Here is a 56,447-nt window from a genome sequence, read left to right as displayed (position 1 = left end):
CTGGACGGGCTGCTGCGCACCCGGGCCGACCAGCTCAGGGGGATCCTGAACGGTATCGACACCAATGACTGGAATCCCGAAACCGACCCGGCGGTCCTCTTCCCCTATCAGGTCGGCGACCTCGTGGGTCGCCGGCCCAACAAGCGGGCCTTCCAGGCGGAATTCGGCCTGCCGCAGGACCCGGATGTCTTTCTCCTGGGGCTGGTCAGCCGCCTGACCGGGCAGAAGGGGGTGGATATCCTGGCCGATATCGTGCCCCGCATCCTCGACGACCGCACGCAGCTGGTCGTGGTCGGCAGCGGCGACGTGGCGATGGAACGCGCGCTGGCCCGGCTGGCGCGCCAGTATCCCGACCGGCTGGCCTGCCATATCGGCTATAGCGAGCAATTGGGCCACCGCATCCAGGCCTCGGCCGACAGCCTGCTGCTGCCGTCGCGCTTCGAGCCCTGCGGCCTGACCCAGCTCTGCGCCGTGCGTTATGGCTGCGTGCCCATCGCGGCGCGCGTCGGCGGCCTGGCCGATACCATCATCGACGCCAACGAGGCCGCGATGGCCAGCGATGTCGCGACCGGCTTCCTGTTCTCGCCGGTCGATGGCGAGACCCTGGCCGGCGCCATCCGCCGCGCCGCCACCCTGTACCGGCAGCCGGCGCGCTGGGCGGGGCTGCAACGCAACGGCGCGCGCTATGACGTCTCCTGGGGGCGCAAGGCGCAGGAATATGCACGGTTGTTCCGCCGGGTCCTCGGCCGGCCGGAAATCGGCATGGCCGAATTCGACAAGTCGTCGGGGCGGCGCCGCACGCCGCTGGCGGGGCCGGGCGGCGTCGTCCCGTCCGCGCGGGGCGTGCGGGCCGCCTATCAGGCGGCCCGGCGCGGGCGGGTCCGCGCCAACGACCCGTTCGGCCGGCCCGGCTGACGACGCCGCGCCGAGCCGCCCTGCCGGCCCGCCCGTTCGTCCGTCCGTCTCCGCCTGCATTCCTGCCCGCCGGAATCCCGCCTCATGAACGTCGCCTCGAACGACAGTGCCTATTTCCTTCCCCCCGGGACCGAAGACCTCCTGCGGGGCACCTGCCCCGACCCGTTCGCCATCCTCGGCCGTCAGGCGCACGGCCGTTCCGACATCGTGCGCGCCTTCTGCCCCGACGCGCGGGCGGTGCGGCTGGTGGTCCAGCGCCCGCGCTCGGCCCCGATCGAGCGCGCCATGCGCCGGGTGGACGAACGCGGCCTGTATGTCGGCACCGTGCCCGCCGGCGCCCGCTACCGGTTCAAGATCGGCTGGGCCGACGGGTGGGAGGAAACCGAAGATCCCTATTCCTTCGGCCTGCTGCTGGGCGATCTGGACCTGCACCTGTTCGCCCAGGGCCAGCATCGCGACCTCGACCGGGTGATGGGCGCCCAGCCGATGGTGGTCGACGGCGTGGCCGGCGTGCGCTTCGTGGTGTGGGCCCCCAACGCCTTCCGGGTCTCGGTGATCGGCGATTTCAATGTCTGGGACGGCCGCCGCCACCCCATGCGCCTGCGCCACGCGGCCGGAATCTGGGAATTGTTCATCCCCCGCATCGGCCCGGGCGAGCGCTATAAATACGAAATCATCGACGCCGAGCACCGGCTGCTGCCTCCCAAGGCCGACCCGTATGCGCTGGCGGCGGAACAGCCGCCGGCCAACGCCTCGGTGGTGGCGGACACCACCCCCTTCGCCTGGACCGACGAGGACTGGATGCAGGGCCGCGCCGGCCGGCATGACGTTACCGCGCCGATGGCGATCTACGAGGTACACTTGGCCTCCTGGCGCCGCCCGGCGGGCGACCCGCACGGCATCCTGCGCTGGGACGATCTGGAACGGACGCTGATTCCCTACGTTGTCGATATGGGATTCACCCATATCGAGCTGATGCCGGTCATGGAGCATCCGTTCGACGGGTCATGGGGGTATCAGACGCTGGGCCTCTACGCGCCATCGGCCCGCTTCGGGGCGCCGCAGCAGTTCGCCGCCTTCGTCGATGCCTGCCACCGGGCCGGGGTGGGCGTGATCCTGGACTGGGTGCCGGCCCATTTCCCCGCCGACGCGCACGGCCTGGCCCATTTCGACGGCTCATGCCTGTACGAGCACGCGGACCGGCGCGAGGGCTACCACCCCGACTGGCACACGCTGATCTACAATTTCGGACGCAACGAGATCCGGGGCTTCCTGATCGGCAGCGCGCTGACCTGGCTGCGCCGCTACCATGTCGACGGGCTGCGGGTCGATGCCGTGGCCTCGATGCTCTATCGCGACTACAGCCGGCGCGAGGGCGAATGGCTGGCCAACATCCATGGCGGCCGCGAGAACCTGGAGGCCGTCGCCTTCGTGCGCGACCTGAACACGATCATCGCCGAACATTGTCCCCACACGCTGATGATCGCCGAGGAATCGACGGCCTGGCCCGGCGTCAGTTGGCCGGTGGCCGATGGGGGGCTGGGCTTTTCCTATAAATGGAACATGGGCTGGATGCACGACACGCTGGCCTATATCGGGCGCGACCCGCTCTGGCGCCGCTACCACCATTCCGAAATCATGTTCGGCCTGTACTATGCTTTTTCCGAGCGGTTCATCCTGCCGCTGTCGCATGACGAAGTCGTCCACGGCAAGGGCTCCCTGCTGGAGCGCATGCCCGGCGACGATTGGCGCAGACATGCCGGGCTGCGCGCCTATTTCGCCTTCATGTGGGGCCATCCGGGCAAGAAACTGCTGTTCATGGGCGGCGAACTGGCCCAGCCGTACGAATGGCGCGCGGATGGCGAGGTCGCATGGTACCGGCTGGACCAGCCGGAAGGGCGCGGCATGCAGGCGCTGGTCCGCGACCTCAACCGCCTGCACCGCGCCCGGCCGGCCCTGCATCGCGCCGACTGCACGTCCGACGGGTTCGAATGGCTGATCGGCGACGATGTCGACAATGCCGTCTTCGTCTGGCTGCGCCGCGCGCCCGACGCCGCCCCGGTCCTCGTGGTCTGCAACATGACGCCGGTGCCGCGCCCCGCCTACCGCGTGGGCGTGCCCTATGGGGGATATTGGCGCGAACTGCTCAATTCCGACGGAGGCGAATATGCGGGGTCCGGCATGGGCAATGGCGGCGGCGTCCAGGCCGAGCCCGAAGCCGCCCATGGCTACGACCATTCCTGCGTCCTCATCCTGCCGCCCCTCGCGGTCCTGTACCTCTCGCCGGAGTAAGCCCGTGCATGTTCAGAGCCTGACCGAAAATGCGCGCTGGCGGCGATCCAGCATGCGTTGCCTGCGCTTCGGTGCTCATGGCCATCAAGGCCACGCCGCTCCGATGCTCGGCAACACACGCCGGGCGCGGCCCCCTGGGCCGCTCTCGCTCGCCAGCCCGCATTTTCGGTCCGGCTCTCAGACAGGGTCCGGCCGATGATGCGCTTTCCCGCCCGGCTGATGCGCGGCGCCCCCGCGCCCCTGGGCGCCACCTGGGACGGGCTGGGTGTCAATTTCGCGGTCTTCTCGGCCAATGCGCACCGCATCGACCTGTGCGTGTTCGATCACTCGGGCAGGCGGGAGGTCGCGCGGTTCGACCTGCCCGAACGCACCGATGAGGTCTGGCACGGCTACCTGCCCGACGCGCGACCGGGCCTGCTCTACGGCTACCGCGCCTACGGCCCCTACGAGCCGCTGCGCGGCCACCGCTTCAACCCGCACAAGCTGCTGGTCGATCCCTATGCCCGCGCGCTGCACGGCACCCTGACCTGGTCGGACGCGCTGTTCGGCTACCGCGTCAACTCGCCGCGCGGCGACCTGTCGATCGACCGGCGCGACAGCGCCCCCGCCATGCCCAAGAGCGTGGTCACCAACGACGCCTTCAACTGGGGCGAGGACCGTCTGCCCCGCGTGCCGTGGGACCGCACCGTGATCATGGAGGCGCATGTGCGCGGCCTGTCGATGCGCCGCAACGACCTGATGCCGGTCGAACGCGGCACCTTCCGCGCTTTGTCCGACCCGCGCCTGATCGACCATCTGCTGCATCTGGGCATCACCACGCTGGAACTGATGCCGGTCCAGGCCTTCCTCAAGGACCGGTTCCTGATCGAACGCGGGCTGACCAATTACTGGGGCTACAACACGCTGGCCTTCTTCGCCCCCCAGACCGGCTACCTGGCCGAAGGCTCCCCGCACGAAATCCGCACCGCCATCCGCCGCCTGCACGCGGCAGGGATCGAAATCATCCTCGACGTGGTCTACAACCATACGTGCGAGGGCAGCGAGCTCGGCCCCACCCTGTGCTATCGCGGGCTGGACAACGCCGTCTATTACCGCCTGGTGCCGGAGGACGAGCGCCACCTGATCAACGATACCGGATGCGGCAACACGCTCAACCTGTCGCACCCGCGCGTGCTGCAGATGGTCATGGACTCGCTGCGCCACTGGGCGGTCGATTTCCATATCGACGGGTTCCGCTTCGATCTCTGCTCCACCCTGGGGCGCGAGAGCTACGGGTTCGACCCGTTCTGCGGCTTCTTCGACGTGCTGCGCCAGGACCCGGTCCTGTCCACGCTCAAGCTGATCGCCGAACCGTGGGACCCGGGGCCCGGCGGCTACCAGCTCGGCAACCATCCGCCCGGCTTCGCCGAATGGAACGACCGCTACCGCGACACGGTGCGGCGCTTCTGGCGCGGCGATGCGCTGACGCGCGGCGACCTGGCGGCACGGCTCGCGGGCTCGGCCGACGTGTTCGACCGGCGCGGGCGGCGCCCGTGGGCATCGGTCAATTTCGTGACCTCGCATGACGGTTTCACGCTGATGGACCTGGTCAGCTACAGCCACAAGCATAACGACGCCAATGGCGAGGGCGGGCAGGACGGCCATTCCGACAATCTCGGCCGCAACTGGGGGGTGGAAGGCCCGACCGACGATCCGGCGATCCTGGCGGTGCGCGCCCGGGTGCGGCGGGCCATGCTGGCCACCCTGTTCCTCTCGCAGGGCACGCCGATGCTGCTGGCGGGCGACGAATTCGGCCAGACCCAGGGCGGCAACAACAATGCCTACTGCCAGGACAACCCCGTCACCTGGCTGGACTGGCCGCTGGCCGCCTCGACCGCCGGGCAGGCGATGATCGCCTATGTCGCCCGGCTGACGGCCCTGCGCGCCGCCCACCCGTCCGTCCGCTGGCGCAGCTTCCTCTACGGCAAGCGCGAAACCCGCGCCGGCCTGCTCGACATCGCCTGGTACGATCCCGAGGGCCATCCGATGACGTCCGACGCCTGGAATGACGAGCATGGAAGAATTTTGGGTCTTCTCCGCTCCTGCACCGATGATTCCGGCGCCACCGATACCACCTACCTGATCATGAACGCGGGCGACGCGGACGCGGACTGCACCCTGCCGCCGATTCCGGGCGAATGGACGCTGCTGCTCGACAGTGCCGACCCGGCCCGGACCGGCACGATCGCGGACAGGCTGGCGCGCTGGACGGTGGGTGCCCACGGCGTCGTGCTGCTCGGCTTCACCCCCGACGCACGCCATGCAAAGGGAACGGTCGATGCGTAAGACCCATGCTTTCGCCTGCAGTTTCGGCGCAACCCTCATCGCGCCGCATCAGACGCGCTTTCGCCTCTGGGCACCGTCCAGTTCCTCGGTTTCGGTCGAGATCGAGGGGCAGCCCCCGGTACCGATGGAGCGCCATCCCCATGGCTGGTTCGAGGTCACGGCCCCCTGCGGCGCCGGCGCGCTCTATCGCTACCGGGTCAGCCCGCACCTGACGGTGCCCGACCCGGCCTCCCGCGCCCAGCCGCGCGACGTGTCGGGCCCCAGCCAGGTGGTCGACCCCCGCGCCTATGACTGGCAGGAAAATGAATGGCGGGGCCTGCCGTGGGAACAGGCCGTCATCTACGAAATCCATGTCGGCGCGGCCGGCGGGTTTCGCGGCGTGCGCGACCGGCTCGCCCGGCTGGCGGCACTCGGGGTCACGGCCGTCGAACTGATGCCGCTGTCCGAATTCCCCGGCGGTCGCAACTGGGGCTATGACGGCGTGCTGCCCTACGCGCCGGAATCCGCCTACGGCACGCCCGACGACCTCAAGGCGCTGATCGATCACGCCCACGCGCTGGGGATGATGATCTTTCTCGATGTCGTCTACAATCATTTCGGGCCGGAGGGGAATTTCCTCCCCGCCTACGCCGCCCCGTTCTTCCATGCCGGCCCGCAGACCCCCTGGGGCGACGCCATCGATTTCCGCCAGCCGGCCGTGCAGGCCTATTTTACCGAAAACGCCTTGTACTGGCTGATGGAATACCGGTTCGACGGGCTTCGCCTGGACGCGGTGCAGGCCATCGGCGAGCGCGACTGGCTGGTCGAACTGGCAGCCCATGTCCGCGCCCGGACCGAGCCCGGCCGCCACGTGCATCTGATCCTGGAGAACGAGAACAACGATTCCGGCCTGCTGCGCTCGGGGTTCGACGCGCAATGGAACGATGACGGGCACAACGCCCTGCACGTGCTGCTGACCGGCGAGGACGAGGGCTATTACGCCAATTTCGCCACCGACCCCACCGGGCGCCTGGCGCGCGTGCTGGCCGAGGGCTTCGCCTTCCAGGGCGAGTTGTTTCCCACCCTTGGCCGCCCACGCGGCATGGAAACGGGCGGCCTGCCGGCCAGCGCCTTCATCCTGTTCCTGCAGAATCACGACCAGATCGGCAATCGCGCGATGGGCGAGCGGCTGACGGTGCTGGCCCCGCCGCAGGCGCTGCGCGCCGCCTACGGGCTGCTGCTGCTGTCGCCGCAGATCCCGCTGCTGTTCATGGGCGAGGAATGGGGCTCGCGCCGTCCGTTCCTCTATTTCACCAGCCATCCGCCCATCCTGGGCGATATCGTGCGCGACGGCCGAAGGCGCGAATTCGCCGCCTTCGCCCATTTCAGCGACCCGGCCCGGCGCGAGACGATCCCCGATCCCAACCATCCCGACACCTTCGCCGCGTCGGTCCCCCTGGCGGATGAGGCAGGCTCGGCCGAGGGGCGGGCATGGCAGGGCTTCTTCGCCACCCTGCTGCGCCTGCGCCACGCCCGCATCACGCCGCGCCTGCCCGGCGCCCGGGGCCTGGGCGCGCGGGTCGTGGGGCCGGGCGCGGTGGCCGCGCGCTGGCGGATGGGCGACGGGGCCATCCTGTCGATCGGCCTCAATCTCGGGCCGGATGCGGTCGACCTGCCGGACTGGGTGGCCGGCCCGATCCTGTACCAGGACCCGCCGCAGCCGGGCGGGCAGGGGCCCCTGCCGTCGCATGGCGTGGTCGTCCATCTGGCCGAGCCCCGGCCGCCTTCGGGGGCTGCCCATGAATGACCGCAGCCTGCGCATGCGGGCACGCAAGGCCGGGCTGGCCACCGCATGGCGCGATGCCGCCGGCGTTTCGCACCGTGTCGGGGCCGATACGCTGCGCGGCCTGCTGCGCGTGCTGGAAGACGGGGCGAGGCTGGAGGACGGCGAACTGCCGCCGATGGTGGTGGGGCAGGCGGGCGTGGCCACGGTGCTGCCGCTGCGTCCGTCGTCCGAACGGCTGGCCTTCCGGCTGGAATGCGAGGATGGCAGCGTCATCACGGGCCAGGCCGGCCACGCGCGCGACGGCTGCCCGAGGCTGCCCGCCATCGCCGATCTCGGCTATCACAGGCTGGAAATCGCGGGCCGGCGGACGGTGCTGGCCATCGCACCGGCCCGCTGCCGCACGGTGGCCGACGCCACGGGCGGCGCGCGCGGCTGGGGCCTGTCGGTGCAGCTCCATGCCCTGCGCGCGCGGCACGATGCCGGGATCGGCCATTTCGGGGCCCTGGCCGACCTGGCGCGCCAGGCCGCCGCGGCCGGCGCCGACGCGCTGGCCATCAGCCCGGTCCATGCCATGTTCAGCGCCCGGCCCGCGCAGTTCAGCCCCTATTCCCCCTCCAGCAGGCTGTTCCTGAACGTGCTGCTCGCCGACATGCGCAGCTGGTTTTCCACGCACGATATCGGGGCGATGATGCGCCGGCTGCGCATCTCGCCGCAGGCCGCGCGGGCGCTGGAAGACGCGCCGCTGATCGACTGGCCGCAGGCGGCCGAGCTGCGGCTGCGCATGCTGCGTGGCCTGTATGACGATGTCATCCGCCCCGCGCCACCGGCCGAGCTGACGGCCTTCGTCGCGGCCCATGGCCGCGCGCTGCATTGCCACGCGGTGTTCGAGGCCCTGCAGGCGCATCAGCTCGGCCGCGGCCCGCGCGGCGGCAACTGGCGCGCCTGGCCCGGTGCGTTGCGCGATCCCGCCAGTCCCGAGGTCGCGCGCTTCGCCGAGGAACGCCATCATGACGTAGGCTTCCACCTGTTCCTGCAATGGCTGGCGGCGCGCGGCCTGCACGGCGCGGGCCAGGCGGCGCGCGACGGCGGCATGCGCATCGGCCTGATCGCGGACCTGGCGGTGGGTACCGATCCGGCCGGCAGCCAGTGCTGGGCCAACCAGGACGATTTCCTGATCGGCGGCTCGGTCGGCGCGCCGCCGGACCCGCTGGGCCCGCTGGGGCAGAATTGGGGGCTGACCACCTTTTCCCCCGGCGCGTTGCGCGCCCACGGCTATCGCGCCTTCATCGACACGCTGCGCGCGACGCTCACGCGCCAGGGCGGGGTGCGCATCGACCATGTGATGGGGCTGGAACGGCTGTGGGTGATCCCCGAGGGCGCGTCGGCCGCCGACGGGGCCTATCTCTCCTTCCCGGGGCGGGACCTGATGCGGCTGGTGGCGCTGGAATCGCACCGGCACCAGGCGGTGGTGATCGGCGAGGATCTCGGCACCGTGCCCGCCGGTTTTCGCACCCGCGCAGCACAGCGGTCGATCATGGGCATGAACGTGCTATGGTTCCAGCGCGATGCACAGGGCGCGTTCCTGCCGCCCGACAAATGGGGAGCGAACGATGTGGCCATGACGACCACGCACGACCTGCCCACCGTGGCCGGCTGGTGGCAGGCCACCGATATCGGCTGGCGCAGGAGCCTGCGCCAGCTGGCGCGCGGCACCAGGGCCGAGGACGCGCTGGCCGCCCGCGCGCATGACCGTACTGCGCTGTGGGCGGCGCTGCACCCGCCGGCCGCGCCCGAACCGCCGCCCGTCACGCCCGACGGCGCGGCCCGCGTGGTCGATGCGGCGGCGCGCTTCGTCGGCACCGCCGCCTCGGCGCTGGCCATCCTGCCGCTGGAAGACGCGCTGGGCCTGCCCGAACAGCCCAACCTCCCCGGCACCATCTCGGGCCACCCCAACTGGCAGCAGCGCTACCCGCCCGGCCCGCCGGTGCTGGAGCGGCCGGACGCGGCCCGCCGGCTGGACCTGCTGCGCACCGCCCGGAACCGCGTATGACGGCGGGCGTGCGCGCGACCGTCCGCCTGCAATTCCACGCCGGCTTCACGCTGGATGACGCGGTCCCGCTGGTCGGGTATTTCGCCGGTCTCGGGATCAGCCACCTTTACGCCTCGCCGCTGCTGGCCGCCCGCCCGGGCTCGACCCACGGCTACGACACGCTGGATTACAGCCGCATCAACCCCGAGCTGGGCGGGCGCGAGGCCCTGGCCCGTCTGGTGGCGCGGCTGCGCGCGCACGGCATGGGGCTGATCCTCGATATCGTGCCCAACCACATGGCGGTGGGCGGCAGCTTCAATGCGTGGTGGGAGGATGTGCTGGCCTGGGGGCGGGCCAGCCGGTGCGCCCATATGTTCGACATCGACTGGTCCCCGCCCGACGACAGCCTGCGCGACCGCGTGCTGCTGCCCTTCCTGGCCGATCCTTACGGCGACTGCCTGGAAAACGGCACGCTGGAACTGCGTTACGACGCAGCCGAGGGCAGTTTCGCCTGCTGGCATTACGAACACCGGTTCCCGATCTGCCCCGATCACTATGCCGATCTCTTCGCGCCCGAAGATACGCCGCCGCCCGACGGGCTGGCGGACTGGGCGCGCACGCCCCAGGGTGCGGCCGCCGTCGCGCGCGCGCTGGCGCGCATGGCCGGGCCCGATGGACGGGCCCGCCTGCATGCGCTGCTGGAGCGCCAGCATTACCGGCTCGCCTGGTGGCGCACGGCCTCCGACCTGATCAACTGGCGACGCTTCTTCGACATCACCGGCCTGGCCGGATTGAGTGTCGAACATCCCGACGTGTTCGACGCCGTGCATCGCACGATCATCGGCCTGTATGCCGACGGGCTGATCGACGGCGTGCGCGTCGACCATATCGACGGGCTGACCCAACCGGGCGCTTATACCACGCGCCTGCATCGCGCGCTTGCCGCTGCCGCCCCCGCCCGTCCGCCCGAGGCCCCACCGGGCGCCCCCCTCTATGTCGAGAAGATTCTGGCCGTGGAGGAGGTGCTCCCCACCGGCTGGGCGGTCGACGGCACCACCGGTTACGATTTTCTGGAACAGGTCGACCTGCTGCTCCACGACCAGCGCGGCGCGGACGCGCTGGACGATCTGTGGGTATGGGGCGCCGGCGGCGCCACCAGCTTCCATGCGGAGCAGGAGGCGGCGCGCGAGGCGGTACTGGACGGCACGCTGGCCGCCGACCTGGCCCGGCTGGTCCACGCCCTGGCCACCCTGGCACGCCGCGACCCGCGCGCCCGCGACTTCACGCCCGCCGCGCTGGAACGCGTACTGCGCCGCATCCTCATCCGCTTTCCCGTCTACCGGACTTATGAAGGCGATGGCGGCAAGGTGCTGCACGCGGTCTGCCAGTCCGTGCGCGCCGGGCTGGCGCCGGCACAGCAGCCGGTGCTGGACTGGCTGGAGCGCCAGCTCGGTCCGCAGGCGCCGGAAAATGCCGCCGGCGCCATCGCCTGCTTCGCGCACCTCACGGCCCCGCTTGCCGCCAAAGCCGTTGAAGATACAGCATTTTATCGCTATGGCCGCCTGCTGTCGCGCAACGATGTCGGCACGCATCCCGGCCAGTTCGGCGGCACCGTCGCCGCCTTTCACGCTGCCAATAACGTGCGCCGCCGCGACTGGCCCCGCGCCATGCTGGCCACCGCCACCCACGACCACAAGCGCGGCGAGGACGCCCGCGCGCGCCTGGCCGTGCTGTCCGAACTGGCCCAGGAATGGGTGCGCGTCGCCCCACGCTGGAGCACCTTCAACGCCCCGCTGCGCCAGCGGATCACGACCCGCTCAGGCCCCTGCGCCGCGCCCGACCGCGCGGACGAACTGATTCTCTACCAGACCCTGCTGGGCGCCTGGCCGGTGGGGGACGGTCCGCTCGAGCAAAGGATCACGGCGGAATTCCGCGACCGCCTGGCGGCCTGGCAGGTCAAGGCCCTGCGCGAGGCCAAACGCCACACAAGCTGGATCGACCCGGAACCAGCCTATGAGCAGGCCTGCGGCGCCTTCCTCGACGGCCTGCTCTCCCCCCATCCCGAAAACCGGTTTCCCCGGATGCTGGATGCATTCGTCAACCAGATCGCCCCGGCGGGCGCGCTGAACGGGCTGGCGCAGACGCTGCTGCGCCTGACCAGCCCCGGCGTGCCGGACCTGTATCAGGGCTGCGAATTCTGGGATTTCAGCCTGGTCGATCCCGACAATCGCCGGCCGGTCGATTTCGCGGCCCGCATGGCGGCGCTCGCCGAGGGCGCCGATTTCGGCTCGCTGCTGCCGCACTGGCGCGACGGCAGGGTGAAACAGGCGCTGATCGCGGCAGTACTGCGATTCCGGGCCGCTCATCCCGACCTGTTCGCCGAGGGGACGTACCGGCCCGTCAGGGTCACGGGCACCCGGCGCCAGCATCTGGCCGCCTTCGCCCGCGTCACGGCAGGGGCGACGATGCTGGTGATCGCACCGCGCCTGCCCGCCGCCCTGATGCCGGACCCCACCGACCTGTCCTGCCCCTCCATGCTCTGGCGCGGCACGGCGCTGGACTGGGACGACGCCCCGGCCGGCCCATGGCGCTCGCTGCTCTACCCGGGCCGCATGCCCGACCGCGCGGCAGTGCTGGACCTGGCCATGCTGGCCGACGCGGCACCGCTGGATGTGCTGGTGTCCGTCTGACCTGCTATGTCAGGCGTTCCAGCAGCACGGCCTGTTCCGTCCCCACGCGAATGGGACCGACGGGCAGAAAACCAGTCTTCTCCGCCACGCGGAGCGAAGGGCGGTTGTCAGGGGCTACGAGGCAGACCGCCCAGTAGCCGAACCCCAGCACCGGCCACAGGCCACGATAGCGCAGCAGCCGCGCCCAGCTTTCCTGCGCCGTGGCCGGCTTGCCGCTGATATGCCGGACGACGGCCGGATCGCTCCACATCTCGGCCAGCGGGCCGAAATCGGCGCTTTCGTGCAGCGTCAGCCGCAGCCGGTCGGTTTCGACGATGTGTCCTGGGGTCTCGGGCATCGGGGTCTGCATCCTTTCGTGAAGCGCGCGGCGGTTCCCCCTTCAAAATAACTTCACTGTTTCTGCCCCGGGCTTTCCGCTGAGTGTGCGCTGTCATAGCGCCTTTGGCCAAGGGGGGATGCCTTGTCGGAGACAACCGTACCGCGCAGTCATTTTCTGCGTCCTAGAATGGACAGCGGGGGAACCCCCGCGTTCAGGATCTTCTTCCTGGCCGTGCTGGCGTGCGCGCTGGGCTTCGTCGGCTACAGTGTTCTGGCCGATCTGCAGGCGGCGGGCGAGCATGGGCTGGCCGTCGGGGCCTTCGCCCTGCTGGCGCTGGCGCTGCTGATCGCGCTGGGCTTCGAATTCGTCAACGGCTTTCACGACACGGCGAACGCCGTCGCGACCGTGATCTATACGAACAGCATGCCTCCCATGGTGGCCGTCGTATGGTCGGGCGTGTGGAACCTGCTGGGCGTGCTGGTCTCGTCCGGTGCCGTCGCCTACAGCGTGGTCACGCTGCTGCCGGTCGAACTCATCCTCCAGGTGGGCAGTGGCGCGGGATACGCGATGATCTTCGCCCTGCTGATCGCCGCCATTGTATGGAATCTCGCAACGTGGGCGATGGGCGTGCCGAACAGTTCCTCGCACGCCCTGATCGGCTCGATCATGGGAGTGGGCATCGCCAACCAGCTAATGGCGCCCGCCGGGGCGGCGACCTATGGCGTCGACTGGTCGCAGGTGTCGAAGGTTTTCAGCGCGCTGCTGTTCAGCCCGCTCTGCGGCTTCGCGCTGTCCATGGCGCTGTTCTGGCTGTTCCGCGTGCTGGTGCGCAACCGGACGCTGTTCGAGACGCCCGTGGGACACAAGCCCCCGCCACTGTGGATTCGCGGTCTGCTGATCGGCACCTGCACCGGCGTCTCCTATTTCCATGGCGGCAATGACGGGCAGAAGGGCATGGGCCTGATCATGCTCATCCTGATCGGCGCGGCACCCACCGCCTATGCGCTCAATCGCGCCATGCCGGAATCGGCCATGCCGGCCTTCGTCCAGTCGGCCGGGGACGCCGCAGGCATCTTCCGCCATCACATGACGGGCACCGAGGCCGATGACATCGCGGCGGCCCGCGTGCGAGTGACGGCGGCGCTGCGCGACAGGGCGGTCGCCAATGGCCGGGTCTATGGCGCGCTGGCCGTGCTGTCGGACGACATCGCGGGCTCGGTCAAGGGATATCGCAGCCTCAATGCCATCCCCGCCGCCCAGGTGCCGAACGTCCGCACGGACATGTATCTGGTATCGGATGCGATCCGCGTGCTGGGCAAGACCAATGCCTTCGAAGGCGCCGAGGCCGCCGGCCTCAAGAATTTCATGGGCCAGCTCAACGCGGGCACGCGCTTCATCCCCACCTGGGTCAAGGTCGCCGTCGCGGTGGCGCTGGGTCTGGGCACGATGGTCGGCTGGAAGCGCATCGTCGTCACCGTGGGCGAGAAAATCGGCAAGACGCACCTGAACTACGCGCAGGGCGCCTCGGCGGAACTGGTCGCGATGGGGACGATCGGCCTGGCCGAGGGCTATGGCCTGCCGGTCTCCACCACCCATATCCTCTCGAGCGGCGTGGCGGGCACCATGGCGGCGGCGGGCTCGGGCCTGCAATGGCGAACGCTGCGCACCATGGCCATGGCCTGGGTGATCACGCTGCCCGCTGCCATGTTGATCAGCGGTGCGCTGTTCTTTATCCTGAGGCATGTCTTCTGACACGAGGCCATGAAAGCCGAACGACCCGCCCCGGCCCTGCGCCGCGTGGCGGGCCTTCTGGCGGCACTCTACCCCTTGACGATGGGGGACGGCATTCTGGCCGCCACCCCGCCGCTGGTCACCGATGTCCTGCCCTCAGGCGTGCCGCTGCCCCCACCGATGCCGGTGGAAGTGCAGCAGCCCGAAGACCCGGGCAGCGAACTTCTGGGCGAGGCCGGGGGCACGCGGCCCTGGCTGGCCCGCCACGGCATCCGGATCAACATACAGGATGTCGAGGAATTATGGGGCCTCGCCTCAGGCGGCCTGCATACCGGACCCACCTATGACGGCATGACGGCCGTGACCTTGATGTTCGACACCGAGCGTGGCTTCGGCTGGCCCGACGGGTTGCTGAACGTCAGCGCGTTGCAGATCCGCGGCCGGTCGCTGACGGGCGAGCGGCTCGGGGCGGTGAATGCCGTCAGTGGCTACGATGCCGGGCGCTCGACCCGGCTGTTCGAACTCTGGTACGGCCAGGGCTTCTTCGCGAACCGGCTGGATGTCCGGGTGGGGTCGATCGACCTCGATACCGAGTTTTTGGTCAGTCAGAACGCCTCATTCTTCCTCAATTCCAGTTTCGGCTGGCCGCTCTCGACCTCCAGTAACCTGTATTCCGGAGGGCCGTCCTGGCCTTTCTCGGCCCTGGGGGCGCGGGCGAAATGGACGCCGATCGACCAACTGGTGCTGATGGGCGCCGTCACCGACGACAACCCGACGCGCGGCCCCTTCTACAGCGCCATCGCGCCCACGCAGCGCGACCCGTCGGGCACCGCATTTTCGACCAGCGGCGGGACGCTGTTCATCGGCGAGGCCCAGCTTTCGGTCGATGTCGCCCGCTGGATCGCCGATCAAGCAGCCCCCAGTCTGTTGGGAACCTGGAAGCTCGGCGGCCTTTACGACACCGGCCGCTTCCCCGACCAGCGATACGACGATCACGGCGGCCTGCTGGCAGCACCGGACAGTACGGGCCAGCCGCGCTACCATCGTGACAATTGGATGATCTACATGGTGGCCGACCAGATGATCTGGCGGGCGGCGCCGGGGTCGAGCAAGACGATCAGCCTGTTCGTGCGTGCCACCGCCAATGACGGCTCGCGCAACCGGTTCTCCACCGAGATCCAGGGCGGCGTGACGTTCGACGGGATGGTCCCGGGCCGGACTGATGACACGATCGGCATTGCCTGGGGAACTGGCTTCTATGGTAGCCGGGCAATCGACAATGCGCGCGATGCCATGCGTCTGGGCACCAGTCTGGCAGGCGCGCTGAAGCCCGAACAGCATATCGAGGTGACCTATCAGGCAGCCGTGACCCCGTACCTCATCATCCAGCCCGATTTTCAATATTTCTGGCATGTCGGCGGCACGTCGTTCGACCCGCAGACGGGGCGGCCCATCGGTAACGGTGCCGTGCTGGGCGTGAACATGACCACCACGTTCTGAAGGCTTGACCGCAGGATTCATGAAAATTTCAAGGCGTTTTCCTGTGGAAAGCCCTATTTCGGCCAGTGCGGCGCATGGTGCGCGGCATGGAAGGCAGCGACGATGGACGATGAGGATCTGAAGAGCCTGTCGGCGGAAGAACGCGAGCGCGTGCAGATGCGCCGCGAGTTCATCGACGATCTGGACGAGGAGTTCGAACTCTCCCTGGAAGAAGAGGCCATCGGCGGAACCCTCGACGCGTCCGACCGCGCGTTTCGGCGCGTCTATTTCCGCGAACTGGTTCGTCTCCAGGGCGAACTGATCAAGCTGCAGGATTGGGTGAAGGCGACCGGCCATCGCCTGGTCGTGATCTTCGAAGGGCGAGACGCCGCCGGGAAGGGCGGCGCGATCAAGCGGATCACCCAGCGGCTGAATCCGCGCCTGTGCCGCGTCGCCGCCCTGCCGGCGCCCAACGACCGCGAGCGCACGCAATGGTATTTTCAGCGCTACGTGGCCCATCTGCCGGCGGCGGGTGAGATTGTCCTGTTCGACCGGAGCTGGTACAACCGTGCTGGAGTCGAGCGTGTCATGGGCTTTTGCACCGAGGATGAATATGAAGAATTCTTCCGTTCGGTGCCAGAGTTCGAGCGGATGCTCGTCCGCAGCGGCATCCAGATTGTCAAGTTCTGGTTTTCGATCACAGATGACGAGCAGGAGGCCCGCTTCCGCGCGCGGATCGAAGATCCGCTGAAACAGTGGAAGCTCAGCCCGATGGATCTGGAAAGCCGCCGCCGCTGGGAGGATTACACCCGTGCGAAGGAGACGATGCTCGAGCGGTCCAGCATCGACGAAGCGCCGTGGTGGGTGGTGCAGGCGGTCGACAAGAAGCGTGCGCGTCTGAACTGCATCGCCCACCTGCTCTCGCTCGTACCCTACGGGCCGGTGCCGAAGCCGGATGTGGTGTTGCCCGCACGCGTCCATCATCCCGATTACGAACGGCAGCCGACCCCGGATGCGATGATCGTTCCCGCGTGCTACTGACGCGGCCCGGGCGAGGGACTGGAGCGCTCTGGGGCCCGCATTCTGCCGCTTGATCCTGCAGCGGCCTTCCTGTTGGCACGGCATCGTGCGAACCCTTGGTGGCGCTCTGGCGTTAGTGGGGGATTGTATCTTTTCAGGATGCGGGCCAGGGTCCTGAGACAGGCGGGTTTTGAAGGATGCCGATAATTAATAGCATGACGCGACCCATCCCGGGCTGCGCTCGTTCACCAGCCCACATTTCCAAACAGAATCTTAAGCGGTTTCCGTTATCTGAATATTAAGTTTATGCCCGTCAAAATAGAATGCTCCTGTCCGGCAACTTTCAGTCATGATATAAGAGAGAATTATTCATGAGCAATCATGATCTGTCTGACTTCAAATACAGGCAAGATTTCGTTGAGATGAACGAAAATGATTTTCGTTCCATCCGATCTGTTCAGGCTCTCATCGATCGAGAAGTGCCGGTCGCGCTTGACAAATTCTATGCTCGGGTTCGCCAGACGCCGAAGGCGCGGAGTTTCTTTTCTTCCGAATCACAGATCAAGCATGCGAAACATGCCCAGCAGACGCATTGGAAACGGATTTCCGGTGCGCGGTTCGACGATGAATATGTCAAAAAGGTCCGGACGATCGGTTCGGTACATGCCCGCATCGGGCTGGATCCGAGCCTGTATATCGGTGGTTATGGGATCATTCTCAACCATCTCGTTCAGTCCGTCATTGGCGATATGCTGTCGCATGGTGGTTTCCTTTCCCGGACCTCGTCACGGGTGGCGCGGAACCTCGGGGATGTGATCGGCAGCCTGTGCAAGGCGGTGCTGATGGAGATCGACCTGACGGTGTCGTCCTACCTGGATGACCTCCACAAGGCGCGCGTCGCGATGCAGGCGGAACAGGACCGCCGTGCTCAGGAAGATCGCGAGGTGATTGAGATTATCGGCAGTGCCCTGACGGCGTTGGCCAATGGCGACCTGACCCATCGCATCGCAAGCGGCCGGATACCGGAGCGCCTGGATGCGCTGAAGCAGCATTTCAACCACACGGCCGAGACGCTGGAACACAGCCTGGCCAAGATCGCGGTGAATGCGACCGATATCGTGTCGAACGCCGACGGGATTCGCCAGGGGGCCGAGAATCTTGCCCGCCGCAGCGAACAGCAGGCGGCTACCCAGGAGGAAATGTCGGCGGCGCTGAGCCAGATCACGCAGCGGGTCGCGAAGACGGCCGAGGAAACCCGGAAGGCCAACCAGATGGCCAACATGGCGCGCGGCGATGCCGAGCATGCGGGCAGTGTGGTCCATGGCACGATCGCGGCGATTTCGGAGATCGAGAAATCATCCCGGGAAATGGCAGGCATTATCGGGATCATCAACGAAATTTCGTTCCAGACCAATATCCTGGCCCTCAACGCCAGTGTCGAGGCAGCACGGGCTGGGGATGTGGGCCGTGGCTTTGCCGTGGTGGCCAGCGAGGTCCGCGCGCTGGCGCAGCGCTCGGCCGATGCTGGCCGGGAAATCTCGGCGTTGATCAACCTGTCGGGCGGACAGGTGAAATCCGGCGTGACGCTGGTGCATGAGGCCGGCGATGCATTGCGGCGTATCATGTCGCAGGTGCAGCAGATCAATGATGTCGTGTCGACCATTTCGGATTCGGCACAGGAGCAGTCCGCCAGCATCAGCCAGTTGAATATCGCCATGGGCGGGCTGGAACAGACGACCCAGAAAAATGCCGCCGTTGCCGAGGAAAGTGCCTCGGCGGTGCGCAATCTGGTGGCGACGTCCGACGAACTGACGCGGATGGTCGCGGGGTTCACCCTGTCCGGCAGAGACATACGGCCTGCATTCGCGCGGCAAAAGCCCAAGCTGGCCCTGATCCGGACGGAATGAGCGACCGCGAAGACTGTCACGCGGGCGGCTGGTCCGCCATCGTGCGGTGCAGGAAGGCACTGATCTCATCCGCCATGACCTGCTGAAAGCCAGCGCGGTCGAAACCCGGCGGATCTTGCGATGGCGAAAAATCCGGGCGCGCCATGTTCGCGGGGAAGGGGCTGAGGAACGAGAAATGCCCCGCGCCGGGCACGCAGCGATTATCGACCAGCGCCGGGTCGGGCACGCCCTGCATCACGATATCGGCCAGTGCCGGCGGGGTGACGTCGTCCTCGGCCGCCGTGCGCATCAGGATCGGGCAGCGGACCGCCGACAGGGCGCCTGGGGCGCGGAACCACCCGGTGGCCGGGGCCAGCAGCACCAACGCGTGAACGCGCCGGTCATGCGTGACGGCGATGCGCCGTGGCGGATCGTCCGGGCTGCGTCCGCCGCTCCATGGCTGGCCGCCCGCCGCCGCCAGCACCGTGCAGGTGCCCAGGGAATGGCCGATCAGTGCCACGCGCTCCGGCCGCAGGGCGGGGCCGACCACCGGGTCGGCGAAGGCGGCGGCGATGCTCAGGCACACATGCCGGGGGCGGTTTTCCAGATTGGCCAGTGTGCGGGCCAGCGCGTCGTCATTTAGGCTGTTGCCGGGGTGTTTCGGCATGGCGATCACGAAGCCGCGCGACGCCAGGGCCATTGCCAGGTCACGATAGACCCAGGGCGATCCGCCATTGCCATGAGACAGCACGACTAGCGGCCGAGCATGGCCCGCGACCGGTCCTTCGGCGAGGGGTAGGCGATAGGGGCCGAAGCGGCGCGGATATGGTGTGCCGGTGGTGGGATAGAGGATCGCCAGTTCGATCGCCGCGTCCTGCACCTCATCATGCAGCGTCAGGCCACGATAGCCCACCACATGCTCGGTGGAACCTGATGCGTCGTCGTGGCTCTGTTCCATCCCTGATCCTTTCCGCTCGTGCCATGGGTGTTCCGGCCTAGTGGCGTCAACATGCCGATATCGGATCGGGTGGGCCAGTGGCGGCGACGCATCGCTTGCGTTCCTGCGCCGAATGGGCGGCGTACCGCTTCCGCTCGATATCGAAACGCCTAAAACATGCTCGTGAAGCAGGCCTTGGCCGGACATGCTTGTCCGGCTGGGTGAACAGTCTATTGAAAACAGAAATCTATAACCATTTTCGCGCCTGGGGGGCCGCAAGGGCCCCTCCTTGCTCTTGTCATCTGTCAGGAAGCTCATGCCATCTGCCCTTACTTCCATATCGTCGCGGCCCATCACGCGGTCTTCGTCCTTCGCTGTTGTGGTTGCGATCGAATTGTGGGAGCGGTTCGGCTATTACGGCATGCAGGCCGTGCTGCTGCTGTTCATGGTGCGGCAGCTTGGCATGGCGGATGCGCGGGCCAACTTGCTGATGGGGGCCTTCGCGGCCATGGCCTATGCCCTGCCGGTGGTTGGGGGCTGGGTGGGCGACCGGGTGCTGGGGTCGCGCCGGGCCATGCTGCTGGGGGCCACCTGCATGATGGGCGGCTATGCCGCGCTGGCGGTGGCCACGGTGCATGTCGGGCTGATGACGGTGGCCATGGCGCTGATCGCGACCGGCAACGGATTTTTCAAGCCCAATGCCGCCAATCTGGTGCGCCGGATCTATGAGGGCGACGATACGGCGCTCGATTCCGCCTTCACGCTCTATTACATGGCCGTCAATGTCGGCTCGACCGCGTCGATCCTGCTGACGCCCCTGTTGCAGGACCATTTCGGCCCGGCGGCGTCGTTCGCCACCTGTTCCGCCGGGCTGGCGTTCGGCCTGTGCGTCTATACCATCCTGCGCAGCCGGTTGCGCCATGTCGGTTCGGCGCCCGATTTTGCGCCGCTGGCCGCAGGGCCGGTGGGTGGGTTGCTGCTGGGTATGGCGGGGGCGATCGTGGGGTTGCACCTGATTCTGGATCGGCCGGCGGTGGCGCGGGCCTGTGTGTGGCTGGCCGCGCTGTCGGTCCTGGGCATCTGGGCGGTGATCTATCGGCGGGCCGTGCCGGCGCAGCGGCCGGGGTTGCGGATGGCCTACATGCTGTCGATCCAGGGCATGATCTATTTCGTGTTCTACCAGCAGATCGTGACCTCGCTGACCCTGTTCGCCCTGCGTGCGGTGCGCGGCGATGTGACGGTGGGCGGGGTGACGCTGTTCCATATGTCGGCCGGCCAGTTCCAGGCCCTGAATCCGATCTGGATCATGGTGGCCAGTCCGATCCTGGCCTTTATCTACCGGCGCCTGGCCCGGCAGGGGCGCGACCTGCCGATCGCGCGGAAATTCGTGCTGGGATACAGCCTGGTGACGCTGGCCTTCGTGATCTGGTGGCTGGGGGCGCTGTCGGGTGGGGCGGGGCTGGTGTCACCCTGGTTCATGATCGCGGCCTATTGCGCCCTGGCGGTGGGGGAGTTGCTGGTCGGCGGGCTGGGGCTGGCGGTGATCGCGCGCTATGTGCCCGCTGCCATGGGTGGGTTCATGATGGGATCGTACCTGCTGTCGATGGGGGTGGCGATGTATGTCGGCAGCATGGTGGCCAACCTGGCGGCCTCGGCCCCCGCGCATCCGGCGGCGGGGGCGGAGGCCTATGCCGGCCTGTTCCTGACCCTGGCTATTGCCGCCGGCACGATCGTGATCCTGTTTGCGGCATTGCTGCCGCTGACGCGGCGGTGGGATCGCCAGCATGTGCGGGATTCGGCTCTTTTTTCCGCCTAGTCCCAAGCTTCAGAGGCTGGCTTCGAGGACGCGGCGGCTGACTTCCAGGGTTACGTCCTGATGTTCGCCCAGTGCGGTCATGCCGTGCTGTTCGAGCTGGCTGATCACGCCGTCGATTGTCTCGGTGCCGAGCCCGTAGGCGGAAAGGCGGGTGGGGATGTCCAGACTTTCGAAGAAGGCGCTTGTGCGTGCGATCGCGCTTTCGATCCGCTCGTCCTCGGTGCCGTCGCGCAGGTTCCATACCCGCTCGGCGTATTGCAGCAGCTTGCCGCGCTTGGCCTCCTTGCGGACCCGCAGCATGGCGGGCAGGACGATGGCCAGTGTGCGGGCATGGTCGATATCGTGGCGCGCCGTCAGTTCGTGGCCGATCATGTGTGTCGCCCAGTCCTGCGGCACGCCGGCGCCGATCAGCCCGTTCAGCGCCAGGGTCGCGATCCACATCAGATTGGCGCGCAGATCGTAATCATGCGGGTTGGCGATGACCTTCGGCCCGATTTCGACCAGGCTCAGCAGCAGCCCTTCGGCGAAACGGTCCTGCGCCATGCCGCCGGCCGGGTAGGTCAGATACTGTTCCATGATGTGGGTGAAGGCATCGGCCACGCCGTTGGCGACCTGCCGCACCGGCAGGGTGTAGGTCCTGGTCGGGTCCAGCACCGAGAAGCGCGGGAAGACGTGGGGGCTGCCGAAGGCGAGCTTTTCCCGGGTTTCCGTGCGGGAAATGACGCTGAAACTGTTCATTTCCGACCCCGTGGCGGGCAGCGTCAGCACGCTGCCGAAGGGCAGGGCGCCGGTCACATCCACCCCATGGGTGCGCAGGATGTCCCACGCGTCGCCCTTGTAGTTCACGGCGGCGGCGACGAATTTGGTGCCGTCGATCACCGATCCGCCGCCGACCGCCAGCAGGAAATCCAGCCCTTCCTCGCGAATGGTCGCGACCGCGCGCATCAGGGTCTCGTAGGTGGGGTTGGCCTCGATACCGCCGAATTCACGCACCGTCCGCGTGCCCAGGGCTGCGCGGACCTCGGCCAGCGTGCCGTTCTTCTCGGCGCTGGAGCCGCCATAGAGGACCAGCACGCGCGCTTCGGCCGGAACATGGTCGGCAAGCTGGGCGATCGTGTCCTTGCCGAAGATGATGCGGGTCGGGTTGTAGAATTCGAAATTCTGCATGGTGTCTCCTTGTCGCCGGCGTGGCCGACGGAAAATCGGGTCAGGCGGGCAGGCCGAGCATCCGGCGGGTGGCCGTCATGGCGTCGTCGAACGCTTGACGGTCGCGGGTGAATTTCGCCAGCAGCGTCGCCCCCAGCCAGAGCTGGTAGAGGGCGGCGGCCAGCGGGCGGGCATCCTGCGTCACGGGCAGCGAGCCGTCCTGCTGGCCGGCCGCGATGAAGCGGGCCAGACGGTCCACGACTTCGGTGGCGCCGTCCTGCAGGATCAGGCGCATCCGCTCCGACAGGTCGCAGACTTCGGCGCCGAGTTTGACGGCCAGGCAATGGTCGTGGACCGTGCCGGCGATATGTGCGTCGCGCCACTGGGCCCAGTAGGTCATGAAACGCTGGCCGGCCGTGCCGTCGCGCTGGTCCAGCAGCGCGTCGATCCGGGCGAGATAGGTGGTGAAATACTGCTCCAGCAGCGCCTCGCCGAAGGCCTCCTTCGAGGCGAAGTAATGATAGAACGAGCCCTTGGGGATCTCTGCCGCGCAGAGGATCTCGTTCAGCCCGACTGCCGAGAAGCCCTTGCTGCCGATGATCGGCCGTGCCGTGTCCAGGATATGGCGGCGGACATCGTGATGGACGGATGCTGCGTTCATGAGGGGAGGTTATCCTGAATTAGACCGGTCGTCTAGTGGAGTGTCGATCCGCGCAGCGCGCGGCGGGTGGTCGCCGGCGCGCGTGTCGAACGGTCGCTAACGCCACAATGTGGCCAGGAGGGGCACCAGCAGGGCCGTCAGCAGGCCGTTCAGCCCGATGCCCAGGGCGGCGAAGGCTGCCCCGATCTCGTCGAGGGCTGCGACCTGGGCGGCCGCGATACCGCTGCCGGCGACGCCGGCGGCCAGGCCGTGCGCCCGCCAGTCGTCGATCTGGAAGCGGGCGAGCATGTGGCGGCCGATGATGGCCGCCAGAATGCCGCCCAGGATTGCCAGCGAGGCGGTGAGCGCGGGCACGCCGCCGATCTGGTCGGACACCGCCATGGCGATCGGGGTGGTGACGGCCTTGGGCGCCATGGACAGCGCGACGCTGCGCGACCCGCCCAGCAGCCAGACGAGGCCCACGCCGGTGATGACCGAGGTGAGCGAACCGGCCAGCAGGGCGAGGCCGATGCTGGAGAGATGGCGGCGGACCAGGGCGAAATTCTCGGCCAGCGGCACGGCCAGCGCCACCGTCACGGGGCCGAGCAGGAAATGGATGAACTGCGCGCCGGCGAAATAAGTGTCGTAGGACGTGCCCGTACCCAGCAGGGTCGCCCCCACGATCAGGATCGCGATCAGCACCGGGCTGGCGAAGGGCGAACCCCCGCAGGCTTTCTGCACCTGGCGGCCGATGACATAGGCCGCGAGCGTGACCACCAGCCAGAGCAGCGGGGTGGCGGAAAGCGGCGTCCAGAGATGATGGAGAGCGGCGTTCATGATGCGCGTCCCTGGCGGTCGGTGTCTTGCGTGTGGGTGGGGCGCAGGGTCCAGTGCATGACCAGCGCGGTCACGATCAGGCTGAGGATGGTCGAGCCGGCCACGGCGACGAGGATCGGCAGCCATTCCTTGCGGATCACTCCGGCCTCGGCAATGATTCCGACGCCGGCGGGCACGAACAGCAGACCCATATTGGCGATCAGCCCCTCGGCCGCCGGCTTCAGCGGCGCGGGCGTGCTGTCATTGCCGGTGCGCCTGGCACGGAGACCGAGGGCGAGGGCCAGCAGGAACATGCCGATGACCGGGCCGGGGATCGGGAGCTGAAACGTGGCGCGCAGCAATTCGCCCAGAAGCTGGCATCCGACAAGAATGAGCATCGCCGACGTCATCATGGTCTCCACTGGTGCGGGCCCCTGCGGGAGGGACCGATCCGGACGGGATAACAACATGATCGCGAAAATGCGACAGCGGAGACGGGTTCGTGGCCCGCCGGCCGGAGGAAAACATGCTATCCTCCGACTGACGCGGAAGGATGGCCGCCATGGACGATCTGCCGATCAGCAAGGCATTCACGCTGCTGGAGCCGGGGCCGGTGGTGCTGGTCACGACCCATGACCGCCACCGGGACAATGTGATGACCATTTCCTGGACCATGGTGCTGGATTTCTCGGCCTCCTTCGCCATCACGACCGGGCCGTGGAATTATTCCTTCGCCGCGTTGCAGCGCACGAAGGAGTGCGTGATCGCGATTCCGACGGTGGACATGATCGATACCGTCGTGGGGATCGGGACCTGTTCGGGGCAGGATACCGACAAGTTCGCGACATTCGGACTGGTGCGTGAACAGGCCCATCGGGTTCGCGCGCCGCTGATCGGGCAGTGTCTGGCGCATATCGAATGCCGGGTGGTCGATTTCATCGAGCGCTACAGCATCGTGGTGCTGGAGGGGGTTGCGGCCCATATGGATGCCGCGCGGCAGGAGCGGCGGACGATCCATGCCGTCGGTGACGGCACCTTCGTCGTGGACGGGCAGCGGATCGACCGGCGGGAGATGATGCGGTCGAAACTGCCGGATGGCGTTTGAAAATTTCTTCCTTTTCCGAAGAAAGAACCTCTGTCCGCTGGGGATGTCGCATGCTTCCCTGAAAAAGAATCCTGAACAGATCAAAAGTTTTTTGGTTCTTTTTTCAAAAAAGAACGGAAACGCCGGACTCACGCGATTTTGACAATTCTCGTCCCTGCCTGTCATAACGGTATCGCACTGACACCGTAGCCGGCAGGAGAGACATGACAGGATGACGACGGGCCAGACTGCTTTCACGCGGCGGGACATGCTGCGGGCCATTGGCCTGATTGCGGGTGCGGGTGCGATGTACCAGGCCATGACGGCGCTTGGTCACGCGGCGGAATCGCAATTTGCCGGCGCGCCCGATTTGTCCGGGGCGCCCCGGGGTGCGAGGGTGGTGGTGCTGGGTGCCGGCTTGGCGGGATTGCTGGCGGCGTATGAGCTGGAACGGGCCGGCTACGCGGTGCAGGTGCTGGAATACCAGAACCGTCCGGGTGGGCGGAACTGGACCCTGCGTGGGGGCGACACCTATACCGAGCTGGGCGGTGCGACGCAGACGGTCCGGTTTGCGCCGGGGAATTACCTCAATCCCGGTCCGTGGCGGATTTCGCACCATCATCGTGCCATCCTGCATTATTGCCGGGCCTTCAATGTGCGGCTGGAGCCGTTCATTCAGTTCAACAACAATGCGCTCGTCCATTCCACGCATGCGTTCGGCGGCAGACCGCAGCGCTACCGGGACGTGGCGGCGGATTTCCATGGCAATGTGGCGTCGCTTCTGGCCACGGCGGTCAATACCGGCGGGCTCGACCACGCCGTGACGCAGGACGATCGCGAGCGGCTGCTGGAGGCCCTGAAAGGGTGGGGGACGCTGGACGACTCTCTCGCCTATCGCAAGGGGCTGCATGTGTCGGGGCAGCGCAGTTATGCCCGGCCGCCGGGGGCTGGGGCCGATGGAGCGCCGCTGCCGTCGGACCTGCTGCCGTTTCATGACGTGCTGGACCCGGTGGTGTGGAAGAGCATGAAGTTCTTCACCAGCTATGACATGCAGCCGACCATGTTCCAGCCCGTTGGAGGGATGGACATGATCGGCAAGGCCTTTGCCAGCCGCCTGCCGCACCAGATCACCCTGAATGCCAAGGTGACGGGTATTGCGCAGGATGAAAACGGCGTGACGGTCCGCTGGGCCGACACGCGGTCGGCCGAGGTGCATGAAACGAAGGCGGATTGGTGTGTGTGCACGCTGCCGCTCAGTATCCTCTCGCAGATCGATATTCAGGTCTCGGCCGCCAAGAAGGCCGCGATCAGCGCCGTGCCGTATGCGTCGCATGCGAAGATCGGGCTGGAATTCCGTCGGCGGTTCTGGGAGGAGGATGAGGCGATCTATGGCGGCATCAGCTTCACGGATCAGGAAATCGCTTTGGTGTCCTACCCCAATGACAATTTCCATGCCGCGGGCCCGGCGGTTCTGCTGGGGGCGTTTGCCCTGGGGCGTGGGGGATATGATCTGGCGGGGATGACGCCGGAAGAGCGGATCGAGGCTGCGCTGAAACAGGGCGAGAAAATCCATCCGCAATATCGGAAGGAATTCCTGAGCGGTGCCTCCGTGGCGTGGAGCCGGGTGCCGTGGATGCTGGGGTGCCGCGCGCGCTGGAGCGAGGCCGACCGGGCTGCGCATTACCAGAATCTGGTGTCCATGGAAGGAAGAATCGTGTTGGCCGGTGATCATGCCTCTTACATGGCAGGCTGGCAGGAGGGGGCTTTGCTGTCATCGCTCGACGCTATCCGGCAACTTCATCATCGTGCGACGGCCGTATGAGGCGGCTGGTTCAGGCTCTGCTGCTGGCCTGCGCCTGGGGCGCGGCCGGCCCGGCGCGGGCGCAGGCGCCGTCGGCCGACGGGAGCGAGATCTACCGGCAGATCTGTCAGGCGTGCCACATGAAGGGCGGAACGGGCGCGATCGGGGCGGGCAAGGTGCCGGCGCTGGCGCATAATGCCCGTCTGGCCGTGGCGGCCTATCCGGCGACCATCGTGGCGCAGGGGCATGGCGGCATGCCGTGGTTTTCCGACATTCTCTCGCCCGTGCAGATCGCGTCCGTGGTGAATTACGTGCGGACCCATTTCGGCAATCATTATCAGGATGCGCTCGATGCCCAGACCGTGGAAGCGATGCTGGGGCCGAAGAAAGTGGACGATCACTGAGAGGCTGACGGGCTGATCAGGCCGGGCAGGCTTCGGGTGGCAGGGCGAGGGCCGGGTCGTGCAGGAAATGCACGTCGGTCAGCGCCCGCAGGAAGGATTCCAGAGCCGCTTCGTCGTCATCCGGGAGCGCCTGTCCGTGGGCGGCTTCCGGCTTTAGCGTGACGCGGCCCTGCCGGGCCTGATCCCACGCGCTGTCGCGCGAGACCAACGTGCGTTCGAAGAGGGCGACCGCCGTTGCGATCGTGTCGGCGTCGATGCGACCCTGGGCGCGGGGGAATGCGCGGGCGAAGAGGTGGCGGTAGCAGGCGTTGCCGGCGATGCGCCCGACCAGCGTGGTGCGGTCGGGCATGCCCATTTCCACGGGGTGATGGCCCATCATGGGGATGAAGAATTGCCGATCGAGGCGCGTGACGTGCTGGTCGATCCAGGTCAGGGTCGAAAACGCGCCGACATTGGCCAGTGACGGCACGTTGCGTACGCCCGGCTGGTCGGTCATGCCCGGATGGGGGCGGTTGCCGTCGGCGAAGGCGTGGCGCCGGGCATGGCAGGTGGCGCAGGACATGCTGCCATCCGCCGACAGGTCGGCATCGTAGAACAGTCGGCGCCCGAGCTGCACGCCGACTTCCTGTGCCGTCAGGGAGGGAGTGGTTGCCCGGGCGGGAAGCCAGAATGCGGCGGCGAGGGGCTGCCATGCCCGGGGGCGGGTCACGGAACCGGCACCACCATGATTTCGATTTCGGGCTTGCCGCTGCCGCTGAGCTGGATGATGGCGCGTCCGGCCGGCAGCGGGAAATCGACCATCTTGCCGATTCCGCTACAGGCCGGCCCACGCTCGTGGTGGGTGGAGCCCACGGCGGCGCCGTCGTGCACCAGGTCGAGCCACGCGCGGGTGCCGAGCATGATCCGGTAGGTGCCGGCCTTCGGGGCGTCGAAGGCGACCATTCCGCCGGAACTGACCGAGCCGCCGGGCTCGTCGGGGCGGAGGGCGTAGCTGACATCCGGCGTTGGCCGCAGGGCCACCAGCACGGCCTGCCCTGGCGGGAGGACGGCATGGTCGAGCGCGGATACGGTGCCGGCGGCCGCGAGGTGGGACGGAGATGCCCATCCGCGCAGATCGTCGGGCAGGGCCGGCTTGTCCGGCGTGCAGGCGGCTGGCGGCGCCGGCGGGTCGTCCGCCCGTGCGGGGGAGGAGAAGGGGAGGCCGAGCAGCAGGACGGCCAGAGGCGGGATAACGAATGGTTTCGCGGTTGCCATGATGCCTTTCCGCATTCCTCTATCGCTTTGGGGCCGTAGCCGGATTCTATACGGACACCGCCGAAACCCGAAATGAAAGCCTGCCGGCCGTCCCGGGCGCGGGCCGGGCTGCACGGATTCGGAAGGACTCCGGGGGCCATCGGCCGCCTGCATGGAGTCAAGCGTGAATCGTCGTCGAGCTGTGAATTGTTTGGGCCGATGGCGCCATGTGACAGTAAGGTAGAATCACGGAGATTCGGCGTTGCCGCTCTTGACGGCGCGTAAATGGCGGAAGACTAGGGTTTTTTCGATGAGGGACGATGCCGCGCCCCCGGCGATTATCCACAGATTCCGGGGGTACCCTTCTGGATAACTCTGTGGATTGCCTGTCCGGAAACAGGCGTGATCGCGACGAAGCCCGCCTTTCTTGGTTTGTTCCGGCGTGGCGGGTGGTGCCGGATGGCTTCCGTGGTTTTTTTCCGATCGGCTGTGAATGATTTGCTGCCTGGGGCAGTCATAAAATTGAAATGGAATCAAGACCCTTTTCAGGGGGTGAATGAAATCATGCTGGAATCGGCGGAAAACAGCCATTTTCGCGATGATGTTCCGTCGTGGAGCGGCGAGGATTATCCACAGATTCCGGGGATACCCCTCTGGATAACTCTGTGGGTGGATGGAGCTGAGGCTTGAATCCGACGGGCCTTGCCCTGTTCTTCCCGGTTTGTTCCCGCGCCCGTGTGTTCGGGCCGGTTGAGGGAGGGGGCGCTGCAAAAAAGAGGCCGGGCCCGAAGGCCCGGCCTAGGGGGTTTGCACAGCGGGTCGCTCTTATCCGATTGCCGGAAACGATGATCATGAAATAATTGTTACATCGTGATGAATCGGGGATGCCCGTTTTCAGTCGTGTTCGGCAGGGGGAAGGCTGTGCGGGAAGGCGGCGGGGCTGAAGAAGCCCAGCAGGATGCCGCCAAAGGCCACCGCGATGGCCAGCGGTGTGAGGACGCCGAAGCCGGCATGGGTCAGCACCTGGCCGCCGGCCGCCGACCCGAGCAGGATGCCCACGTTGCTGGCGGCATTGATCGCGGCCCCGGCCACGTCGGGGCGGGTGGCGCGGGCGCGGATGGCCCCGGACATGACGAAGGGGATGATGGCCGAATAGCCGATGCACCACAGCCCCACGGCGCCCACCGCCGCCCAGCCGGACAGGATGTGCCCATACATCAGCCCCATGCCGATCAGCATGGCCAGGCCGCTGCCCAGCAGGCCGGCGCCGGGGTTGCGGTCGACAAACTGCCCGGCCCCCCACAGGCCGAGGATGCTGACGCCACCCGTGAGCAGCAGGGCGATGCTGAGGGTGCCCGCCGTCAGCCCATGGTCGAGCAGCAGCGGCGCGACATAGGTGTAGAGCAGGTTGTGGGCGAAGAAGAACACGGCATCGACCGCCACCACGATCAGGAAGATCCGCATCACCCTGCGGGAGGCCATGCCGGGCAGGCTGCTGCGGACATTCGGGGGCGAAGAGACCGGCGGCAGGAAAAAGGCGATGCACAATGTCAGCACCGTCGCCAGGGCCGTCATGATGAACATGGCGACGCGCCAGCTTGCCAGATGCCCCACCGCCGCCGCCCCGGGCACGCCCAGGATCGCGCCCAGCGAGGTGCCGCCATAGACGAAGGAAATGGCCCGACCGGTCATGTTCTGGGGTACCAGGCGCGCCGCATAGGCGGACGTGATCGACATCAGCAGCGCATGCGCCAGCCCCCCGATCAGCCGGCCGGCACATACGAGCAGGAAGGTGGGCGCCAGCGCCACGAGCAGGTTGGACAGCACATAGCCCGACAGCGAGACGAGCATCAGCCGCTTGCGGTCGATATGGGCGGTCATGATCGTGAGCGGCACCGCGCCGAGCGCCACCATCAGGGCGAAGGCGCTGACGGCCAGCCCGGCATGGCCTTCCGGGATATGGAAAGTCTGCGCCATCTCGATCAGGATGCCGACGGGAGCCACTTCACTGGTCAGGGCCGTGAAGGTGCAGGCAAACAATGCCCAGAGGCCGATCACCGCGCTGGTCGGCAGGGTTTTGAAAAGCATGGGGACCTGTTTCGCATACGGAAATTGCGGAAAAATGCCGATTCCTGCAAATCTTTCTGGCATTCCCCGCATCAGAACGGAATAGGCTGTTTTCGAAGGACTGGAACTCGCCCGTAGGGCGGGAGGGGGTCAATCGGTTCCGTTGTCGCGGGCGGCGGTTTCCAGCAGCCAGGCGCGGAAGGTCTTGAAAGGGCCGTAGCTGCCGTGGTTCGGGGGGTAGGCCAGGTAGTAGGCGCCGTCGCTATGGAGCGTGCCGCCCGGCAGTTCGATCAGGCGGCCGCTCTGCAGCAGGTCTGATACCAGAAAACGCGGCAGCAGGGCGACGCCGGCCCCGGCTGCGGCGGCCTGTGCGATGAAGGTGAACTGGTCGCACAGCATGCCGTGGACCTTCAGCGCCTCCACCCCCTGGGCGGCGAACCATCGTTCCCACGCATCGGGGCGGGAGACCAGGTGCAGCAATGGGGCGCCGAGCAGGTCGGCCGGGGTGCGGAAGGCGTGGCGGGCCTGTAGGATGGGGCTGCAGGTGGCGACGACCTGTTCCGACATCAGGAAATCCATGTCCGCGCCCGTCCATTCGGCCGCGCCGAAATGGATGGCGGCATGGAGCGTGTCGCCCGAGAAATCGAAGGGCAGGGGGCGGGACATCAGGTTGATCGTGATGTCGGGATGGGCGCGCATGAAATCCGGCAGGCGGGGGGCCAGCCACTGGCTGCCGAAAGTGGGCAGCACGCCCAGATTGACGGCGCCGCCGGTGGGATTGGCGCGAAAGCCCAGGGTGGCGGTGGCGATATGGCGCAGGGCCTCGCGGACCTCGCGCGCATAGGCCTCGCCCGCCAGGGTCAGGCGCACCGTCTGGCGGTCGCGGACGAACAGGTCGGCGCCCAGTTGCTGTTCCAGCGCGCGAATGTGCCGGCTGATCGCGCTCTGGGTCAGGTGCAGCTCCCGCGCGGCGGCGGTGAAGCTCTCCAGCCGGGCCGCGGCCTCGAACGAATGCAGGAGCAGGGTGGGGGGCAGGAAACGTCGCGGGGTCGCCATGTCAGCCCGTGGATGCGAAGGGGGAATGGTGGGCGGAGTGCGCGGTCATTCCGGATCCGCATGATGTCAGTTTCCTTTATCGTTTGAAAGGCGGCTCGCTGTCGCGAATGATATGGAATCGGAATAACAGGCCGGCCGCGCCAGGGGCGCCCGACAGGGTAGGGACGTGTGGTGGACAAGACCGGGATGATCGGCGCGGATGAGATCCGGGCCCGTTTCGCGCGGGCGATGTCGGAGATGTATCGCCAGGAGGTGCCCCAGTATGGTGCCCTGACGGAACTGGTCGCGCGGGTGAATGCGCGGGTTCTGCGGGACGACCCGGCCCTGAAGGCCCGGCTGGAGACAACCGGCGCGCTGGCGCGGCTGGATGTGGAACGGCACGGTGCGATCCGGCTGGGCACGGCGGCGGAACTGGCGACCATGCGCCGGTTGTTTGCCGTGATGGGCATGGCGCCGGTCGGGTATTACGATCTGTCGGTTGCGGGCATTCCGGTGCATTCCACCGCCTTCCGGCCGGTCGATGAGGCGGCGCTGGGGCGCAATCCGTTCCGTGTCTTTACCTCGCTGCTGCGGCTGGACCTGATCGCGGACGTGGCCCTGCGCGCCGAGGCCGAGCGCATTCTGGCGGCGCGGCGGATCTTCACGCCCGGCGTGCTGGCGCTGATCGGGCAGTGGGAGGCCGAGGGTGGGCTTGGGGACGCGGAGGCGGACCGGTTTGTCCGCGAGGCGCTGGAGACGTTCCGCTGGCATCGCGAGGCAACGGTCAGTGCCGCCACCTATCGCCGCCTGCATGACGCGCATAGGCTGATTGCGGATGTGGTGTGCTTCAAGGGGCCGCATATCAATCATCTGACGCCGCGCACGCTGGATATCGATGCGGCGCAGGCCGAGATGCCGCTCTACGGCATGCAGGCCAAGGACGTGATCGAAGGGCCGCCCCGCCGGGCGTGTCCGATCCTGCTGCGCCAGACCAGTTTCGCCGCGCTGGAGGAGCCGATCCTGTTTCTCGGGGCGGGCGATGCGGGCGAGGACGGGTGCCATACCGCCCGGTTCGGCGAGATCGAGCAGCGTGGCATGGCGCTGACCCCGAAAGGGCGGGCGCTGTATGACCGCCTGCTGCGCGTGGCGCGTGACGACGGGCCGGAGGATGTGCCGTATGGGGCGCGGCTGGAACGGGCCTTTGCGCAGTTTCCCGATACCGAGGACGAACTGCGCGGGCAGGAACTGGCCTATTTCCGCTACGACCTGACGGATGGTGCGTCGCTGCCGCCCGGCCTGTCGGCCGAGGCGCCGATCTGGGATCTGGTGCGGTTGGGGGTGGTTGTAGCCACGCCGATTACGTACGAGGATTTTCTGCCGGTGAGCGCGGCCGGGATCTTTCGCTCCAATCTGGGTGGTTTGGGTGGGGCGGATTATGCCGCCAGTGCCGACCGTGCGGGGTTCGAGGCCGCCCTGGAGGCCGAGGTGCTGGATGAGTGCGTGCTGTACGCGGCGCTTCAGGAACGATTCATCGCCGATGTCCGGCAGCGCCTGCGTGATGCGGCTGCCGCGTGATTGAAGGCCGGTGAGGCCACCCGCAAGGAAAAGAGCACGGCAATGAGAAACGATCCGCGCAGCCATGGATTGTGGGAACTGTCTGCCCCGCCCGCGCCCGCCACCGTGGCGCTGGCTGGGGATATCGATGCCGATGTGGTGATTGTCGGTGCGGGTTATACCGGCCTGTCGGCCGCGCTGCATCTGGCTGCGGCCGGGGTTTCGGTGGTGGTGCTGGAGGCGGTGGAGATCGGGTTCGGCGGGTCCGGGCGGAATGTCGGGCTGGTCAATGCCGGATTATGGGTCATGCCGAAGGATGTGATCGACGGGCTGGGGCCGGTCCATGGCCCGCGCATCCTCCGGTTGCTGGGCGATGCGCCGTCAATGGTGTTCGATCTGGTCGGGCGGCATGGCATTGCCTGTGAGGCCGAGCATCATGGCACGCTGCATTGCGGGGTTGGCCAAGCGGGGCTGGCCAGCCTGAAGGAGCGCGAGCGCCAGTGGGGGCGCCTGGGCGCGCCGGTCCGGCTGCTGGACCCCGAGGAAACGCGTGAGAAGGTGGGCAGTGGCGTGTATGCCGGGGCGTTGCTGGATGCGCGGGCCGGCACCATCCAGCCGCTGGCCTATGCGCGTGGGCTGGCGGGGGCGGCGCTGGCGGCGGGGGCGCGGATTCATACGGCGAGCCCGGTTGTCTCCGCCCGGCAGGAGGGTGGACGCTGGCGGTTATGGACCGAGGCGGGGAGCGTGCGTGCGGCGAAGGTGATCGTGGCGACCAACGCCTATACGACCGTGCGTGCCGGCGCGTTGTGGCCCGAGATCCGGGCGGAGCTGATTCATCTGCCTTATTTCAACATTGCCACCGTGAAGCTGGATGCGGCGCAACTGGGCTCTGTCCTGCCTCAGAAACAGGGGGCGTGGGACACGAAGGAGGTGCTGACCTCTTTCCGGCTCGATCGGGCGGGGCGGCTGGTGATCGGCAGCGTGGGGGCGTTGCGGGGGGCGGGCCTGTCCGTGCATCGGCAATGGGCGGCGCGGGCGCTGGCACGGATCTATCCCCAGTTGGCGGGGATCGGGTTCGAGAGCGAATGGTTCGGCAGCATCGGCATGACGGTTGACGACCTGCCGCGCCTGCACCGGCTGGCGGAGAATGTCGTTTCCATCAGTGGTTATAATGGGCGGGGTATTGCACCCGGCACCGTGTTCGGCCGCATGCTGGCCGATTTCGTGCGCGGTGTGGTATCCGAGGCCGAATTGCCGTTGCCGGTGAGCGATGTGGTGCCGGCGCGTGCCCGGCGGGTGCGGGAGGCGGTGTATGAGTATGGCTCGGCCGCCGCGCATCTGGTTGGTGCAAGGTTGTAGGGGAGGTTTCTTCTTTTTCTGAAGAAAAAGAAGCAAAAAGACTTTTATCCGTTTTGGGTCATCGCGTGTCCCCAGCACAAAATTCCTGAACGAATCAAAAGTTTTTCTGTTCTTTTTTTCAAAAAAGAACAGAAAACCAGACGATGAAGCGAGAAAGCAGAGAGACGATGACAAACCTGATAGCTTCCGAAGTGCATGACCTGCTTGTGCGCCTGGGCGTGCCGGCCGCGCGGTTTACGGGCGGCACGCTGGCCGTGCGCTCGCCGGTGACTGGCGAGGAGATTGCGCGGGTGGTCGAGAGCACGCCGGAAGATGCGCGCCGTACGATCGGCGCGGCGGCGGAGGCCTTCACGGCGTGGCGCCGGGTGCCCGCGCCGCGCCGGGGTGAGCTGGTGCGCCTGCTGGGCGAGGAACTGCGCGCCAGCAAGGAGCCGCTGGGCCGGCTGGTGACGCTGGAGGTGGGCAAGGTCGTGTCCGAGGGCCTGGGCGAGGTCCAGGAGATGATCGATATCTGCGATTTCGCGGTGGGGCTGTCGCGCCAGTTGTACGGCCTGACGATCCAGTCGGAGCGGCCCGATCACCGGCTGACGGAGCAGTGGCATCCGGCGGGTGTGGTTGGCGTGATCTCGGCGTTCAATTTCCCGGTGGCGGTGTGGTCGTGGAATGCGGCGCTGGCGTTCGTCTGTGGCGACCCGGTGGTGTGGAAGCCGTCGGAGAAGACGCCGTTGACCGCGCTGGCGGTGCAGGCGCTGTTCGACCGGGCGGTGGCGCGATTTGGCGATGACGCGCCGGCGAATCTCGGCACGCTGCTGATCGGCGGGCGGGAAATTGGCGAGCTTCTGGTGGACGATGCGCGGGTGCCGGTGGTTTCGGCGACGGGTTCGACGCGCATGGGACGCATTGTCGGCGAGCGCGTGGCGCGGCGCTTTGGCAAGTCGATCCTGGAGCTGGGCGGGAATAATGCCTCGATCGTCACGCCGTCGGCCGATCTGGAACTGACGTTGCGCGCGGTGGCGTTCGGGGCGATGGGCACCGCCGGGCAGCGCTGCACCACGCTGCGCCGGTTGATCGTGCATGAAGATGTTTATGACGCGCTGGTGCCGCGTCTGGCGCAGGTTTATCAGCGGATTTCGGTTGGCAGCCCGATCGATAGTGACGCGCTGGTGGGGCCGCTGATCGACGGGGCGTCGTTCGAGGCGATGCAGGCCAGCCTGAGCGATGCCAAGGCCCATGGCGGCATTGTGCATGGTGGCGAGCGGGTCGACGTGAACGGGGACGGGTCGTTCTATGCCCGCCCAGCGCTGGTGGAAATGCCGGGGCAGGTGGGGCCGGTGCGTGAGGAAACTTTTGCGCCGATCCTGTATGTTCTGAAATACCGCGCGCTGGATGAGGCGATTGCGTTGCAGAACGACGTACCGCAGGGGTTGTCCTCCTCCATCTTCGGCAACGATCTGCGCGAGATCGAGCAGTTCCTGTCGGGCGCGGGTTCGGATTGCGGGATTGCGAACGTCAATATGGGGCCGTCCGGTGCGGAAATCGGCGGGGCCTTTGGCGGGGAGAAGGAAACCGGTGGTGGCCGGGAATCCGGATCGGACGCGTGGCGCGCCTATATGCGGCGGCAGACGAATGCGATCAATTATGGCCGCACCCTGCCGCTGGCGCAGGGGGTGACGTTCGATATTGGTTGATGGGGTGGGTCGGGGTGGAATGCCCCGACCGTTTGCATGGGGAAGATAGTAGAGGCAGTTATGGCGGGGAATCCAGAAGGTCCGCTTGTCGGCCAAAAAATAGATTAGCAGACATTGGACCTACAGCGTGGACGGGCCGAGGGTAAATTAACAGTGTCCAGAAAGGTAGAGCAGATAGCTATCATCCCGTTGGCATTTCATCGGACATCAGCCACTCCTTGCTGAGTGCTCCACGCCAATATTCCTGTAACGCCTCTTTCAGCTCTGTGCCAAAATTTGGATGTGGAAACTCGGCCGTGGCACAGCCTTGCACCGGATCTCCGAATGATTGCCATAATCCCCTTGTCAGGGCATGACAACGTGTCAGCAACTGGAATCCTCGACCTCGCTCCAGCCCAAACGCCGCTTCCAGATCGCGGCTAACGCGATCCAAACTTTCCAAGAACGCGCGCTTATGCGCGATCAAGGCCTCCGGACTCATATTGCGCTCAAGCACTTCTTTGCTCAATGCATCCAGTCGGAGCAATCTAGGATTGGCCTCAACATACTCGACAAATCGGGTAACAAAAGACTGAATGCTTTGTGCTTTCGGCCTGGACCGTGCCGTCATCTCCTCTTCTACAATTCGCAGCGCGGGCGCCCAGCTCTCGCGCAGAAGTGCAGCGAAGATCTCTTCCTTCGTCCGGTAGTAAATATAGATCGTACCCTTGCCGAGCGATGCCGCCTCTGCAATCTGTGCGACGGATGGAAGGCGACCGTCCTGTTTTTCAAAAAGATGACGTGCCGTCTGAATGATTGTGCTTCGTCGCTCTTCCTTTGCCGTCTTGTCGTAGGCTCTTAGCGTCATGTCGCGTGTCCACTGCTGTCGCCCATCTTGTATGCGATACGGGCGGCCACGACACGTGGGATCAACCTCGTGGCCAAAACCATGATCTTGTTGGCGCCCCCAGCTACGACGCTCGGCTTTCCGCTCAGCATCGCGTCAACGCCTATGCGCGCGACCGTCGCCGGTGCAAGCGCGATACGACGGACTGCGTCGCTTGGGTGAAATCCCGCGACCGCACCAAAGCCTGTCTCCATGAATCCGGGGCAGAGCACAGTCACGCCGACCTGCGGCGCCAACTCCACGTGCATCGCTTCACCCAGCGAAAGGACAAAGGCCTTTGTTGCCCCGTAAGCCGCAATAATGGGCGTCGGCTGAAAGGCAGCGATGCTTGCGACTAACATGATATGTCCCCGCCCGGCGGCTTTCATGCGGGAAGCATAGACTTGCGCGAGTTCAGTTAGGGAAATCACGTTGAGCTGGAGCATGGCGACGAGACGGGTTGGATCGTGCGAGGCGAAAGCTTCATTGATACCAAAAGCCGCATTCGCAACGAGCGTGTCGGGCGCTAGACCTCGCGCGTCTAAGTTGGAAATCAACTGAGCGGCTCCACCCGCCACCGACAAGTCCGATACCTCAACGACAACATCGATATTTCGTGCGGAGCGCAGACGTTCCGCCAGCTCCTGCATGGGTTGCTCCGACCGCGCGGTGAGCACAAGATTATAGCCTCGTCGAGCTAAATCCTCGGCTAACGCGATTCCCAAGCCGCTCGAAGCACCCGTGACAAGCGCTAGTTTACCGTTCGACATGAAAGTTCCCTTTGTGACCGATGGTCACAAATTATGACCATCGGTCATTTAAGTAAAGCGCAGAATTCGATGTGATGTTTTCGCACGGCGTTTCAGCGCCTTTCCAAGCAAACTTTCTGACGTCCGTAAGCTCTTTGAGACAAGATGATGAGCAATCCACCTTGAAGGCGAGGTCCGCTCTGGGAGCCTCAGGACGCACCCGTCCCCAGCGCCACCAGCGCCTGTCGTGTTGCCTCGGTCAGCGGAGTGGGCAGGGCTGTGAGGGGGAACCAGCCCCAGTCGGCGAGGGCGTGGGGTTCCTGGATGGTGGGGGTGCCGGTCTGGATGGTGGCGCGGAAGACGGGGGCGACCCAGTGGCTGGCGCGGGGGCGGTCGATCTGGTCGACGATGCAGAGCAGGCTGGTGAGGGTGATGGTGATGCCGAGTTCTTCGGCGATTTCGCGGATGGTGGCGTCGGCGACGGTCTCGTAGAGGTCGAGCTTGCCGCCGGGGAGGCCCCAATGCTGGGCTTCCGGGTCCTTTCGGCGGAGGACCAGCAGGAGTTTGCCGTCCTCGATGATGGCGGCGCCGCAGCCGACGCGGGGCAGGAGGGGGGCGGGGGGTGTGCTGTCGGTCATGGGGGCAGCATAGCCGGGTGCGAAAATGGAAACGATCCGTTTCCGTCATTTTTGTTATTGTATTTCAGGACCTCCGCTATGTCTGGATGCAGCGGAACGGTTCGGGCCTGGTGGTCCGGGTGTTCGGTGTGCATTTGTCCTGATTTCGGAGTAGTTTCCCATGAAGCGCAGCGCCTATTCGCTTTTCACGGCCTTGGCCATTGCCGCCAGCCTGCCCCTTGCCGCCCAGGCGGCGGGCAGCCCGGCCGAGGTTCAGTCGGGCCATTATGCGGTCGAGCCCAGCCATACGCAGGTCGGGTTCTCGGTCCTGCATTTCGGCTTCACCAACTATGCGGGTGTGTTTTCCAACGTGTCGGGCACGTTGGAGCTGAATGCGAAGACGCCGGCGGCGTCCAGCCTGTCGGTCACGATCCCCGTGGCCTCGGTGCAGACCACCAGTGACGTGCTGAATGGCGAGCTGAAAGGTGCCGAGTGGTTCGACGTCGAGAAATTCCCCAACGCCACCTTTGTCTCGACCAGCGTGAAACTGACCGGCAAGAGTGATGCCGTCGTCGCGGGGAACCTGACGATCCATGGCGTGACGAAGCCCGAGACGCTGAAGGTGCATTTCATCGGCGCCGGCGTGAACCCGCTCGACAAGAAATACACCACCGGTTTCGAGGCCACCGGCACCGTCAAGCGCAGCGATTTCGGCGTGAGCAAGTATGTGCCTTATGTCAGCGATGAGGTCACGCTGCGCATTGCCGGCGCCTTCGAAAAGAAGGACTGACCGTCATGGCCATAGCCGCGCGTGAAGGCGGCGGGGCCACGCGGTATACGGCCGTCGCGATCGTCCTGCATTGGGCGATCGCGCTGGGCATCCTGGTCCTGATCGCGATGGGGCTGGTGATGGACCATCTGCCGCTTGCCCCGATGCGGGTCTTCCAGCTCTACCAGCTTCATAAATCCATCGGCATCACCATCATGTTCCTGATCGTGCTGCGTGTGGGCTGGCGCCTGGCGCATGCGGCGCCAGGCCTGCCGGAGAGCATGAAGCCGGTAGAGCGGCGGGCGGCGCATCTGACCCATGCCGCGCTGTATGGATTGCAGCTTCTGTTGCCGCTCAGTGGCTGGGCGCTGGTCTCGGCTTCGGTGCTGGGCATTCCGACCGTGCTGTTTTCCGTCGTGCCGTGGCCCGACCTGCCGGTCCTGTCCACGCTGGTCGACAAGGCGCCGGCCGAGGCGGTGCTGAAGATCGTTCATCATTGGGCGGCCTGGAGCCTGCTGGCGCTGATCATGTTGCATGTGGCGGCTGCTCTGCGTCATCATATTATTCTGCACGACAATGTCCTGCGGCAGATGCTGCCGGCCTTCGGCCGCCGTACCCTGCGCCAGGGAGAGTAATCCGATGTCTTTTTTCAACAGGACGGCCTTCGCGGCCGTCGCGGCCACTCTGTTCCTCGCGCGGCCCTCGCTGGCGGCCGAGTGGACGATCGATGCCGCCCACAGCACGGTCGGCTTCTCCGGCATGCAGACCGGCAGCCCGTTCAGCGGGCATTTCGGCAAATTCGGCGGCACGATCTCGTTCGATCCGGCGCATCCCGAGGCGGGCCATGCCCTGATCACCATCGACATCGCCAGTGCCGCGACCGGCGACCGGCAGCGCGACGGGGCGATGCCCGGCCGCGACTGGTTCGATGTCGCGGCCTTTCCCACCGCTACTTTCGAGGCCACGCGCTTTGTGGCGACGGGAGGCAATGGCTATCAGGCCATCGGTCGGCTGACGATCCATGGTGTCAGCCGGCCGGAAACGTTGCCGTTCACGCTGGAGATCAGCGGTGATACGGCGCATGCCAGGGGGCATCTGGACCTGGTTCGTTCCGCCTTCAATGTCGGGCAGGGGCCGTGGGCGAGTGGCCAGTGGGTTGCGCTGGCGGTCGGCGTGGATGTCGATCTCTCGGCCCATAAGGGAGGTTGAAGACGTTTCGATTGTGGGATGGCGCGGGGGCTTGAGTATCGCCATGCGCTGCTTTCAGCCATAGTCGGTCACAGGATGGCGTTATCCGGTCAGAAAAGGGTGTCGGGCATGCGGCGTCGTGATGAAAATGGCATCGATTCGGAAGCCAGCCTGCTTCTGGCCGAAATCCAGTCGGATGTGGAGCAGTTGAACAGGCGCGTGCAATCTGTTCCGCAGATGCCCGACAGCCTGCGTCAGGGGATTGCCGCCCTGGCGGACAAGATCGACGCGCTTTGTGACCTGAGCCGCCGATAGGCGGCGGGCCGCGCCCGGCGTGTGTTTCCGAGCATCGGAGCGGAGCGGCCTTGATGGAAGTGAGCACCGAAGCACAGGAAACGCGCGTCGGATCGCCACCAGCGCGCATTTCCAAACAGGTTCTCAGCCCGGCCCGCACTGGGCGTCGATCAGCAGGCGCGCGCATGCGCCCACCCGCGCGGCCGGCCCCGGCGGCGGGAAGGCCTGGCCCACGACATAGGCGCCTTCCATCAGCAGGATCAGGCCGTCGGCAAGCTGTTCCGGATTGGTCGCCCCCATCTGCTGGGCGCGGTCGACCAGCCAGTCCCGCACCTGATGCTTGAGGCGGGCTGCTTCCTGCCGCACCGGGTGCGCGCGGTCGGGATATTCGAGGATAGCGTTGGTCAGCGCGCAGCCGCGATAGTCGGCGGCGGCGGAACGTTCGGCCAGCCCGTCGAAATAGGCCAGGAGCTGGGCGCGGGCGTCGTCGGGGTGTTCGGCGCGGACGAGGGCGATCCGGTCCCAGAAACATTGCTGGTAGTCGGCGAGGAAGGCCGTGGCCAGCCCGTCCTTGGAGGCGAAGGCGCGATAGAGCGACGGCTTGGTCACGCCCGCATTCTGCACGATCTCCTCCACCCCCACGGCGCGGATGCCCTGGCGGTAGAACAGGTCGCGGGCCGACTGGCGGAGCCTGTCGGCCGCCGTCGGGCGTCGGGGAGGGCGCGGGGCGGGGGAGGAGCGCATGGGGAAATCCGCTTGACGATGTTACCGATCGGTACGTAACGTGGCGCGATCTTGAACTGACCGGTCAGTCATATGAGCCCGCTCCCTGTTTCCCGCAAGGTTTCCCGGCCCGCCTACGCGTTCGTGGGGGTGGTGGGGCTGACCTTTCTGTCGCTTCTGGTGTCGGCGGGGGTGCGTGCCACGCCGGGCGTGCTGATGATGCCGTTGCAGATGGATCTGGGCTGGAGCCGGGCCGGGATTTCCGCCACCGCGGCGTTCGGCATCTTCCTCTATGGTTTTGTCGGCCCGTTTTCGGCGGCGCTGATGCAGGCGGTGGGGATACGCCGCACGCTGGTCGGCGCGCTGCTGCTGATCGGCGGGGCCAGTTTCCTGTCCCTGTTCATGACGCAGCCTTGGCAGTTCTTCGTCACCTGGGGGATGCTGACCGGGCTGGGGACCGGGGCCGTGGCGATGGTGCTGGGGGCGACGGTGGTGAATCGCTGGTTCGTGGCCCGGCGCGGCACCGTCATGGGGCTGCTGGCGGCCAGCACGGCCACCGGATCGCTGTTCTTCCTGCCGGCCCTGGCGGCGCTGGCCCATGACCATGGCTGGCGCGCGCCGGTGCTGGCGGTGACCATCGCCTGCCTGGTTCTGGTGCCGCTGGTGGCGCTGTTCCTGCCCGAACATCCCGAGCGGCTCGGGCTTCTGCCGCATGGGGCGCCGCCGGATTATGTGCCGCCCCCGCCGCCCGACCGCAACCCGCTGCACATGGCGGTGGGGGCGTTGTGCGATGCGGTGCGGAAACGCGATTTCTGGTTTCTGTTCCTGACGTTTTTCGTGTGCGGGTTTACCACCAATGGGCTGATCGGCACGCATTTCATCGCCATCTGTGCCGATCATGGGATCGGTGAGGTGCCGGCGGCGGGGTATCTGGCCATGATGGGGCTGTGCGACCTGTTCGGCACCACGCTGTCGGGCTGGCTGACCGACCGGATGGATGCGCGCTGGCTGCTGTTTTCCTATTACGGGCTGCGTGGCCTCTCGCTGGTGGCGTTGCCGTTCTGCGATTTCTCGCCGGGCAGTCTGACGGTGTTCGGCATCTTCTACGGGCTGGACTGGATCGCGACCGTGCCGCCGACGCTGCGCCTGGCCAATGTGGCGTTCGGCGAGCGTGCGGCGCCCATGGTGTTCGGCTGGGTGGTGTTCGGGCACCAGATCGGCGCGGCCTGTGCCGCGTCGCTGGCCGGGCTGCTGCGCCAGGCCCAGGGCAGCTATCGGGACATGCTGGTGCTGGCCGGCTGCGCGGGCGTGCTGGCGGCGCTGATGGCGCTGGGCATCGGCCGTGCGCCCGTGCGCGGTACCGTTCCGGCAGGGGCGCGATAGAGGGAAGATCCCGGGGCTCCCGGATCACGGCACAGGCATGGCCGCGCCTCCGGGAGCGGTGGGATCACGCTATTCCTCCAGGTCGTACTGGCTTGCGGCGTCATTCACGTTGATATCATTCACATCCCTGACCGCACGCATCAGGGCGTCGCGCCGGCAGTCCGAGCGTTCGATCGCACGGCGGAGTTCCGAACCGATGGCGGTACTGTCGCCGCAGACCGTCAGGGCCGCGCGGTCTATCCGGGCCACAAGGTCCCGGGCTCCCGGGGCGGTCGCCAGATCGGCCCGGTAAAAGGTAACGGGTATCCGCTGGACCTCTTCATCGCCCATGCCCTGGCCCTCGGCCGTGATCTCTTCGGACTGGGGGCCGCGGGCCTGGGCCCAGGCGGAATGCAGGGGTACCAGGGACGGCGCCAATCCTGCCAGGATGAGCAGTCCGGCCCCGATGAGCCGGGCCCGATGGTGGGGGGACGTTGCTTTCGAAGTCTGCTGTCGGGTTGCCGGCTTTGCCGGGTTGGCTTCCATAGGCGCCATACCAGCCATCCATACTGGATTGGTCATGACACACGCTCCAAGATCGACCTGGAAGAGACTCAGTGCGGGCGCCCGCCGGAGATGGCCTCCGGCAGGGCCGCCTGACGCCTTATTGTGTAGGCGTGTGGGCGTGGGGGAACCAGATCACATTCAGCGGGGCCTTTCCTTGCGCCACGCAATGGGCGCATGCCCCGTCGGGCGGTCAGGCGCTGGGGCGGCGGCCCTGATAGACGCGCCCGAAGCGGTTTTCGAGGAAGGCGCCGAGCGCGATATCCTCCTGGCGGATGATGCCCCGGGCGGGGAGGTGGCCGTCCTTCAGCAGGTCCAGCACCGCGCAAATCGCGCCGGCGGTGGTGATCTGGATGGCGGTGCGGGGGCGGCCGTTGACCGTCTCGCCGTAGATGCGGCGGACGAAGCTTTCCTGCGTCAGCCGGCCGTCGCGCCAGCCTGACACGGTGACGAAGACCAGCACGATGTCCTGCTGCGTGACCGGCAGGGCGTATTCGAGAATATCCTTGAACAGGTCGCGCCGGTCCGCCAGCCGCAGGTCGCGCAGCAGCATCTTCATCGCCTGGGCGTGACCGGGATAGCGGATGGTGCGGTAGTTGAGTTCGCGCACCGCCCCGGCATAGGTCTCGCACAGCGAGCCGAGGCCGCCCGAGGTGTTGAAGGCCTCGTAGGTCACGCCGTCGACGCCCATCGTTTCCAGCCCTTCCAGCGCCGGCACCATGCGCCGCTGGCCGTCCACGATCGCCTCGCAGGGCTCGATATATTCGTTGATGACGCCGTCGGTGCTCCAGGTGAGGTTGTAGCCCAGCGCGTTGGAGGGGAATTCCGGCAGGGCGCCGACCCGCAGGTGGATCGTGTCCAGGCGGTCGAAGCGCCGGGCGATGTCATGAGCCACGATGGACACGAAGCCGGGGGCCAGGCCGCATTGCGGGATGAAGGCGGAGGACGCGCCGGCCGCCAGCTCGCGGACCGCACGGGTGCTGGCTACGTCCTCGGTCAGGTCCAGGTAATGAATGCCCGCCGAGGCGGCGGCGGCGGCGATCGCGGTCGTGAGATGGTAGGGGGCTGCGGAGAGGACGGCGTAATGGCCCTCCATCAGCGGGGCCAGGGCGCCGGGCTGCGCGATGTCGGCCTGGAGGCGGCGGACCTGGGGGCCGACATCGGCGCGGTCCAGGCCCTGCTGGTCCCGGTCGATCAGCGTGACGGCGTATTCGCCAGTCGCATCGAGGAAGTCCGCGATCGTGGAGCCGATCTTGCCGGCGCCGGCAACCAGTATCTTCTTCATGCCCATCGTTCCTGATTCCTATGCGATACGGAGATGGAACGAAGGAACGCGGCCGGACACAATGGGCGGAGTGACGCGCGATCGGCGCTTTCTTTCGGCAGAATGTCGGATATAATCGGCATTATGCAACCTGATGAGACGGACAAGGCCCTGCTGGCCCTGCTGGAGGGCAATGCGCGGATCTCCACCGTCGCGCTGGCCCGCCGTGTCGGCCTGTCGCGCACGACGGTGCAGAGCCGGATCGAGCGGATGGAGCGGGCCGGGCTGATCGCGGGTTATACGACCGTCATCCCTGCCCATGATGCCGATGCCGTGCGGGCGCATGTCATGATCACGGTCACGCCGCGCCAGGCGGCTTCGGTCGAGGCGGCGCTGCGCCCGATCCGGGAAATCCGCGAGCTGCATGCCGTCAGCGGCATGGTGGACATGATCGCCATTGTCGGCGCGGGCTCGACCGAGACCATCAACCGGGTCATCGACCGGATCGGCATGCTGGACGGGGTGGAGCGGACGACATCGGCGATCATCCTCTCCACGCGGTTCCGGCGCCGGGAATAGACCGTTCATCCGTGGCAGATGGCCGGCGAGGATTTCAGAACACGATCCTGGTGGCGACATTGACCGTGCGGCCCTGCCCCCAGCTGTTGCGGTAGGCGGAACCGGTAGGGGCTATGATATAGCCCTGGTTGAGCAGGTTGATGGCATTCACCTGGAGGCTGAGGCGCCGGCCCAGAACATGGGGGAGGCTCCAGGATGCGAACGCGTCGACCGTGCCGTAGCCGGGCACCTGATAGCTGTTGGTGAGGGTGGCGGAGCGCGTTCCCACCAGGTGCACGCCGCCGCCTGCCCGCATCGCGATATCCTGCCAGGGAAGCGTTCCGTGCCAGGTCGCATAGAGGCTGCCGGAGTTCCTGGGTACGCCGATGAGCTGCTTTCCCTGGTCCTCGGGCGTGTCGCGCAGGGTGCGGGCGTCGGTCCAGGCGTAGGAGAGGATCGTGCTCCAGTGCCGGGACAGATTTCCGGTCAGGCTGAATTCGAGCCCCTTCGACCCTGCAAGGCCGGTCAGGCGCTGGATATTGTTTCCGTTTTCATCGAGCCCGGCGCTTTGGAGGACATTCTTCTTGTGGATATTGTACAGCGCGAGATCGCTGGTGAGCCATCCATTGTCGTAGCGGGCGCCGACCTCGAACTCGCGCCCCGTCGTGGGTTTGTAGCCGCCCTGCAGCACGGTGCCGGCCGAGAGCAGATTGGCCCCGAACGACTGCGAGTAGTCGCCGTAGAACGAGACCGTCTTGAGGGGCTGCCAGACGATCGCGGCGAAGGGCAGGGGCTTGGTGTAGCCGGCGTTCGTCGTCAGGTCGAAGGGGATGCCACTGCCGTAGCGGATGTGGAACCACTGGTAGCGGACGCCGCCGCTGACGGTGATCTGCCGCGTGAGGTGGATATTATCCTTCACGTAGCCCGAGACGCTGTCGATATCCTGCTGCAGGTTGCTGCTGCTGCTGTTGGGGGTGCCGACCGGTTGAAGCTGGCCGTAGACCGGGTCGGACGGCAGGAAGCCCCCGACATTGGCGGACTGGTAGAACAGGCCCTGGTCCTGGCGTCGGTTTTCGTAATCGACGCCGGCTGTGATCTCGTGGCGCATGCCCCATAATTCATGGGTGGCGATGTAGTCGAACGCTATGTCGCCATTGGCGCGAATGGTGCCGCCATTGGAGCGGTAGCAACGCATGAGAATGCCGGTGACGGGGTTGTAGCTGGACGGGTCGGCCTGGCGATCGTGGTAGTCGTCATTGTTGTAGCCGCCGGAAAGGCGGAAACGGTCATGGGGCGTCATGCGGAAATTGATCTGCGACGCGAGGAGGTGACGGTTGCCGAAGGAGGCGGTCCAGGGCTCGTCGAGGCGCTTCTGTGGGCCGGAGATGGGGTTGTTGCCGACGAAGACGGCGCCGCGATCGAGAACATTGTCGTACTGGACGAATTCGTAGGAGGCGGATGCGTCCCATCGTCCATGTTTCCAGTCCAGTGAGGGGGAGACGAGGGTCTGGCGGTTGGCGCCGAAATTGCGCCAGTAATTCTCGTTGCGATATTCGCCGATCACGCGGAATGCGATGTCGCGCGTGGCTGGGCCGGAGACGTCGACATGGCCGTTGCCGCCCCCGAGGGAGCTCCATTGCGTGCCGAACTCCCCGTCCCAATGATTGTGGTTCGGGGCCTTCGTGATGACGTTGATGACGCCGCCGGGCTCCTGCATGCCGTAAAACAGCGAGGCGGGACCTTTGAGAATTTCGACCCGTTCGGTGGTGGCGCCCTGATAGTTGCGGCCGATGGGCATGCGGATACCGTCGCGCAGGATGGAGCCATCGTCGATGGCGCCGAAGCCGCGTTTGATCAGCGCGTCCTGCGTGCCGCCGAAATTGTTGCCGATGGCGACGCCGGGGACGTATTTCGCCATGTCCTCCATCGTCTGTGGTGCGAAATCGGCGAGGGTCTGGTGCGTGATGACGTGGGTGGTCTGCGTCTGCTGCAGGAAGGCCGTAGGCCTTTTGTCGCCCATGCCGCTGTCGGGGGTGGCGTATGAGTTGCGCTCTCCGACCACGCGCAGGATTTCCGGGGCGGGCGCATCTGGCTTTTCAGTGTCCTTTGCTTTCCGCGCCTTTCGCTGACGTTCTTGTGGCGGAACGGGTGCGGGTGGCTGACCGGCGGGGGTGGGGAGATCTGCGGATGCGGATGCTGCGTGCGCACCGCTGAGGCCGATTGCTGCGCTACCGGAAGCGACGAGAAGGGAGGCCTGGGCAGAGCGACCCAGCGTGCGGGCGATATTGCGAATCGGTGTCATTCGCGGGTGTAAAACACAGATGGTTACGTTTGGAAACATATAAATGGCATCGGACGGGCTGTTGCGCGGACAGGCGGCGGGCATTGCTCGCCGATGGGGGCTGATGGCGGCGGTTTTTTCGCTGCCATGTCGGATTGGGGGCAGCGGCCGGCTTACGTCTGGAAACTGCGCCCGTCGGACGCCTGGGCCGACGGGGCAAAACTTTCGGCCGTTGAATGCGTTAACGGCCCCACGCTTGCGGGATTGTAGGCGGGTATGCCGCGCTCACCCGCACGTCCGAGGCGGCCGTTCGTTGATCCTCTGCCGTTGGGGAGAAGTCGCCTTGAGAATGTCCGCATTCGTCTTGTTTGCCCTCGCCGTGCTCTGCGTGAGCACGGCGCATGCCGCGTCTCGCGAGGAGCAGAGTGCCGCCTGCCGGGGTGATGCGATCAAGCTCTGCACCTTCGCCATTCCCGACGAAGACAAGGTAACGGCCTGCATGAAGAAGAAGGTCGACCAGCTTTCGCCGCGCTGCCGGGCGATGTTCGAGCCGGCGGGGAAGAAGAAGCCCCGGCACGGCAGGGCGAAGTCTCCGTCCTGAAAGGGTCTTGGCATGCCTGCCTGGCGGGCATCGGCGGGAGAGGGGAACTTTCGGGACGCCCGCTCGTAGCGATTCACGCCAAGGTGGTCGGGGTGGGCCGGCCGTCCATGCCGATCGCCTCGACGGAGGGCTGCGCGCGCGCCAGGCCGACCCGTCCATTCAGGCGGCTGTCGATTCCATGACATATCGGGAGAGAGTGGATGCCTGTCAGCACCGTTGCCGACCTGATCGCGGATACGCTTGTTGAAGCGGGTGTGAAACGCATGTTCGGCGTTGTGGGCGACAGCCTGAACGCCCTGACGGAGGCGCTGCGGGTTCGGCCGGCCATCGAGTGGGTGCATGTGCGCCATGAGGAGGTCGCGGCCTTTGCGGCGGCGGGAGACGCGCAGATCACGAATCAGCTGGCCGTCTGCGCGGGGTCGTGCGGGCCGGGTAATCTGCACCTGATCAACGGTCTGTTCGATGCCCATCGCAGCCGGACGCCGGTGCTGGCGATTGCTGCGCATATTCCGTCGGGGGAAATCGGCGGCGGCTATTTCCAGGAGACGCATCCGCAGAACCTGTTTCGCGAATGCAGCCATTATTGCGAGCTTGTCTCCGATCCGTCCCAACTGCCCTATGTGCTGGAAAATGCCATTCGGGCCGCCGTAGGGCTGCGCGGCGTGGCTGTGGTGGTCATTCCCGGGGATGTCGCGCTGCGTCCGGCGCCGCCTGGGACCCATGCGGCGCGCCGGGGGCTGTTGCCGCCGGTGCCGCTGGTGCGGCCGGCGGAAGCCGAACTGGTCGCGCTGGCGGAACTGCTGAACGGTGCCGGGCGCGTCACCCTGTTCTGTGGCCGGGGCTGCGCGGGGGCCCATGGGCTGCTGCTGCAACTGGCGGAGGCACTCAAGAGCCCGATCGTGCATGCGCTGGGTGGCAAGGAATGGGTGGAATATGACAATCCCTACGATGTGGGGATGACGGGCTTTATCGGGTTTTCGTCCGGCTATGCCGCCATGAATGCGTGCGACGTGCTGCTGATGCTGGGGACCGATTTTCCCTACAAGCAGTTCCTGCCCGCCGAGGCCCGGATCGCGCAGGTCGATATCCGGGCGCAGAATCTGGGGCGGCGCTGCAAGCTGGATCTGGGGCTGGTCGGCGATGTGAGGGCGACGATCGCCGCCTTGCTGCCGAAAGTGACGGTGAAGGCGGATCGGACGCATCTGGACAACAGCCTGAACCATTATGCCAAGGCCCGGGAAGGGCTGGATGATCTGGCGACCGGCACGCCCGGGCGCAGGCCGATCCACCCCCAATATCTGGCGAAGCTGGTCAGTGAGGCGGCGGCGGAGGACGCGGTCTTTACCGCGGATGTCGGCACGCCCACCATCTGGGCCGCCCGCTACCTGAAGATGAATGGCAGGCGCCGGCTGATCGGGTCATGGTTCCATGGCCAACGCCATGCCGCATGCGATCGGCATCCAGGCCGCGCAGTCGGGGCGGCAGGTGGTGTCGCTTTCGGGCGATGGGGGCTTTACCATGCTGATGGGCGACCTGATCACGCTGACGCAGCAGGACCTGGCGGTGAAGATCGTGATCTTCAACAATGGCGTGCTGGGTTTCGTCGCGCTGGAAATGAAGGCTGCGGGCTTTGTCGATGTCGGCGTCGATCTGAAGAATCCGGATTTCGCGGCGATGGCGCGGGCGATGGGCATCCATGCCCTGCGCGTCGAGGACCCGGGTGACCTGCCGGGGGCTGTGGCCGAAATCCTGGCCCATGACGGGCCGGCGCTGCTGGATGTGGTGACCGCGACCCAGGAGCTTTCGCTGCCGCCTACGCTCAAGGCCGAGCAGGTGAAGGGGTTCAGTCTGTATGTTCTCCGTGCGATCATGAGCGGCCGGGGGGATAAGATTCTCGATCTGGCCAAGACCAACCTTCTGAAACGCTGAATCGGGCGCGGTGCCGGTCAGAAGATCTGTACGATGATCAGCACGATTCCGGCCGCGCCCACCAGCCATGCCAGCGTGCGGATGCCGGTAATGCCGGCGATGTAGCTCGCGGCATGGACCACCCGCGCCCCCAGGAACAGCCATGCGCCCAGCACGGTCATGCTGTTGGAGATGCCGGCGGCGCGCGCGACCAGCACGACAATGGCGAAGGGGAGCAGGTTTTCCACCAGGTTGCGGTGCGCCCGCAGGCCCCGTCCTGCCGCCCCCGTTGGTTCGGGGACGCCTTCGCGGTTGCCGATCACGCCGGCCTGTCCGATCTGGCGGGAATAGAGGGACCCGTAGAACACGGGCAGCGCCAGGCAGAGGATGGCGGACCAGAGCAGGGCCCAGAGTTCGGACGTCATGGCAGGCAACCTTCTCGCGCCGGACAGAAGAATGGCCACGCGCCGGCCTCGGGCGGCCGGTGCGTGCAACGCGGCCAGTCGCTGCGGGTTGCGGCTTTCATCGCGACGGCCTTTCGGGCCTGCCCGGGCTCGTTGTGTGGGGCCTGGAGGGGCGTAGCCCCGTTCCGTCTTCTTCATGCTGGGCGGTTCGTGTGTGCGTGGAAATGGCAAGGCCCGTGTTGCGTCAGGGAATGGGGGGTGACGACGGCCGGACTGCCTGCCCAAGCGGAGGAATGGAAAAAATTATGAAATGAACGAGGAATATAGAAATTCCTTTTGCGGTCTCAGTGTGTTGTGCGTGGAGTTCACGAGTGGGTGACTGGTGGTTTCGAGGGGAATCTTCCTGTCACATCAATCAGCTAGTTCATTTCATATGCGTTTGAAAATATCCTTTCTAGAAAAGAAAATTTTATAAATTTATCCCAACGGGTGTATTGCAGGGGCAGGAGCCGGGCAGGTCCGTGAGGCTGCGGTGTGATGCTCGGTTCGATTTTCGAAAAAACAGGAGAATTCCATGATCTTACTTGAAAAATATCATTCGTCTCTCGTGCATGCGGCGGATAGCCGTGGGGGCGGGGGTGCCGGGCATAATCCGGGCAATTTTGCGCAGGATCATGAACGGGCGGCCGAGGCTGGCCGCAAGGGAGGCCAGCATAGCCATGGCGGGACTGCCGCGCATGGCAGCGGTGGTGCCGAACATAAGGGGGGCAATTTTGCCGACGATCCCGAACGGGCGGCCGAGGCAGGGCGCAAGGGCGGCCAGCATAGTCATGGCGGGAGTGCCGGGCATGCCAGCGGTGGCGCCGGGCATAAGGCGGGGAATTTCGCCGATGATCCCGAGCGGGCAGCAGAGGCGGGCCGCAAGGGTGGCCAGGCGTCCCACAAGGGTTCGTGAGGCGGCGGCAGCGTGGCGGCATGCGCGGCCGTGATGGGCGCGCGACGGATCATGATGAAATTGCCTGCAACTTTATCTAACCGATGAGCGTCCTTGGGGCACCCGGCTGGCAGGCGTCAGTCGGGTGCCGGCATTTTGTGGTGCGTTTCCTTTTTGTCGTTTGATATGAAAGGAATGTTCATGGAGACGCGTTCAGGGATGCAGGATCCGCGTGTGCAATATCCGGCCCCGCCCTTTCCCAGGCAACCGCAGCCTGCGCCGGGCCTGGTGGGGAAAATGGTGCCGGTGCCCGACCATGGAGAAAGCAGCTATCGCGGTTCGGGCAGGCTGGAAGGCCGGAAGGCACTGGTGACCGGCGGGGATTCAGGTATAGGCCGTGCCGCTGCGATTGCCTTTGCTCGCGAGGGTGCGGATGTGGCCATTGCTTACCTGCCGGAGGAGGAAGCGGATGCGCGGGACGTCATTGCGCTGATCCTGGCGGAAGGCCGGCGGGGCGTGGCGCTGCCCGGCGACATCCGTGATGAGACATGGTGCCATGAACTGGTGGACATGGCCGTAACGGCGCTGGGCGGCCTGGATATCCTGGTCGTCAATGCCGGGCGGCAGCAGTTTCGCGAGACGCTGGAGGATTTGTCCAGCGAGGATTTCGACCGCACGATGAAGACGAATCTTTATGCGCTGTACTGGATTACGCGGGCGGCTGTGCCGTATCTGGCGCCTGGGGCATCGGTCATCACTACGGCCTCGATCCAGGCCTATCGGCCGTCGGAGATTCTGCTGGATTATGCGACGACCAAGGCCGGCATCGTGGCCTATACCAAGGCGCTGGCAAAGCAGCTGATCAAGAAGGGGGTGCGCGCGAACGTCGTGGCACCGGGGCCCGTATGGACCGCCTTGCAGCCGAGCGGCGGTCAGCCGGAGGAAAAAGTCGAGGAATTCGGAAAGGACAGCGATTTCGGGCGGCCGGCGCAGCCGGTGGAGCTGGCTCCGGTCTATGTATTGCTGGCATCTGAGGAAGCGAGCTTTATCAATGGCGAGGTCTATGGCGTCACGGGTGGCAAGGGGATTGGCTGAGTGCCTGTCCGCAAGCGCATGCTGGCGGCGATCGGACGCGCGTTTCCTGCGCCCGGGTGCCGAAACTCCTCACGGTGCGTTCTCACAAACAGGTGTAGGCATATTTAAAAAACTTATTCATCGTTAAAGACTTTTTGATCCTGCGTGACGCCGTGTTGTTCTGGCGCTCACCAGCGACAGAAGTGTGCCGTGGCGCACCTGTCTGTGTCCTGCTGCGAATCAGAGCAGGAAACCCAATCATTCAGCCGAAGGAAATCGTCATGTTCATGACATATCGTACCGCCCTGACCGCGACCGGCGCGGCGGTACTTGTCTTGCTGGCGGGCGCTGGCCCCGTGCAAGCGCAATCGGTTGGCGAACGGTCCGGCGTCAATTCGCTGCTGGGGGTCAGCCCCTCGACCGACGATTTTGTGCGGACTGTGGCGTTGAGCGACATGTTCGAGATCCAGTCTGCCAAACTGGCGCAGGAGCGCAGTATGGATGCCTCCGTGAAGGCTTTTGCCGACCGGATGCTGAAGGACCATCAGGCGACGACGGCGCAGCTCAAGGAGGCCATTGCCGGACGCGCCGGCATTGCGGCACCGCCTGCCGTGCTGGACCAGTCGCATGAGACGAAGCTGAACCAACTGCGCAACCTCAAAGGGCTTGGCTTCGATCGGCAGTACCGCACCGAGCAGATCGCGGCGCATGAGGATGCCGTGTCGCTCTTCACGCGCTACAGCGAGGGCAAGGAGGACCAGGCGCTGCGGGACTTTGCCACGCATGCGCTGCCCACGCTGACGGAGCACCTGCGCATGGCGCGTGCGCTTCCCATCACGCATGACTGACAGGCCCGAGGAGAGAGGATAGGGAGCTGCATGCCTGACGATCTCCGCTATGGTGCCCTCGGGGCGAACTGCATGCATCTGTGCGTCGACATGCAGCGCCTGTTTGCGGAAGAGACCGACTTGGTACATGCCGTGGATGAAGCGTGTGTGCCCGACGGTGGAGCGGATCGCCGCCCACGCGCCGGAGAGAACGATCTTTACGCGCTTCATCCCTGCCAGCCATCAGGGTGAGGGGGGGACGTGGCGCCGTTATTATCGGTACTGGGCCTCGATGATGCTGGAGCGGATTGGGGTGGGCATGGTGGAGCGGGTGCCGGAATTGCGCTGTTTCGTGCCGCCGGCGGAAATGGTGGACAAGCATGTCTATTCGCCCTGGATGAGGACGGATCTGCAATCGCGGCTTGTCCGGCGGGGAACGGATACGCTGGTCATCACGGGTGGTGAGACCGATATCTGCGTGTTGGCTACCATGCTGGGGGCGATCGACCGTCGCTACCGTGTTGTCATTGCGATTGATGTGCTCTGTAGTTCTTCGGATTCCGCGCATGATGCGTCGCCGCGCGTCTATCATACGCGGTATGGGCAGCAGGTCGAAACCGCGGCTGCTGACGAGATTCTGGCTGCCTGGTCGTGATGGGCGGCTGGTGCGGGCATATCTCCGCCCGTGATGGTGTCGGTGCCGACAGCGCCAGGCGATGGCGGGCGATAGGGCGCCCCCCGGTTTTCCCGAGGGGCGCCCGAAGGAGGGTCAGCTTGCCTGGAGCATGGCCTCCGGATTGCTCTCACGTTCGGCGATTTCGGTGAGGAGGGCGTCGGTCCGCTTCTCTTCTTCCAGTGTTTCGCCGAGAAGTTTTTCGGCCTGGGTAAGGCCGAGGGTGGCGGCCCATGCCTTCAGCGTGCCGTACCGGGAGATTTCATAATGTTCGATGGACTGGGCGCACCCGATCAGCACCGCGTCCGCCGCTTCGGTCGAGCCGAAATCTTCGAGATCCTCTTCCATTTCGGCCAGAATGCCCTGTGTCGCTTCACAGGTCTTGGAGCGCGGCGCCTTGCCGATCAGGCCGAACACCTCGTTCAGTCGCTCGACATGATGGGCGGTTTCCGCGGCGTGCGTTTCGAACGCTTCCTTGAGGTCCGGCGCGTGGGCGGCGCGGACCGACCTCTTGAGGGCCTTCAGGATCTGCTTTTCGGCGAAATAAATGTCTTTCAGCGTCTCATAGAACGCGTCGGACAGGGGCTTTTCCTGGATTGGCATGATGACTTCCTTTCCGTTTCAAGGGGAACGCGGAGCCTCGGCGGATTTATCCGCGCGATCGCCGGTTTGTGCCCGGGGAGACCGTCTTCACGCCTGCGTTTTCTTGGCTGGGTGGGCGGTGCTCGTGGGCTGCCGGTCGGTCGTGGGCGGGGAGGTTTCATCCGCCGGGACCGCCTCGAGAGCGCCATCCGTGGCGCTCCCCCGTCGGGAGGCATGTCTGATCCTACGCGGCTGTGCCTATAGGGTTGCGGATCGGACAAAATTCTTCCGCGGTCGGGTTTCCGGTGGGGCGCCGTGTTACGGGGCTGGAGGGTGTCCTATTTTGTTTCTTGTAATGACGGCATTTTTTCGTAGAGCCACCAGGGTGGCTGTTTCATCCATTCGCCTGTGGCGTGCGGCTGCTGACGGCGTGGTGTTCGGAACCTCGTGGCGGCGGTCGTGCTACCTTGGCTCATGCAATGGAGGGGTATGCCATGCATAATTTTCCAGATCGCTGCCATGAGGCGCGCTCGGCGAGGGGCTGCCCGGTAGGAGGGCCAGCAGGGCAGGTTTGCAAACAGTCTCTTGCGGCCGCATGGATTGCGCTGGCGATCATAGCGGCGGCTCCAGTGGCCTCGGCATCGGCTCAGGATGCGGGCACTCCGCCCGCGGCGCCCCGTTCGCCATCGGCCCTGGAGCCGCCCTCCAGCGGTGGCTATCTGCAGAAAGACAAGAAGGTGCCGCCTTCGGAAAAGCTGCCGGACTGGCCACAACTGAAGCGCGACCAGGTTTCGCCGACGCCTCGGGCTCCGTGTCCCACCAAGACCGGTTGCAAGATGGTGCCGTTGTCGCACGAGGACGCGACGAAGCGGCTGAAGCATGCGCCGCCCAGCGGCGACGCGTCGCAGGACCGGCAGGGGGGTATCGAAACGCCTCGGGATTAAGGGGCTCCATCTGGCTGGCATCACTCAAGTTGCATGCCTTGCCGGTTTGTGGAGTTACGCTGGCGGTGGACAGCGACGGATTTGGTGCTGGTAGTGCTCCGCCCCATATGAGCGACCAAGACGGAGACGACCAGTCGCGTGCGGCCAAATGGAGCGCATTCTTGACTGTGCGCGGACCCATGGCTTGCGGGCTGGGGAGAATCCTGTCCGATGGAAGGGCCACGTTGCTGCTAGCTTGCCGTAACCCTCTGCTGTGGCGAAGGTCGAGACCATCTAGCGGTAGACCGGGAGGATATCGGTGGAGTGATAGCGGCGTTGAGGAAGTAGGACGGGATCGGAGCCAAGGCCGTGCGGTTCGCTGGCCTGGCGGTGGCCGCCCCGGCAGTGGGCAGGCAAGCCATTATCTGATGTGGCGCTGTCCAACGCTCTGCACCTGGCGGCTTGGATAAAGGCCGTCACGGTTCATGGCCTCCCCGCTCGACCTTCCGGAACTGGGCGGCCGAGGAAACCGACTATCCGCGCGAGGTGGCCAATTGGCCCCAGCCCATGCGATCGGGGACAAGGGGGCTACCTATCGCTGTGGCGATCTGTTCGAGAAACGCCGGCAGACGATGGGCGACTGGAGGAAGCGGGTTGCGGTAATCCCTGCCGATGTGGCCGATGATGTGCTTAGAAGTGCGGGTCTGATACGTCGAGACACATCTAGACGTATGACCAAGTGTAGGGCATGGCTAGGCGTTCACATCGTTTCTTTTTCGAAGCGGAATCAGCGCTTAGGGTAGAATTTACGTGTTGAGAGAAGCTGCAGCCATAACATATTATAGCGAGGTCTCAACAGGACGGACACAGCCATGTCGGATAGAAGCTATAGATAGGTGTACTGGGCAGCCAGTTGATCTTATTATGAAATGTAGCGCCTCCTGTGACAACGGCACGGCAGATTTGGCTAGGGAACTGCTGGGAGCCAAGTTCGCTAGAATGCTCGGACTGAGGGTCCCGACCTCTTTCGTTGTTGAATTGTCGGATGATTTTGTGGCGACGGTCTCAAACGAAAGCAGACGTCAGGCGATGACGGCAAGTTGTAAAAAGGCCTTTGGATCGCAGATTATCCTCGGAGCTAGGCCCTGTTAGATCTTGATCCAATCTGCGGCGGCTGCGAGGTGAAGGATAGCGAGGAACGAGGTGGCGGTCTTTTCGTATCGGGTTGCGACGGCGCGCCATTCCTTCAGACGGGC

49 protein-coding genes and 3 pseudogenes (1 of these 52 running past the window's edge) are annotated in these 56,447 nt (G+C 66.0%); 32 read left to right on the top strand and 20 right to left on the bottom strand.

The features are described from left to right. From glgA to treY, 6 genes are all read left to right on the top strand, one after another. A protein-coding gene (gene glgA, locus HLH29_RS14575; protein WP_182968084.1) for a glycogen synthase GlgA crosses the window boundary here: on the top strand, positions 1 to 915 show its 3' portion. 726 nt of this gene lie to the left of the window's left edge; only the last 915 of its 1,641 coding nucleotides appear in the window; the start codon falls outside the window, past its left edge; the stop codon is at positions 913 to 915. A gap of 84 nt (positions 916 to 999) precedes the next feature. Next, a complete protein-coding gene (glgB, locus tag HLH29_RS14570) occupies positions 1,000 to 3,207 on the top strand; it encodes a 1,4-alpha-glucan branching protein GlgB (RefSeq protein WP_182968083.1) in 2,208 nt (735 codons plus the stop codon). A 195-nt stretch (positions 3,208 to 3,402) separates the two neighbouring features. Next, positions 3,403 to 5,532 (top strand): glycogen debranching protein GlgX, encoded by a 2,130-nt coding sequence (glgX, locus tag HLH29_RS14565; protein WP_182968082.1) that lies wholly within the window; start codon positions 3,403 to 3,405, stop codon positions 5,530 to 5,532. After that, positions 5,525 to 7,318: a malto-oligosyltrehalose trehalohydrolase gene (treZ, locus tag HLH29_RS14560; protein ID WP_182968080.1), complete on the top strand. Its 1,794-nt coding sequence runs from the start codon at positions 5,525 to 5,527 to the stop codon at positions 7,316 to 7,318. The genes glgX and treZ overlap by 8 nt, the downstream gene beginning before the upstream one ends. Beyond that, on the top strand, positions 7,311 to 9,347 hold the full coding sequence (gene malQ, locus HLH29_RS14555; RefSeq protein WP_182968078.1) for a 4-alpha-glucanotransferase: 2,037 nt from the start codon (positions 7,311 to 7,313) through the stop codon (positions 9,345 to 9,347). Before treZ ends, malQ begins: the two co-directional genes overlap by 8 nt. Further along, positions 9,344 to 12,016: a malto-oligosyltrehalose synthase gene (gene treY, locus HLH29_RS14550; RefSeq protein WP_182968076.1), complete on the top strand. Its 2,673-nt coding sequence runs from the start codon at positions 9,344 to 9,346 to the stop codon at positions 12,014 to 12,016. The genes malQ and treY overlap by 4 nt, the downstream gene beginning before the upstream one ends. A gap of 4 nt (positions 12,017 to 12,020) precedes the next feature. On the opposite strand, the gene HLH29_RS14545 is transcribed toward treY, so the two are convergent. Next, positions 12,021 to 12,353: a GNAT family N-acetyltransferase gene (locus HLH29_RS14545; protein ID WP_220791530.1), complete on the bottom strand. Its 333-nt coding sequence runs from the start codon at positions 12,351 to 12,353 to the stop codon at positions 12,021 to 12,023. A gap of 168 nt (positions 12,354 to 12,521) precedes the next feature. Here HLH29_RS14545 and HLH29_RS14540 point away from each other — a divergent pair, with 168 nt between their 5' ends. From HLH29_RS14540 to HLH29_RS14525, 4 genes are all read left to right on the top strand, one after another. Continuing rightward, positions 12,522 to 14,087, top strand: a complete 1,566-nt coding sequence (locus tag HLH29_RS14540; protein ID WP_182968072.1) for an inorganic phosphate transporter — start codon at positions 12,522 to 12,524, stop codon at positions 14,085 to 14,087. 9 nt (positions 14,088 to 14,096) lie between these two features. Then, positions 14,097 to 15,566 (top strand): carbohydrate porin, encoded by a 1,470-nt coding sequence (locus HLH29_RS14535; protein WP_182968070.1) that lies wholly within the window; start codon positions 14,097 to 14,099, stop codon positions 15,564 to 15,566. 156 nt (positions 15,567 to 15,722) lie between these two features. Then, entirely contained in the window at positions 15,723 to 16,586 is an 864-nt protein-coding gene (ppk2, locus tag HLH29_RS14530; protein WP_408871979.1) for a polyphosphate kinase 2, read from the top strand. Positions 16,587 to 16,936: 350 nt separating this feature from the next. After that, a complete protein-coding gene (locus HLH29_RS14525) occupies positions 16,937 to 18,472 on the top strand; it encodes a globin-coupled sensor protein (RefSeq protein ID WP_338030255.1) in 1,536 nt (511 codons plus the stop codon). A gap of 16 nt (positions 18,473 to 18,488) precedes the next feature. Here HLH29_RS14525 and HLH29_RS14520 read toward each other — a convergent pair whose 3' ends face one another. Beyond that, positions 18,489 to 19,409, bottom strand: coding sequence for an alpha/beta hydrolase family protein (locus HLH29_RS14520; RefSeq protein WP_182968064.1), 921 nt, complete (start codon positions 19,407 to 19,409; stop codon positions 18,489 to 18,491). 295 nt (positions 19,410 to 19,704) lie between these two features. Between HLH29_RS14520 and HLH29_RS14515 the strand changes: the two genes are divergently transcribed. Further along, a complete protein-coding gene (locus HLH29_RS14515; RefSeq protein ID WP_182968062.1) occupies positions 19,705 to 21,204 on the top strand; it encodes a peptide MFS transporter in 1,500 nt (499 codons plus the stop codon). 9 nt (positions 21,205 to 21,213) lie between these two features. On the opposite strand, the gene HLH29_RS14510 is transcribed toward HLH29_RS14515, so the two are convergent. The 4 genes from HLH29_RS14510 to HLH29_RS14495 form a co-directional block, all read right to left on the bottom strand. After that, on the bottom strand, positions 21,214 to 22,371 hold the full coding sequence (locus HLH29_RS14510; protein ID WP_182968060.1) for an iron-containing alcohol dehydrogenase: 1,158 nt from the start codon (positions 22,369 to 22,371) through the stop codon (positions 21,214 to 21,216). 40 nt (positions 22,372 to 22,411) lie between these two features. Then, positions 22,412 to 23,011, bottom strand: coding sequence for a TetR/AcrR family transcriptional regulator (locus tag HLH29_RS14505; RefSeq protein WP_182968058.1), 600 nt, complete (start codon positions 23,009 to 23,011; stop codon positions 22,412 to 22,414). 96 nt (positions 23,012 to 23,107) lie between these two features. Next, entirely contained in the window at positions 23,108 to 23,827 is a 720-nt protein-coding gene (locus HLH29_RS14500; protein ID WP_182968056.1) for an LrgB family protein, read from the bottom strand. After that, positions 23,824 to 24,204 carry a CidA/LrgA family protein gene (locus HLH29_RS14495; RefSeq protein ID WP_220791529.1) on the bottom strand — a complete coding sequence of 127 codons (381 nt, stop codon included), beginning with the start codon at positions 24,202 to 24,204 and terminating at the stop codon, positions 23,824 to 23,826. The genes HLH29_RS14500 and HLH29_RS14495 overlap by 4 nt, the downstream gene beginning before the upstream one ends. Before the next feature lie 164 nt (positions 24,205 to 24,368). Here HLH29_RS14495 and HLH29_RS14490 point away from each other — a divergent pair, with 164 nt between their 5' ends. The 3 genes from HLH29_RS14490 (at position 24,369) to HLH29_RS14480 (ending at position 27,095) form a co-directional block, all read left to right on the top strand. Beyond that, positions 24,369 to 24,911, top strand: a complete 543-nt coding sequence (locus HLH29_RS14490) for a flavin reductase family protein (protein ID WP_182968054.1) — start codon at positions 24,369 to 24,371, stop codon at positions 24,909 to 24,911. A gap of 211 nt (positions 24,912 to 25,122) precedes the next feature. Next, complete coding sequence (locus tag HLH29_RS14485; protein ID WP_182968052.1) at positions 25,123 to 26,712, top strand: flavin monoamine oxidase family protein; 1,590 nt, start codon at positions 25,123 to 25,125, stop codon at positions 26,710 to 26,712. After that, positions 26,709 to 27,095: a c-type cytochrome gene (locus HLH29_RS14480; RefSeq protein WP_182968050.1), complete on the top strand. Its 387-nt coding sequence runs from the start codon at positions 26,709 to 26,711 to the stop codon at positions 27,093 to 27,095. Before HLH29_RS14485 ends, HLH29_RS14480 begins: the two co-directional genes overlap by 4 nt. 16 nt (positions 27,096 to 27,111) lie before the next feature. On the opposite strand, the gene HLH29_RS14475 is transcribed toward HLH29_RS14480, so the two are convergent. Next, positions 27,112 to 27,804: a cytochrome-c peroxidase gene (locus HLH29_RS14475; RefSeq protein ID WP_338030254.1), complete on the bottom strand. Its 693-nt coding sequence runs from the start codon at positions 27,802 to 27,804 to the stop codon at positions 27,112 to 27,114. Continuing rightward, positions 27,801 to 28,349: a hypothetical protein gene (locus tag HLH29_RS14470; protein ID WP_182968048.1), complete on the bottom strand. Its 549-nt coding sequence runs from the start codon at positions 28,347 to 28,349 to the stop codon at positions 27,801 to 27,803. Before HLH29_RS14470 ends, HLH29_RS14475 begins: the two co-directional genes overlap by 4 nt. Before the next feature lie 381 nt (positions 28,350 to 28,730). Between HLH29_RS14470 and HLH29_RS14465 the strand changes: the two genes are divergently transcribed. Then, positions 28,731 to 29,018 carry a hypothetical protein gene (locus tag HLH29_RS14465; RefSeq protein ID WP_182968046.1) on the top strand — a complete coding sequence of 96 codons (288 nt, stop codon included), beginning with the start codon at positions 28,731 to 28,733 and terminating at the stop codon, positions 29,016 to 29,018. A gap of 204 nt (positions 29,019 to 29,222) precedes the next feature. Here HLH29_RS14465 and HLH29_RS14460 read toward each other — a convergent pair whose 3' ends face one another. Both HLH29_RS14460 and HLH29_RS14455 read right to left on the bottom strand, forming a co-directional pair. Then, on the bottom strand, positions 29,223 to 30,416 hold the full coding sequence (locus tag HLH29_RS14460) for an MFS transporter (RefSeq protein WP_182968044.1): 1,194 nt from the start codon (positions 30,414 to 30,416) through the stop codon (positions 29,223 to 29,225). A gap of 129 nt (positions 30,417 to 30,545) precedes the next feature. Then, the gene (locus tag HLH29_RS14455; RefSeq protein WP_182968042.1) at positions 30,546 to 31,451 is read right to left on the bottom strand and encodes a LysR family transcriptional regulator; all 906 of its coding nucleotides are present in this window, start codon (positions 31,449 to 31,451) and stop codon (positions 30,546 to 30,548) included. A 171-nt stretch (positions 31,452 to 31,622) separates the two neighbouring features. On the opposite strand from HLH29_RS14455, the gene hglS reads away from it, so the two are divergent. From hglS to amaB, 3 genes are all read left to right on the top strand, one after another. Beyond that, a complete protein-coding gene (hglS, locus tag HLH29_RS14450; RefSeq protein WP_338030253.1) occupies positions 31,623 to 33,005 on the top strand; it encodes a 2-oxoadipate dioxygenase/decarboxylase HglS in 1,383 nt (460 codons plus the stop codon). Between the two features lie 42 nt (positions 33,006 to 33,047). Beyond that, complete coding sequence (locus HLH29_RS14445) at positions 33,048 to 34,343, top strand: NAD(P)/FAD-dependent oxidoreductase (RefSeq protein ID WP_182968040.1); 1,296 nt, start codon at positions 33,048 to 33,050, stop codon at positions 34,341 to 34,343. 167 nt (positions 34,344 to 34,510) lie between these two features. Next, the gene (gene amaB, locus HLH29_RS14440) at positions 34,511 to 36,031 is read left to right on the top strand and encodes an L-piperidine-6-carboxylate dehydrogenase (protein ID WP_182968038.1); all 1,521 of its coding nucleotides are present in this window, start codon (positions 34,511 to 34,513) and stop codon (positions 36,029 to 36,031) included. 181 nt (positions 36,032 to 36,212) lie between these two features. On the opposite strand, the gene HLH29_RS14435 is transcribed toward amaB, so the two are convergent. The 3 genes from HLH29_RS14435 to HLH29_RS14425 form a co-directional block, all read right to left on the bottom strand. Then, a complete protein-coding gene (locus HLH29_RS14435; RefSeq protein ID WP_182968036.1) occupies positions 36,213 to 36,878 on the bottom strand; it encodes a TetR family transcriptional regulator in 666 nt (221 codons plus the stop codon). Then, positions 36,875 to 37,666, bottom strand: coding sequence for an SDR family NAD(P)-dependent oxidoreductase (locus tag HLH29_RS14430; protein WP_182968034.1), 792 nt, complete (start codon positions 37,664 to 37,666; stop codon positions 36,875 to 36,877). Before HLH29_RS14430 ends, HLH29_RS14435 begins: the two co-directional genes overlap by 4 nt. Before the next feature lie 188 nt (positions 37,667 to 37,854). Continuing rightward, entirely contained in the window at positions 37,855 to 38,283 is a 429-nt protein-coding gene (locus HLH29_RS14425) for an NUDIX hydrolase (protein ID WP_182968032.1), read from the bottom strand. A gap of 160 nt (positions 38,284 to 38,443) precedes the next feature. Between HLH29_RS14425 and HLH29_RS14420 the strand changes: the two genes are divergently transcribed. The 4 genes from HLH29_RS14420 (at position 38,444) to HLH29_RS14405 (ending at position 40,534) form a co-directional block, all read left to right on the top strand. Then, positions 38,444 to 39,052 carry a YceI family protein gene (locus tag HLH29_RS14420; RefSeq protein ID WP_182968030.1) on the top strand — a complete coding sequence of 203 codons (609 nt, stop codon included), beginning with the start codon at positions 38,444 to 38,446 and terminating at the stop codon, positions 39,050 to 39,052. Positions 39,053 to 39,057: 5 nt separating this feature from the next. After that, on the top strand, positions 39,058 to 39,666 hold the full coding sequence (locus tag HLH29_RS14415) for a cytochrome b (protein WP_182968028.1): 609 nt from the start codon (positions 39,058 to 39,060) through the stop codon (positions 39,664 to 39,666). 4 nt (positions 39,667 to 39,670) lie between these two features. Further along, a complete protein-coding gene (locus tag HLH29_RS14410; protein ID WP_182968026.1) occupies positions 39,671 to 40,240 on the top strand; it encodes a YceI family protein in 570 nt (189 codons plus the stop codon). A gap of 108 nt (positions 40,241 to 40,348) precedes the next feature. After that, positions 40,349 to 40,534 carry a hypothetical protein gene (locus HLH29_RS14405; protein ID WP_182968024.1) on the top strand — a complete coding sequence of 62 codons (186 nt, stop codon included), beginning with the start codon at positions 40,349 to 40,351 and terminating at the stop codon, positions 40,532 to 40,534. 123 nt (positions 40,535 to 40,657) lie between these two features. Here HLH29_RS14405 and HLH29_RS14400 read toward each other — a convergent pair whose 3' ends face one another. Further along, on the bottom strand, positions 40,658 to 41,257 hold the full coding sequence (locus tag HLH29_RS14400) for a TetR/AcrR family transcriptional regulator (protein ID WP_182968022.1): 600 nt from the start codon (positions 41,255 to 41,257) through the stop codon (positions 40,658 to 40,660). A 72-nt stretch (positions 41,258 to 41,329) separates the two neighbouring features. Here HLH29_RS14400 and HLH29_RS14395 point away from each other — a divergent pair, with 72 nt between their 5' ends. Further along, positions 41,330 to 42,619 carry an MFS transporter gene (locus tag HLH29_RS14395; protein ID WP_182968020.1) on the top strand — a complete coding sequence of 430 codons (1,290 nt, stop codon included), beginning with the start codon at positions 41,330 to 41,332 and terminating at the stop codon, positions 42,617 to 42,619. A 69-nt stretch (positions 42,620 to 42,688) separates the two neighbouring features. On the opposite strand, the gene HLH29_RS14390 is transcribed toward HLH29_RS14395, so the two are convergent. Beyond that, positions 42,689 to 43,153 (bottom strand): UrcA family protein, encoded by a 465-nt coding sequence (locus tag HLH29_RS14390; protein ID WP_182968018.1) that lies wholly within the window; start codon positions 43,151 to 43,153, stop codon positions 42,689 to 42,691. A gap of 202 nt (positions 43,154 to 43,355) precedes the next feature. Continuing rightward, entirely contained in the window at positions 43,356 to 44,447 is a 1,092-nt protein-coding gene (locus HLH29_RS14385; protein WP_182968016.1) for a saccharopine dehydrogenase family protein, read from the bottom strand. A gap of 123 nt (positions 44,448 to 44,570) precedes the next feature. Here HLH29_RS14385 and HLH29_RS14380 point away from each other — a divergent pair, with 123 nt between their 5' ends. Next, positions 44,571 to 45,005, top strand: coding sequence for an Lrp/AsnC family transcriptional regulator (locus HLH29_RS14380; protein ID WP_246374274.1), 435 nt, complete (start codon positions 44,571 to 44,573; stop codon positions 45,003 to 45,005). A 34-nt stretch (positions 45,006 to 45,039) separates the two neighbouring features. On the opposite strand, the gene HLH29_RS14375 is transcribed toward HLH29_RS14380, so the two are convergent. Further along, positions 45,040 to 47,004 (bottom strand): TonB-dependent receptor, encoded by a 1,965-nt coding sequence (locus tag HLH29_RS14375; protein ID WP_246374273.1) that lies wholly within the window; start codon positions 47,002 to 47,004, stop codon positions 45,040 to 45,042. 610 nt (positions 47,005 to 47,614) lie between these two features. On the opposite strand from HLH29_RS14375, the gene HLH29_RS14370 reads away from it, so the two are divergent. From HLH29_RS14370 to HLH29_RS19690, 3 genes and pseudogenes are all read left to right on the top strand, one after another. After that, positions 47,615 to 47,866: a hypothetical protein gene (locus tag HLH29_RS14370; protein WP_182968010.1), complete on the top strand. Its 252-nt coding sequence runs from the start codon at positions 47,615 to 47,617 to the stop codon at positions 47,864 to 47,866. Between the two features lie 200 nt (positions 47,867 to 48,066). Further along, positions 48,067 to 48,972, top strand: a pseudogene (locus HLH29_RS19695) (thiamine pyrophosphate-binding protein); the annotation flags it as partial. A 322-nt stretch (positions 48,973 to 49,294) separates the two neighbouring features. Next, the gene (locus HLH29_RS19690; RefSeq protein WP_338030252.1) at positions 49,295 to 49,795 is read left to right on the top strand and encodes a thiamine pyrophosphate-dependent enzyme; all 501 of its coding nucleotides are present in this window, start codon (positions 49,295 to 49,297) and stop codon (positions 49,793 to 49,795) included. 17 nt (positions 49,796 to 49,812) lie between these two features. Here HLH29_RS19690 and HLH29_RS14360 read toward each other — a convergent pair whose 3' ends face one another. Continuing rightward, entirely contained in the window at positions 49,813 to 50,199 is a 387-nt protein-coding gene (locus HLH29_RS14360; RefSeq protein WP_182968008.1) for an MAPEG family protein, read from the bottom strand. A 553-nt stretch (positions 50,200 to 50,752) separates the two neighbouring features. On the opposite strand from HLH29_RS14360, the gene HLH29_RS14355 reads away from it, so the two are divergent. The 4 genes from HLH29_RS14355 (at position 50,753) to HLH29_RS14340 (ending at position 53,668) form a co-directional block, all read left to right on the top strand. Then, a complete protein-coding gene (locus HLH29_RS14355; protein WP_182968006.1) occupies positions 50,753 to 51,133 on the top strand; it encodes a con-10 family general stress protein in 381 nt (126 codons plus the stop codon). A 180-nt stretch (positions 51,134 to 51,313) separates the two neighbouring features. Then, positions 51,314 to 52,207: an SDR family oxidoreductase gene (locus HLH29_RS14350; protein ID WP_182968004.1), complete on the top strand. Its 894-nt coding sequence runs from the start codon at positions 51,314 to 51,316 to the stop codon at positions 52,205 to 52,207. Positions 52,208 to 52,473: 266 nt separating this feature from the next. After that, positions 52,474 to 53,034: a DUF4142 domain-containing protein gene (locus tag HLH29_RS14345; RefSeq protein ID WP_182968002.1), complete on the top strand. Its 561-nt coding sequence runs from the start codon at positions 52,474 to 52,476 to the stop codon at positions 53,032 to 53,034. Positions 53,035 to 53,161: 127 nt separating this feature from the next. Further along, complete coding sequence (locus tag HLH29_RS14340) at positions 53,162 to 53,668, top strand: cysteine hydrolase family protein (protein ID WP_246374271.1); 507 nt, start codon at positions 53,162 to 53,164, stop codon at positions 53,666 to 53,668. Positions 53,669 to 53,782: 114 nt separating this feature from the next. On the opposite strand, the gene HLH29_RS14335 is transcribed toward HLH29_RS14340, so the two are convergent. Then, positions 53,783 to 54,289 (bottom strand): YciE/YciF ferroxidase family protein, encoded by a 507-nt coding sequence (locus HLH29_RS14335; RefSeq protein WP_182968000.1) that lies wholly within the window; start codon positions 54,287 to 54,289, stop codon positions 53,783 to 53,785. 1,074 nt (positions 54,290 to 55,363) lie between these two features. On the opposite strand from HLH29_RS14335, the pseudogene HLH29_RS20060 reads away from it, so the two are divergent. Continuing rightward, positions 55,364 to 55,994, top strand: a pseudogene (locus HLH29_RS20060) (hypothetical protein); the annotation flags it as partial. A gap of 345 nt (positions 55,995 to 56,339) precedes the next feature. On the opposite strand, the pseudogene HLH29_RS14330 reads toward HLH29_RS20060, so the two are convergent. Then, positions 56,340 to 56,447: pseudogene (locus HLH29_RS14330) on the bottom strand (IS5-like element ISMex42 family transposase); the annotation flags it as partial.

This window comes from Gluconacetobacter tumulicola (assembly GCF_014174215.1).
Taxonomy (GTDB): Bacteria; Pseudomonadota; Alphaproteobacteria; order Acetobacterales; family Acetobacteraceae; genus Gluconacetobacter; species Gluconacetobacter tumulicola.
This window is presented reverse-complemented; position numbering and strand designations above follow the sequence as displayed.

Bases quoted from the DNA above. Each gene is read 5' to 3' on its own strand.
- HLH29_RS14395 (WP_182968020.1), top strand. From the start codon at position 41,330: ATGAGCCCGCTCCCTGTTTCCCGCAAGGTTTCCCGGCCCGCCTACGCG.
- HLH29_RS14360 (WP_182968008.1), bottom strand. From the start codon at position 50,199: ATGACGTCCGAACTCTGGGCCCTGCTCTGGTCCGCCATCCTCTGCCTG.
- HLH29_RS14405 (WP_182968024.1), top strand. From the start codon at position 40,349: ATGCGGCGTCGTGATGAAAATGGCATCGATTCGGAAGCCAGCCTGCTT.
- HLH29_RS14415 (WP_182968028.1), top strand. From the start codon at position 39,058: ATGGCCATAGCCGCGCGTGAAGGCGGCGGGGCCACGCGGTATACGGCC.
- HLH29_RS14480 (WP_182968050.1), top strand. From the start codon at position 26,709: ATGAGGCGGCTGGTTCAGGCTCTGCTGCTGGCCTGCGCCTGGGGCGCG.
- HLH29_RS14455 (WP_182968042.1), bottom strand. From the start codon at position 31,451: ATGGCGACCCCGCGACGTTTCCTGCCCCCCACCCTGCTCCTGCATTCG.
- HLH29_RS14515 (WP_182968062.1), top strand. From the start codon at position 19,705: ATGCCATCTGCCCTTACTTCCATATCGTCGCGGCCCATCACGCGGTCT.
- malQ (WP_182968078.1), top strand. From the start codon at position 7,311: ATGAATGACCGCAGCCTGCGCATGCGGGCACGCAAGGCCGGGCTGGCC.
- HLH29_RS14520 (WP_182968064.1), bottom strand. From the start codon at position 19,409: ATGGAACAGAGCCACGACGACGCATCAGGTTCCACCGAGCATGTGGTG.
- HLH29_RS14460 (WP_182968044.1), bottom strand. From the start codon at position 30,416: ATGCTTTTCAAAACCCTGCCGACCAGCGCGGTGATCGGCCTCTGGGCA.
- HLH29_RS14535 (WP_182968070.1), top strand. From the start codon at position 14,097: ATGAAAGCCGAACGACCCGCCCCGGCCCTGCGCCGCGTGGCGGGCCTT.
- HLH29_RS14355 (WP_182968006.1), top strand. From the start codon at position 50,753: ATGATCTTACTTGAAAAATATCATTCGTCTCTCGTGCATGCGGCGGAT.
- glgB (WP_182968083.1), top strand. From the start codon at position 1,000: ATGAACGTCGCCTCGAACGACAGTGCCTATTTCCTTCCCCCCGGGACC.
- HLH29_RS14500 (WP_182968056.1), bottom strand. From the start codon at position 23,827: ATGAACGCCGCTCTCCATCATCTCTGGACGCCGCTTTCCGCCACCCCG.
- HLH29_RS14540 (WP_182968072.1), top strand. From the start codon at position 12,522: ATGGACAGCGGGGGAACCCCCGCGTTCAGGATCTTCTTCCTGGCCGTG.
- HLH29_RS14420 (WP_182968030.1), top strand. From the start codon at position 38,444: ATGAAGCGCAGCGCCTATTCGCTTTTCACGGCCTTGGCCATTGCCGCC.
- glgX (WP_182968082.1), top strand. From the start codon at position 3,403: ATGATGCGCTTTCCCGCCCGGCTGATGCGCGGCGCCCCCGCGCCCCTG.
- HLH29_RS14425 (WP_182968032.1), bottom strand. From the start codon at position 38,283: ATGACCGACAGCACACCCCCCGCCCCCCTCCTGCCCCGCGTCGGCTGC.
- amaB (WP_182968038.1), top strand. From the start codon at position 34,511: ATGACAAACCTGATAGCTTCCGAAGTGCATGACCTGCTTGTGCGCCTG.
- HLH29_RS14340 (WP_246374271.1), top strand. From the start codon at position 53,162: ATGCCGTGGATGAAGCGTGTGTGCCCGACGGTGGAGCGGATCGCCGCC.
- HLH29_RS14375 (WP_246374273.1), bottom strand. From the start codon at position 47,004: ATGGGCGACAAAAGGCCTACGGCCTTCCTGCAGCAGACGCAGACCACC.
- HLH29_RS14430 (WP_182968034.1), bottom strand. From the start codon at position 37,666: ATGTCGAACGGTAAACTAGCGCTTGTCACGGGTGCTTCGAGCGGCTTG.
- HLH29_RS14485 (WP_182968052.1), top strand. From the start codon at position 25,123: ATGACGACGGGCCAGACTGCTTTCACGCGGCGGGACATGCTGCGGGCC.
- HLH29_RS14510 (WP_182968060.1), bottom strand. From the start codon at position 22,371: ATGCAGAATTTCGAATTCTACAACCCGACCCGCATCATCTTCGGCAAG.
- HLH29_RS14545 (WP_220791530.1), bottom strand. From the start codon at position 12,353: ATGCCCGAGACCCCAGGACACATCGTCGAAACCGACCGGCTGCGGCTG.
- HLH29_RS14385 (WP_182968016.1), bottom strand. From the start codon at position 44,447: ATGAAGAAGATACTGGTTGCCGGCGCCGGCAAGATCGGCTCCACGATC.
- HLH29_RS19690 (WP_338030252.1), top strand. From the start codon at position 49,295: ATGGCCAACGCCATGCCGCATGCGATCGGCATCCAGGCCGCGCAGTCG.
- HLH29_RS14495 (WP_220791529.1), bottom strand. From the start codon at position 24,204: ATGCTCATTCTTGTCGGATGCCAGCTTCTGGGCGAATTGCTGCGCGCC.
- HLH29_RS14490 (WP_182968054.1), top strand. From the start codon at position 24,369: ATGGACGATCTGCCGATCAGCAAGGCATTCACGCTGCTGGAGCCGGGG.
- HLH29_RS14400 (WP_182968022.1), bottom strand. From the start codon at position 41,257: ATGCGCTCCTCCCCCGCCCCGCGCCCTCCCCGACGCCCGACGGCGGCC.
- HLH29_RS14445 (WP_182968040.1), top strand. From the start codon at position 33,048: ATGAGAAACGATCCGCGCAGCCATGGATTGTGGGAACTGTCTGCCCCG.
- HLH29_RS14335 (WP_182968000.1), bottom strand. From the start codon at position 54,289: ATGCCAATCCAGGAAAAGCCCCTGTCCGACGCGTTCTATGAGACGCTG.
- HLH29_RS14525 (WP_338030255.1), top strand. From the start codon at position 16,937: ATGAGCAATCATGATCTGTCTGACTTCAAATACAGGCAAGATTTCGTT.
- HLH29_RS14370 (WP_182968010.1), top strand. From the start codon at position 47,615: ATGTCCGCATTCGTCTTGTTTGCCCTCGCCGTGCTCTGCGTGAGCACG.
- HLH29_RS14380 (WP_246374274.1), top strand. From the start codon at position 44,571: ATGCAACCTGATGAGACGGACAAGGCCCTGCTGGCCCTGCTGGAGGGC.
- HLH29_RS14390 (WP_182968018.1), bottom strand. From the start codon at position 43,153: ATGGCGCCTATGGAAGCCAACCCGGCAAAGCCGGCAACCCGACAGCAG.
- HLH29_RS14345 (WP_182968002.1), top strand. From the start codon at position 52,474: ATGACATATCGTACCGCCCTGACCGCGACCGGCGCGGCGGTACTTGTC.
- HLH29_RS14410 (WP_182968026.1), top strand. From the start codon at position 39,671: ATGTCTTTTTTCAACAGGACGGCCTTCGCGGCCGTCGCGGCCACTCTG.
- treY (WP_182968076.1), top strand. From the start codon at position 9,344: ATGACGGCGGGCGTGCGCGCGACCGTCCGCCTGCAATTCCACGCCGGC.
- HLH29_RS14435 (WP_182968036.1), bottom strand. From the start codon at position 36,878: ATGACGCTAAGAGCCTACGACAAGACGGCAAAGGAAGAGCGACGAAGC.
- HLH29_RS14505 (WP_182968058.1), bottom strand. From the start codon at position 23,011: ATGAACGCAGCATCCGTCCATCACGATGTCCGCCGCCATATCCTGGAC.
- treZ (WP_182968080.1), top strand. From the start codon at position 5,525: ATGCGTAAGACCCATGCTTTCGCCTGCAGTTTCGGCGCAACCCTCATC.
- ppk2 (WP_408871979.1), top strand. From the start codon at position 15,723: ATGCGCCGCGAGTTCATCGACGATCTGGACGAGGAGTTCGAACTCTCC.
- HLH29_RS14470 (WP_182968048.1), bottom strand. From the start codon at position 28,349: ATGGCAACCGCGAAACCATTCGTTATCCCGCCTCTGGCCGTCCTGCTG.
- HLH29_RS14350 (WP_182968004.1), top strand. From the start codon at position 51,314: ATGGAGACGCGTTCAGGGATGCAGGATCCGCGTGTGCAATATCCGGCC.